The 57671-nt window shown below is 26.7% G+C and carries 47 protein-coding genes, 4 tRNA genes, 1 other RNA gene and 1 pseudogene (2 of these 53 only partly in view); 25 read left to right on the top strand and 28 right to left on the bottom strand.

Annotated features, from left to right (window positions below):
- The 11 genes from ACR82Z_RS03560 to ssrA all read left to right on the top strand — a co-directional run.
- Positions 1 to 1178: the 3' portion of an ABC transporter ATP-binding protein gene (locus ACR82Z_RS03560; RefSeq protein ID WP_435128902.1), read on the top strand. The gene continues 145 nt to the left of window position 1, outside the view; the window shows 1178 of its 1323 coding nt (coding positions 146–1323); the start codon falls outside the window, past its left edge; the stop codon is at positions 1176 to 1178.
- Positions 1179 to 1432: 254 nt separating this feature from the next.
- Entirely contained in the window at positions 1433 to 1696 is a 264-nt protein-coding gene (locus tag ACR82Z_RS03565; RefSeq protein WP_435128905.1) for an HPr family phosphocarrier protein, read from the top strand.
- 69 nt (positions 1697 to 1765) lie between these two features.
- Positions 1766 to 1850, top strand: a tRNA-Leu gene (locus ACR82Z_RS03570).
- A 180-nt stretch (positions 1851 to 2030) separates the two neighbouring features.
- Entirely contained in the window at positions 2031 to 12056 is a 10026-nt protein-coding gene (locus ACR82Z_RS03575; RefSeq protein WP_435128908.1) for an SGNH/GDSL hydrolase family protein, read from the top strand.
- Between the two features lie 300 nt (positions 12057 to 12356).
- Positions 12357 to 13013, top strand: coding sequence for a hypothetical protein (locus ACR82Z_RS03580; RefSeq protein ID WP_435128911.1), 657 nt, complete (start codon positions 12357 to 12359; stop codon positions 13011 to 13013).
- 111 nt (positions 13014 to 13124) lie between these two features.
- A complete protein-coding gene (locus ACR82Z_RS03585; RefSeq protein ID WP_435128913.1) occupies positions 13125 to 14531 on the top strand; it encodes a hypothetical protein in 1407 nt (468 codons plus the stop codon).
- Positions 14532 to 14533: 2 nt separating this feature from the next.
- Positions 14534 to 15262, top strand: coding sequence for a hypothetical protein (locus ACR82Z_RS03590; RefSeq protein ID WP_435128916.1), 729 nt, complete (start codon positions 14534 to 14536; stop codon positions 15260 to 15262).
- A 115-nt stretch (positions 15263 to 15377) separates the two neighbouring features.
- On the top strand, positions 15378 to 15500 hold the full coding sequence (locus ACR82Z_RS03595; protein WP_435128362.1) for a hypothetical protein: 123 nt from the start codon (positions 15378 to 15380) through the stop codon (positions 15498 to 15500).
- Positions 15501 to 16025: 525 nt separating this feature from the next.
- Complete coding sequence (locus ACR82Z_RS03600) at positions 16026 to 16736, top strand: hypothetical protein (RefSeq protein WP_435128919.1); 711 nt, start codon at positions 16026 to 16028, stop codon at positions 16734 to 16736.
- Positions 16737 to 17345: 609 nt separating this feature from the next.
- Positions 17346 to 17792 (top strand): SsrA-binding protein, encoded by a 447-nt coding sequence (gene smpB / locus ACR82Z_RS03605; RefSeq protein WP_435128922.1) that lies wholly within the window; start codon positions 17346 to 17348, stop codon positions 17790 to 17792.
- Positions 17783 to 18160, top strand: a transfer-messenger RNA (tmRNA) gene (gene ssrA / locus ACR82Z_RS03610). The genes smpB and ssrA overlap by 10 nt, the downstream gene beginning before the upstream one ends.
- Before the next feature lie 32 nt (positions 18161 to 18192).
- Here ssrA and ACR82Z_RS03615 read toward each other — a convergent pair.
- A complete protein-coding gene (locus tag ACR82Z_RS03615; RefSeq protein ID WP_435128925.1) occupies positions 18193 to 19248 on the bottom strand; it encodes a hypothetical protein in 1056 nt (351 codons plus the stop codon).
- A 229-nt stretch (positions 19249 to 19477) separates the two neighbouring features.
- On the opposite strand from ACR82Z_RS03615, the gene ACR82Z_RS03620 reads away from it, so the two are divergent.
- The 3 genes from ACR82Z_RS03620 (at position 19478) to ACR82Z_RS03630 (ending at position 22370) form a co-directional block, all read left to right on the top strand.
- Positions 19478 to 20893: a hypothetical protein gene (locus tag ACR82Z_RS03620; RefSeq protein ID WP_435128928.1), complete on the top strand. Its 1416-nt coding sequence runs from the start codon at positions 19478 to 19480 to the stop codon at positions 20891 to 20893.
- Between the two features lie 376 nt (positions 20894 to 21269).
- Positions 21270 to 21632: a hypothetical protein gene (locus ACR82Z_RS03625; RefSeq protein WP_435128930.1), complete on the top strand. Its 363-nt coding sequence runs from the start codon at positions 21270 to 21272 to the stop codon at positions 21630 to 21632.
- A gap of 75 nt (positions 21633 to 21707) precedes the next feature.
- Entirely contained in the window at positions 21708 to 22370 is a 663-nt protein-coding gene (locus tag ACR82Z_RS03630) for a hypothetical protein (RefSeq protein WP_435128933.1), read from the top strand.
- 62 nt (positions 22371 to 22432) lie between these two features.
- Here the strand turns inward: ACR82Z_RS03630 and ACR82Z_RS03635 are convergent.
- The 7 genes from ACR82Z_RS03635 to ACR82Z_RS03665 form a co-directional block, all read right to left on the bottom strand.
- Positions 22433 to 22509: transfer RNA gene (locus ACR82Z_RS03635), tRNA-Ile, on the bottom strand.
- Between the two features lie 53 nt (positions 22510 to 22562).
- Positions 22563 to 22958 (bottom strand): 30S ribosomal protein S9, encoded by a 396-nt coding sequence (gene rpsI / locus ACR82Z_RS03640; protein WP_435128936.1) that lies wholly within the window; start codon positions 22956 to 22958, stop codon positions 22563 to 22565.
- A complete protein-coding gene (gene rplM / locus ACR82Z_RS03645) occupies positions 22958 to 23392 on the bottom strand; it encodes a 50S ribosomal protein L13 (protein WP_435128939.1) in 435 nt (144 codons plus the stop codon). The genes rpsI and rplM overlap by 1 nt, the downstream gene beginning before the upstream one ends.
- A gap of 129 nt (positions 23393 to 23521) precedes the next feature.
- Positions 23522 to 24202: a 16S rRNA (uracil(1498)-N(3))-methyltransferase gene (locus tag ACR82Z_RS03650; RefSeq protein ID WP_435128942.1), complete on the bottom strand. Its 681-nt coding sequence runs from the start codon at positions 24200 to 24202 to the stop codon at positions 23522 to 23524.
- Positions 24195 to 25553, bottom strand: a complete 1359-nt coding sequence (locus ACR82Z_RS03655) for an HNH endonuclease (protein WP_435128945.1) — start codon at positions 25551 to 25553, stop codon at positions 24195 to 24197. Before ACR82Z_RS03655 ends, ACR82Z_RS03650 begins: the two co-directional genes overlap by 8 nt.
- The gene (locus tag ACR82Z_RS03660) at positions 25534 to 26187 is read right to left on the bottom strand and encodes a hypothetical protein (protein ID WP_435128948.1); all 654 of its coding nucleotides are present in this window, start codon (positions 26185 to 26187) and stop codon (positions 25534 to 25536) included. Before ACR82Z_RS03660 ends, ACR82Z_RS03655 begins: the two co-directional genes overlap by 20 nt.
- Positions 26188 to 26210: 23 nt before the next feature.
- The gene (locus tag ACR82Z_RS03665; protein ID WP_435128951.1) at positions 26211 to 27830 is read right to left on the bottom strand and encodes an ABC-F family ATP-binding cassette domain-containing protein; all 1620 of its coding nucleotides are present in this window, start codon (positions 27828 to 27830) and stop codon (positions 26211 to 26213) included.
- Between the two features lie 278 nt (positions 27831 to 28108).
- Here ACR82Z_RS03665 and ACR82Z_RS03670 point away from each other — a divergent pair.
- From ACR82Z_RS03670 to hpt, 9 genes are all read left to right on the top strand, one after another.
- Positions 28109 to 28192 (top strand) — tRNA-Tyr (locus ACR82Z_RS03670).
- Positions 28193 to 28195: 3 nt separating this feature from the next.
- Positions 28196 to 28270: transfer RNA gene (locus ACR82Z_RS03675), tRNA-Gln, on the top strand.
- 74 nt (positions 28271 to 28344) lie between these two features.
- Complete coding sequence (gene proS, locus ACR82Z_RS03680) at positions 28345 to 29787, top strand: proline--tRNA ligase (protein ID WP_435128954.1); 1443 nt, start codon at positions 28345 to 28347, stop codon at positions 29785 to 29787.
- A gap of 69 nt (positions 29788 to 29856) precedes the next feature.
- The gene (mnmA, locus tag ACR82Z_RS03685; RefSeq protein WP_435128957.1) at positions 29857 to 30969 is read left to right on the top strand and encodes a tRNA 2-thiouridine(34) synthase MnmA; all 1113 of its coding nucleotides are present in this window, start codon (positions 29857 to 29859) and stop codon (positions 30967 to 30969) included.
- 8 nt (positions 30970 to 30977) lie between these two features.
- Positions 30978 to 33605, top strand: a complete 2628-nt coding sequence (alaS, locus tag ACR82Z_RS03690) for an alanine--tRNA ligase (RefSeq protein WP_435128960.1) — start codon at positions 30978 to 30980, stop codon at positions 33603 to 33605.
- Positions 33587 to 34042 carry a Holliday junction resolvase RuvX gene (gene ruvX / locus ACR82Z_RS03695; RefSeq protein WP_435128963.1) on the top strand — a complete coding sequence of 152 codons (456 nt, stop codon included), beginning with the start codon at positions 33587 to 33589 and terminating at the stop codon, positions 34040 to 34042. The genes alaS and ruvX overlap by 19 nt, the downstream gene beginning before the upstream one ends.
- Positions 34018 to 34722: a BC85_0335 family putative methyltransferase gene (locus tag ACR82Z_RS03700; RefSeq protein WP_435128966.1), complete on the top strand. Its 705-nt coding sequence runs from the start codon at positions 34018 to 34020 to the stop codon at positions 34720 to 34722. The genes ruvX and ACR82Z_RS03700 overlap by 25 nt, the downstream gene beginning before the upstream one ends.
- A complete protein-coding gene (greA, locus tag ACR82Z_RS03705; protein WP_435128969.1) occupies positions 34712 to 35194 on the top strand; it encodes a transcription elongation factor GreA in 483 nt (160 codons plus the stop codon). The genes ACR82Z_RS03700 and greA overlap by 11 nt, the downstream gene beginning before the upstream one ends.
- Positions 35195 to 35247: 53 nt before the next feature.
- Positions 35248 to 35790 carry a hypoxanthine phosphoribosyltransferase gene (gene hpt / locus ACR82Z_RS03710; RefSeq protein WP_435128972.1) on the top strand — a complete coding sequence of 181 codons (543 nt, stop codon included), beginning with the start codon at positions 35248 to 35250 and terminating at the stop codon, positions 35788 to 35790.
- A 31-nt stretch (positions 35791 to 35821) separates the two neighbouring features.
- Here the strand turns inward: hpt and ACR82Z_RS03715 are convergent, their stop codons facing one another.
- From ACR82Z_RS03715 to ACR82Z_RS03740, 6 genes are all read right to left on the bottom strand, one after another.
- Positions 35822 to 36841, bottom strand: coding sequence for a ZIP family metal transporter (locus tag ACR82Z_RS03715; RefSeq protein WP_435128975.1), 1020 nt, complete (start codon positions 36839 to 36841; stop codon positions 35822 to 35824).
- Positions 36841 to 37566 (bottom strand): YebC/PmpR family DNA-binding transcriptional regulator, encoded by a 726-nt coding sequence (locus ACR82Z_RS03720; RefSeq protein ID WP_435128978.1) that lies wholly within the window; start codon positions 37564 to 37566, stop codon positions 36841 to 36843. Before ACR82Z_RS03720 ends, ACR82Z_RS03715 begins: the two co-directional genes overlap by 1 nt.
- Before the next feature lie 8 nt (positions 37567 to 37574).
- Positions 37575 to 38363 (bottom strand): NAD(+) synthase, encoded by a 789-nt coding sequence (gene nadE / locus ACR82Z_RS03725; protein WP_435128981.1) that lies wholly within the window; start codon positions 38361 to 38363, stop codon positions 37575 to 37577.
- Positions 38364 to 38500: 137 nt separating this feature from the next.
- A complete protein-coding gene (gene dnaK, locus ACR82Z_RS03730) occupies positions 38501 to 40294 on the bottom strand; it encodes a molecular chaperone DnaK (protein WP_435128983.1) in 1794 nt (597 codons plus the stop codon).
- 75 nt (positions 40295 to 40369) lie between these two features.
- Complete coding sequence (grpE, locus tag ACR82Z_RS03735) at positions 40370 to 41218, bottom strand: nucleotide exchange factor GrpE (protein WP_435128986.1); 849 nt, start codon at positions 41216 to 41218, stop codon at positions 40370 to 40372.
- Position 41219: 1 nt separating this feature from the next.
- Positions 41220 to 42218 (bottom strand): heat-inducible transcriptional repressor HrcA, encoded by a 999-nt coding sequence (locus ACR82Z_RS03740; protein WP_435128989.1) that lies wholly within the window; start codon positions 42216 to 42218, stop codon positions 41220 to 41222.
- 483 nt (positions 42219 to 42701) lie between these two features.
- Here ACR82Z_RS03740 and ACR82Z_RS03745 point away from each other — a divergent pair, with 483 nt between their 5' ends.
- Positions 42702 to 43811, top strand: coding sequence for an IS30 family transposase (locus tag ACR82Z_RS03745; RefSeq protein ID WP_435128990.1), 1110 nt, complete (start codon positions 42702 to 42704; stop codon positions 43809 to 43811).
- A gap of 201 nt (positions 43812 to 44012) precedes the next feature.
- Here ACR82Z_RS03745 and ACR82Z_RS03750 read toward each other — a convergent pair whose 3' ends face one another.
- The 10 genes and pseudogenes from ACR82Z_RS03750 to ACR82Z_RS03795 form a co-directional block, all read right to left on the bottom strand.
- Positions 44013 to 44813: a hypothetical protein gene (locus tag ACR82Z_RS03750; protein ID WP_435128993.1), complete on the bottom strand. Its 801-nt coding sequence runs from the start codon at positions 44811 to 44813 to the stop codon at positions 44013 to 44015.
- Positions 44814 to 44823: 10 nt separating this feature from the next.
- On the bottom strand, positions 44824 to 45528 hold the full coding sequence (locus ACR82Z_RS03755) for a hypothetical protein (RefSeq protein WP_435128996.1): 705 nt from the start codon (positions 45526 to 45528) through the stop codon (positions 44824 to 44826).
- A 2-nt stretch (positions 45529 to 45530) separates the two neighbouring features.
- Entirely contained in the window at positions 45531 to 46934 is a 1404-nt protein-coding gene (locus ACR82Z_RS03760; protein ID WP_435128998.1) for a hypothetical protein, read from the bottom strand.
- Positions 46935 to 47179: 245 nt separating this feature from the next.
- Positions 47180 to 47814, bottom strand: a pseudogene (locus tag ACR82Z_RS03765) (IS256 family transposase).
- Positions 47796 to 48161: a transposase gene (locus tag ACR82Z_RS03770; RefSeq protein WP_435129001.1), complete on the bottom strand. Its 366-nt coding sequence runs from the start codon at positions 48159 to 48161 to the stop codon at positions 47796 to 47798. The pseudogene ACR82Z_RS03765 and the gene ACR82Z_RS03770 overlap by 19 nt, the downstream one beginning before the upstream one ends.
- A complete protein-coding gene (locus tag ACR82Z_RS03775) occupies positions 48094 to 48357 on the bottom strand; it encodes a transposase (RefSeq protein ID WP_435129004.1) in 264 nt (87 codons plus the stop codon). Before ACR82Z_RS03775 ends, ACR82Z_RS03770 begins: the two co-directional genes overlap by 68 nt.
- A gap of 163 nt (positions 48358 to 48520) precedes the next feature.
- Positions 48521 to 49234, bottom strand: coding sequence for a hypothetical protein (locus tag ACR82Z_RS03780; RefSeq protein ID WP_435129007.1), 714 nt, complete (start codon positions 49232 to 49234; stop codon positions 48521 to 48523).
- Positions 49234 to 49761, bottom strand: a complete 528-nt coding sequence (locus ACR82Z_RS03785) for a hypothetical protein (protein WP_435129010.1) — start codon at positions 49759 to 49761, stop codon at positions 49234 to 49236. The genes ACR82Z_RS03780 and ACR82Z_RS03785 overlap by 1 nt, the downstream gene beginning before the upstream one ends.
- Before the next feature lie 187 nt (positions 49762 to 49948).
- On the bottom strand, positions 49949 to 51373 hold the full coding sequence (locus ACR82Z_RS03790) for a hypothetical protein (RefSeq protein WP_435129013.1): 1425 nt from the start codon (positions 51371 to 51373) through the stop codon (positions 49949 to 49951).
- An 86-nt stretch (positions 51374 to 51459) separates the two neighbouring features.
- Positions 51460 to 53175 (bottom strand): Na/Pi cotransporter family protein, encoded by a 1716-nt coding sequence (locus tag ACR82Z_RS03795; protein WP_435129016.1) that lies wholly within the window; start codon positions 53173 to 53175, stop codon positions 51460 to 51462.
- Between the two features lie 94 nt (positions 53176 to 53269).
- Here ACR82Z_RS03795 and rsmG point away from each other — a divergent pair, with 94 nt between their 5' ends.
- The gene (gene rsmG, locus ACR82Z_RS03800; protein WP_435129019.1) at positions 53270 to 53962 is read left to right on the top strand and encodes a 16S rRNA (guanine(527)-N(7))-methyltransferase RsmG; all 693 of its coding nucleotides are present in this window, start codon (positions 53270 to 53272) and stop codon (positions 53960 to 53962) included.
- A gap of 218 nt (positions 53963 to 54180) precedes the next feature.
- Here rsmG and ACR82Z_RS03805 read toward each other — a convergent pair whose 3' ends face one another.
- The 4 genes from ACR82Z_RS03805 to ACR82Z_RS03820 all read right to left on the bottom strand — a co-directional run.
- Positions 54181 to 54705 (bottom strand): IS1634 family transposase, encoded by a 525-nt coding sequence (locus tag ACR82Z_RS03805; RefSeq protein ID WP_435129022.1) that lies wholly within the window; start codon positions 54703 to 54705, stop codon positions 54181 to 54183.
- A gap of 317 nt (positions 54706 to 55022) precedes the next feature.
- The gene (locus ACR82Z_RS03810) at positions 55023 to 55445 is read right to left on the bottom strand and encodes a hypothetical protein (protein WP_435129025.1); all 423 of its coding nucleotides are present in this window, start codon (positions 55443 to 55445) and stop codon (positions 55023 to 55025) included.
- Positions 55446 to 55530: 85 nt separating this feature from the next.
- Positions 55531 to 55719, bottom strand: coding sequence for a hypothetical protein (locus ACR82Z_RS03815; protein WP_435129028.1), 189 nt, complete (start codon positions 55717 to 55719; stop codon positions 55531 to 55533).
- A 556-nt stretch (positions 55720 to 56275) separates the two neighbouring features.
- Positions 56276 to 57671: the 3' portion of a DNA gyrase/topoisomerase IV subunit B gene (locus tag ACR82Z_RS03820; RefSeq protein WP_435129031.1), read on the bottom strand. 545 nt of this gene lie beyond the right edge of the window; only the last 1396 of its 1941 coding nucleotides appear in the window; the start codon falls outside the window, past its right edge — the gene reads right to left on this strand; its stop codon occupies positions 56276 to 56278.

The following is a 57671-nucleotide window of genomic DNA, read 5'->3' on the forward strand; positions in this document are numbered from 1 at the left end:
TCACTTATGGAAGTGGAATTAAAGCATTTAGAGCAGTCAGTGATTTAAATTTAAACATTTATAAAGGTGAAGTTTTAGGACTTGTTGGCGAATCAGGGAGTGGTAAAAGCACCATCGGTCGCGCTTTAGTGGGATTGGTTCCTTATAGCTTTGGTGAAATTAAACTACTTGATAAAACCTTACCGAGAAAACTTACTCGTGGGTTCAAAGTAGGTAAAAAACTTGCTGAATATAAAGCAATTGAAAACTTTTTAACCAACAAAGTTCAAATGATTTTTCAAGATCCGGCCAACTCGTTAAATCCACATGCTAATGTTGAAGCAATTGTTTCAGAAGGTTTAACTAATACCAAAAATGCAAAAGAAATTTTCTTGTATAACTATGATCAAGAAGCAAAAGTAAAATTATATAAAGAGTTTTCACAGCAAAACCACCCACAATTTTTTGGAAATTATGAAAAAGAATTAGATATTAAAATAGCAACCAATGAAGATATTTCATATCAAGCATTCTTTGTAGATTTATATAACCAAGTGATTAAATTAAATCAACCACATATAACTAAACTATTTGATGAACTTAGAGCAGAACGTGATAAATTAAGTAAACATACTGAAAAAGAATGTAAGCGTTTATTAGTTCGTGATATATTAAGATCTGTTGGTTTAGATGAATCAGTATTGCGTAGATATCCATTAGAATTTTCAGGTGGACAACAACAAAGAATTGGTATCTCTCGTGCTGTTGTACTGCGTCCGCAGCTATTGGTTGCAGATGAACCTATCTCAGCACTTGATGTGTCTATACAAGCGCAGGTGGTTAATATTTTCAATGAATTAAAAGAAAAGTATCAACTTACAATTTTATTCATAGCACATGATTTACGTATGGTAGAATATATCTCTGATCGAATTGCTGTTATGAATAAAGGAAGATTGTTAGAAGTAGGGAAAACCGAAGAAATTATGAATCATTCATTGCATCCATATACCAAAAGCTTGCTTGATGCAGTTCCTTCAATTGAAGGAAGCAAAGGAAGTTTGGTTGGATATGTTTATGATATCAATATGCATAAATATGATGAAAATAACCAACCTGAATGAATTAAAATAAACGATGATCATTTTGTGCTCGGAACTGCTCAAGAAGTTGCGGATTGACAAGCAGGAAAATATTAAAAACCTTGTTTTGCAAGGTTTTTTTGCTTTTATCGAAAACAAATAAATCATTTTATTTTCATAACTATATTACTTTTATGTCTATATACAAGGTGAAAAAGTTCAAATCACATAAAATATGCGATTTATTCCACAAATATGATAAATATTTAACAAAATATTACTTTATTTTAGTGAAAAACAGTAAAAAAAGTATAAAATTCATTTCGTGCTATCATTTGTAGCAATATTTAATAAAATAAAGAAAGGCTATTATGAAAGAATTTACAGCTAAAATAGTTGATCCGATTGGACTTCATGCACGTCCTACTTCAATTCTTGTAACTGTAGCTTCAAAATATAAATCTGATATTAAATTACAATCAGGTGGACGTGAAGCGAATTTAAAATCAATTATGAATATTATGTCTTTAGGTGTTAAATGTGGAGCAGAAGTAACTGTTAAAGTTATGGGCGAAGATGAACAAGAAGCATTTGATGCCATTCATGATGTATTTGTAAAGAACGAATTAATTTAATTAAAATGCTTTGCGTTTTAATTTTTTTTAACTTTTTTGTAAAAATATGCTAAAATATAAAAACAAAAAGCCCGAGTGGTGAAATTGGCAGACACGCTAGACTAAGGATCTAGTGGAGTAATCCGTGCAGGTTCAAGTCCTGTCTTGGGCACCAAAATTTATCAAATTAGTTATATTAAGAGCATACATACAAGGATTGAATTTTCTTTTCAATCTTTATATGTATGCTTTTTGCTTGTATTTAGCGACCAATAATCATTCTTTTTTTTGGATAAATGTGGTATTATATAAAAAAGTCATTATATATAAAATATATAATGAAGTGAAAGGAAGTATGAAAAAAAGAAAGTTTCTTATAACAAGTTCCACCCTTTTATTAGCAGCTACTACTATTGCAGTTGCATGTAAGGCACCAGGTTCTTCTGAAGAATTACCTCGTGGAGGCAAGGAATTTTATCAAAAACCAGTTCTTATACCTAATACTCAACTCCCACAACAACCTGTACAACCACCTAAGAGCACATTGTCAAATTTAAATATTTTAGATGATCAAAAATTTGACCATATTGATGAGGTAAAACGTAAAAAATCAGAACATTTTATTCCTGCTAATGAAGATATTCGTTATGTAGCGATTGGTGATTCGATTACTGAAGGATTTGATGGAACCTTGCCACAATCATATCCTGGTCAATTAGAAAGTGATGGAAGTATTTCGGGTGTTTCATATCCTGCATACTTAGCTCGTTTGTTAAATCAAAACCACCGTGTTAAAGCATTTAATAATTTTGCCGTATCTGGTTCTCGATTACTTGATTGAATCAAGTTACTTGGAATCCCTTATGATGATTCACTTGTTAAGGATGAAGATACATTAAGTATTTTTGGAAATGACTGACAAGCAAAAGCTCAACAAATAAAAGACAAGTTACAACATGCAAACTTGGTTACTTTTTCATTATCTGCTAATGATATCTTGTTTCTATTATTCCAAAACTTAGCAACTGATGATGTAACTAACTTAATAAAAAATTATTTAAAAGGTCAAGCAATTATTTCTGATGCAGTTGTTTTAATAAACAAGTTATTTAATAATGCGTTAAGAGAAACACAAAAAAGACTTACAACATTCGTAGCAAATTTAAAACAATTCGCTCCAAATGCTAATATAAACTTTATCGGTTATCCTACTCCGATGTTATCAATTGCCAATGTGATTAAGGAATATGTAGCAAAATTGTTTGGTGGAAGTTTAGATTTTTCACCACTTGATATCTTGGTAAATGTTTTAAACAAAGGAATTCGAGAGACTGCGATTATTAATAAAATTAACTTTATCCAACCTGTTAATAATGATTATTGAAATAAACATGCTTCCGAATTATCTACTATCTTTTTCGATATCCATCCAAATACTTTTGGATACAAAAAAATGGCAATGGATATATATTTAAAAATCACTAATCCATCACTAAATATTAATGATTATAAAGGGTATGATTTTTCACAAGAATATTTGGATTTTGATGCCAATAGTGCAACATACCAAATCCAACCTATTATTCCTAATTCACAACTTTTTGGACCAAACACTGCTTCATATTTAGATGTAGAAAATAATTATGAACAAGAAATTGATGACAAAAGAGATATATATAATTTTGGAAATCGCATTGCAGAACTAACTGAAACTTTTTCTTATCTAACTCGCGAAGCGTTTGATTTTTTAACTAATAACTCTATTTATAATGTTTTAGATCCAGAGCGTAAGTTAGCGAAGTTGTTTAATAAAAAAGTTGCTAGTGGTAAATTTGCTAAGGACTCATTAGTTGAATCTTTACTTCGTTCAAATACTTTACAAAGAATTTTATATAACTTGCAAACTCAACTACAAGAATATCAAGAACAAAATCAACTTACCTTAGATAATGTTTCTGCAGCATTTAAATACTCTATTTTAAATATAGATAACCTTGCTATAGTAATTTCTGCTGTTGCTTCAAGTGATATGGTTAAAGAGTATCAAACAGAGTTTGCTGATGCTTTAAAAACCATTTTAAATAATGCAATTAAGGTATTCGGACCAAATGTAAAATCTGCTGTAATGAATGCGATTTTAGCACCAATTAAAAAATATAATGTTAAAGAATCTGATATTTCATCAATACTTGATTCTGTTTTAAATTCTGAGCATCTTAAAGAACTAGTTTCAGCATTTGCAGATTCATATGCTTTACATCCAGATAACTTTACAGATGTTTCAAATTTATCTGATGTGTTTTCAAATATACTAAAAGATCCACAAATCAATACTCGCATTTCTAGTCATCTTAATGCCTTATTATTCGAGTTTTTAACTAGTCCTAAACTACAAGCAGTTGCTTCAGAATTTCTTTATAACTTTTTAAAAGAAAATAATTTAACAGCAAATATCACATCTGATGAAGTAAATGTTGTTATAAATGATTTAATTAAATTATTAAAACAACTTAATGATAACCAACAACTAATTGATAAATTTACCTCATATACATTGAATAGTTTTCCATATTACGGATACAACCGTATCGGTGATTTATTTTCAGTAGCATTAAGATCTTTAATTACAACAGAATTTATTGGATCGCAAAATGAACCAAAATTACTTAATTTTATTAAAATAATTTTAAATTCTGATTTATTGCAGCATCATAAAGCATTTATAAAACAAATTATCAGTAATGCCTTAGATTTAAATACATTAAAAGGGATTTCAAAATCTGTATCCAACCATTTTGCTAATAGTTCGGTTGCAAAATATATCCCAACTAAATCACTTGATAAGTTAATTAATTTAGTATTTAGTCAACCACAAATACTTGATATTTTAAAAGCAACCTTAGATGCGATTTTAAATAATACTGCTGAATATAATAAAGCGCAAAGTCTAAATGATTTAATTGCTAATGCAATGCAGCATTTACCAGTTGATAATCTTAAATCTCAACTAAGTGCAATTATTAATAATATTTTAACTAATAATGAATTACCACAAATCATTAATGATGTAATGTATACATCGCTTGCTACATTTGGGATAGATATTAAGAATTCAGATAATATCAAGTTTATAAGTGATTTTTCACAAAATATCATCCCATATATCCAAAAACAACAACTTATCAATCCGATTATTGATGCATTTATTGATAAACTTAAGGCAGTTAAAATATCGAATGAACCAATAAAAATTCTTGCTCAAATCCCGGATGCAATTTTTGCAATCATTAAAAACAAATACACTACTAACACAATTACTCAAATTAAGGATTTATTGAATCAAAAATGAATTAAAGATAATCCAAATGGTGTGTTAAATACCGCTGCTGTCGTTTTAAATTCATTACAAGAATCAGGTGTGCTTTTAGATGGTATAACATCATTATTAAGCAACTTGCTTGATAAACCACAAATAGCAAAATATGTTGATAAAAATGAAATTTTACAATTAACTTTAAATGTTATAAATCGTCCACAAACAATGAAGTTAGTAGTTGCGCTTTTAGAAAGTGTTTTAAAGAATCCTGATTTACTTGATAAACTAGCATCACCAAAAGAACTTGTTTCAATTCTTTTAAAAGAGCCAAAAGTTAAAGAAGTTATAAATAAAGAAATTAAAGAGATTCTCTTAGATGTAATTAATAATAATGACCTAACCAAAACAACTGCTAAGATAATTTATGAAGTTGCAAATGCAAATGGTTTTGGTCTTGATCAAAAGTTTTTACCTGTTTTTAATTCTGTTTATCCAAGTGCTTTAAGCGTGATTAAGTCATTAAATAAATTAAATCCTTTAATTGAAAAAGTTATTGAACTTGTTACAACAGCCGATGATGTAGATTCATTATTAGCAAAACTACCGCAATTAATATCATTATTTGACTTTAGCGATCTTGATTTATATAAACTTTTATTAAATACCCCTTTATTTACTACAAATAAAGAATTATTAAAAGAGTTGATTAATAAAGTTTTTGCTAAATTTAAAGATCAATATGCTTTAGCAGCACTTGAAAAAATGCTTCCAGAGAGTGTTTTAGGACTTAATAAGACAGAATCAAAGACTTTGTTTGATAAGATAATCAAAAACACTGCGTTTAACTCTATATTTACCAATTTTGCAGCATTTATCATAGATCACTCTCAAGAGTTTGTTAATGCAAATAGTTGAATAGACATAATTAATCTATTTTTAAAAGACACTAACTTTATAAGTTCAAACAAAGAATCGATTACCAACATCATTAATGAATATAAAACCGATGCTACATTGAAGAAGTTATTAGCAAACATTATTAGTGAAAAAATAGGTAATTTATGAATCTTTGCACATACTACTAATAAAAACCAACTTATTTCTGATTTATTAGACTATTTATTATCACAATTTGATAATTTAAAAGTTGTAGAACATTTATTTAAAGCATTGGATTTATATCAAAAATCAAGAAATACTAATCCTATAAAGATACTTAATTTATTTGCAAATGAAATAGCATCCGAGTTTAGTTCAAATGTGATTTCTCAAAAAGTTATTACCTTAATTAAAGGGTTGCCAGATAATTTCATTTCAAGTCATAAAAATGATTTAAAGCAAATCTTTGTTAATGTATATGACCATTTTAAAACAGATGAACATTTAGGTTCAAAAATTTTAAATTTACTTCCACAAGCAACATTAGCAGAAGTTAATAAATATGCATCAGAACAAATAAGTGATCAAATTATTTATTCATTTTTAAATAAAGAATCTACTAAAAATTTATTTAAAGGAATTGTTGATAATATTTTAGATAACATCCAAAATCTTAAATCAATAAACAGTATCAAAGATTTATTAAATCTTGTTGTTAAATCTATTAATGGAGAACAACTAAAAACTAGTTTAACAACTTGAATCGATGAAATTTTAAATGATGATAGCTTGGTATCAAATATTAATACCATTCTATCGAATGTTATAAAATTTAACTTTGTTGAAATTTATAATAATCCACAAACTCATCAGTTTTTAAATATTTTTATCAAAGAAGCATATTCATGAGCAAAAGAATTAGGAATTATTGACTTAGTTGCAATTAACTTAAAAACATTCTTTGATAATTCTGAATCAACTTTTGATCAAAGAGTAGCAACTTTAAAAACTTCATTAGCATCACAGTTGCAAACCAAAGTTATTGAAAACTTACATAATTTAGTTAAAAAACTTTATAACTCAGATGCAGTTAAAAAATATCCAGCATATACAGCAACGGTTGCTAACTATATCTTTAATAGTCTTGTTAACAACATTTTAATCTTTAAGGATATCATAAATAATGCATTAGTTTCAAATCAGATTATAGATGCATCGCAAAAATTAAGTGATGAACAATTAAATCAATTAAACCCATCACTTAAGGCTATTAATAACCTCGATAGTAATGTTTCAATTATTGATAAAATACTTGCTATACCAGTAGCAGAAATTAATAAAACAACTAATACAAATGAATTAATTAGTTTATTTACAAATAAATTATTATCAGCAATTGATTTAAATAATTATGCATTTGTCAAAGTATTGTTAAATTCAGAATTTGTGCAAAATCAGCACAATTGACTAAAACAAATTTTTAACAAATTATTAGATAAATATTGAACAGATGCTAATACACAAGCATTAGCAGAAAAAATCTCGGTTGATTCAGTAGAAACTACCCTAGGATTTACAAAGGGTGCTTTAAGAGATTTGATTAAAACTATACTTAAAGATTCAAAAACTAAAGAAATCATTAAATCACTTGGTGATAGTGCTATTGATCATATTTCATCATTAAAAGCAGCAGATTCATATAATCAGTTAGTTAAAGCAATTTTTAATATTACTGGATTAAAAGATTCTATTAAAGAAAAAGTAGTAGCTTTAATCAAAGAATTTGTTTCAAAAGCATCTGTTAAAGAAAAACTAAAATCACTTGTAATATCACTTTTAAATAAGGAAGTGTTGCAACCATATTTAAAAGGGGTAAATGATAAAAATAAACTCGCTGAAAACATCATCAAGATATACGATATAGTTGATAGTCAACTTGATATAAGTGAATTGACTTTTGAAGTAATTTATGCATCGTTGCAAAACAACGGATTAAACTTTAATTTTACAAGTATTGCTAATGCGATTTTAAATGGATTTAAAGCTCGTTTAAACAAGGATAATAAGCAAGAAGAAAATATTATTAAGTTATTAAAAGCAGTAATTAAATCTGGATTATTTACTGAAAATAAAACCGATATTATCACTATTATAACTAATATAATTACAAAATTAGGTGATGGAAGTTTTGTTGATGAATTGATAAATAATTTACCAACTGCTACAAAAACACAGATTCAAAACTTTATCGGATTAAGTCAACTTTCAGATGTTGCTAAAGCAATGTTGAAGAACATTCATTTTCACAATTTAATTAATGCAACATTTAGTAAATTAATTGAACATATTAACGAATTTGAAAATGTTACTTCATATAATGATTTATTTAAAAAATTATTAACAGTTATAGATATAAATTCTATAAAAGTTGATTTAAAAGCATTTATTGATGATTTATTACAAAATTCTGATATCAATAATTCGCTTTATGAACTCATTAAGAATTTACTTGTTCAAAATGGTGTAAATGTAACAGAAAATGAAGTATTTATTCGTGCTTTTGTAAGTAATATCAAAGATGTTGTGCATCACATTGGATTAATTGATCCTATTATCGAAAAAGTATTTGAAACTTTGCAACAAGCTGCTTCAAGTACTGATGATGTATTAGTAAAAATTGCTCAAATACCTAATCAAATATCACAAATTATTACTGAAAAAGTATTTAAAAATCCTAAGCAATATGTAGATTCACTACTTGCTACAAACGTTATTGCCACACATAAAGAATCCTTTATTAAGGTTGTTACACAACTGTTAATTCATTTAAAAAATAATGGATATTTTGATAAATTTATCAATTCTGCAATCGATTCGATTAATAACCAACAAATACTATCGATTATTTCAAAAGATGATATTAAACAACTTGCAAAAGTGGTATTAAACAATACATTATCAACTCAAGCAATACAGACATTTGTACCTGAATTGATTAAAAATACCGATTGAATAACATATTTAAACAACCCTTTTGCTTTAATTAAGAATTTACTACAAAATACCAATATAGCAAATTTTGTTAAAACAAGTTTTGCAAGTGGATTGCAAAATATATTAACCAACACAACGGTTTCAAATATATTAGCAAGTGTTTTAGATAAATGAATAAATCAATTAGGTTTAAATCTTGCTGGTATTAATAAGATTTCATTAATTCATAATTTAATTTCTTCAATAATTCCATTTTTACAAAAAATTAATGTATATCAACCCTTAATTAACTTATTAACTGATACATTTGCATCAACTGATTCATTTGCAGCATATGCAGCAAAATTAAAAGTTGAAATACCAAAATTGTTTGTATTTAATGATAATGTTTTAATTGTGGCATTACAAACATTCGAAAATATTAAAAATCATAAAAATACAGTAGTACAAATTGGTGTTGCTTTATATAACTCAATAAGTGAAAATGATGCATTTGTCGATCAAATGTTTGCTTATATTTTCAAGAACCCAAATTCATATACAAGCAATGGCATTGATGTAGAGTTACTTAAAAAAGTAATTAAAAGTTTGTTAAAAAATAATGAAATTAAATCAAGAATAGCAACTTTATTAGATAATGTTATAAGTAGATATGATGTTATTAAAAACTCACATAATCTTTCTGAATTAATTAAAAATATATTCAATAATGATGATTTTAAAAATTCATTAAAAACTATTGGTAAGAAATTAATATCTCTATTTTATAAAAATGATGATATCAAGAACTTTATTGCTAAATTTGCTATTCATAAACTTGAGCACTCAGACTTTGCCGCATTATTAACTAATGTATCACATAAAGAAGACTTAGTAAAAGCTTTATTAGGTGCAATTAAAGAAGTTAATCATTATGTTCCTGTTACAGATTTATTAATTGATTCATCAGTTGATGAGGTAGCAAGAAGCGGACTTAATTTTGATTTTAATAGTGTGTTAAATAAATTAATAGAAAGTTTCAAGTTATTTATTTCATCTCAGGATTATGAAGCAAAAATTATTGATTTACTTAACGATGTAGTTCGAGAAAATGGTGTTCAACAAAACAAAAATGATTTTATTATTTTAGTTGAAAATATAGTTAAATTAGCAATACAGAAAGTTGATTTTGGTGGATTTATTTGAAATTCTTTTGATGCAAAAACACAAGCATTTATTACAAATGGATTTTTATCACAAAGCGAATTTACTAATTTAATTAATTCTGCTTTAAAAGTAGATACATTAAAAACATTAATTACAAATATTGCTAAATACTACATAAATAATGTAAATACATTTGCTTATTCAAACACTTTTTTCGATGTGTTTAAAAAATATATTTCAGTAGCAGCAAATGAAAGTGAGTTTAAAAATTCAATTAAAAAACTTGCTTTAGATGGTCTATCATCAGCTGCAACTAAAACAGCAATTAAATCAGTGATTGAAAAAGCAGTATCATTTTTAAATGTTAAGAAATCAACTAATATTAATGACTTTATCGAAGCATTCGCAAATGATTTTGGCAATATGTTTAATCGAATTGGTGTATTTGATAACCTTGCTGATTCAATGGTACAAACCATTAAACAAGTTAATGATTTTAATGGATTTAAATCGAAATTTATTGCTAATGCACTACAAACGATAAAAGTTACTGATTTTCCATTTATTAAAAAAGTTATTAATGATCAAGTTATTACACAGCATAAAACCGGTGCTAAGGAGTTATTGGTAAATTTAGTATCAAACCTGTTAGATGATAAGACTAAAATAACTAAAGTAATTCACGATCTTAACCTTTCTAAGGTTTTAGTTGAAGACGGAGTTTTTAATGATCCAAGTGTAATTAATGACACAATTATTTTAGCTTTACAAAACAAAAATATCCGTGATATTATTAATATGGTCATAGGTGATTTTGTTGATCGTGGAAATGATTATCAAACTGCTGATGATTGATTTGGAGCAATAAACATCTTATTTAAATCACCTAATTCAAAAGACTTTAAATCTAAATTTACTGCATGAGTTAAGGAAACATTATCTAACCCTGATCCAAGAATTGCTAAAGGACTTGCACAAGTGATGATTGCCAAACTTCGTAATGTAGGATTTAATCTTACTGAAAACAAGCATCTAACTTTATACCAAAATGTGATAAGTAACCTTATGAAAGCATTAGTAAAACGTCCTGAATTACCTTTAATAGTTAATAACATATATGAAAACATTAAAAAAATACAATTAAGTAAAAATAAAGATAATTTTGCTTATATAAAACGTGCTTTTTTAGATGGTGCTTTATACATGATATTAACTAATGATCATAAAAACATTGATATAGGTAAAATGGGTAGTCAAGCTAATTTAATTGCATTTATCGCAAATTCGATTGGTGATGAAAATTATGTCCGTTTTTTAAATTCCTTATTTGAAACCAGTGATATACACAAAAGAGGTGGAATTTATCATTTTATTGATACATTGATACTTAAAAAGAAACCTGTAAGTAATTTGAATGCATCGAGTTCATCGAATAAACCAAGCTCACCAAATGCTAAAAAAGATGTGCCAGCACCATATGGAGTAGTATATGGTGGAATAACAGAGATATTCAGGAACGGAGATAAAGTTTCGGATTTACTAGGTTCAATTTTTGCACCTATATATCGTCAAATGATTGTAAAACTAAGCAAAAATCAATATAAAATAGGTAAAGACTTTTATAAAAATGATGAATTCAGACTATTATTTAGACTTTCAGCATTTATCTTATGATTTATCCATACGGGAGCAGGTGTAACAGGTGAACCTTTCTGAAATGTTGCAGGTTTAGATGTTGAAGGTTACTTTATGGGTGGTTTATGGTCAGGTTTTGAAAAAGCAATTAATGATCCTAGACATAAAGATATTTTTAATAAACTTACAACAGATAAAAAGGTTGCAATGGGAATGGCTAGAGGTGGTGGATTTAATAAAGAATTCGTGTTAGGAAATAGGTCATATACCACAAACATAAAAAATTATTGAAGTGATCAATTATTAGCCTATATTTACTATGATTCTCCTACCCAAAAAGATCGTCATACTGGTAAATTGATGCGACAAGTTTTAGAAGAAGCCATTGCTCGTGGTTCGTTAAAAAGATAAGAATACTATATAAAAATACTAGCTATGACTAGTATTTTTATATACTTATGAGAGTGGATAATGATGGCAAAAAGATTAATAACTATTTATGCTAATTTTTTCCTATGTTTATTTATAAGGTAATATGGATTAGTTTTTGATATTTTCCAATAAATAGCAATATTTGATAAAATAAAGTAATAAGGAAATATATTTATGGATTGAGCTTCTTTTATATTTATTATGGTAACTATTTTTAGTTTTATTTTTTCCGCTGCACCAAGTACTTGACTATGTATTGTAAGTTTTATAAGGCACAATATGACTAATTTTGTAACTAATAAAATTACTATACTGTCTAGATTAGAATCTGCAAAAAACACTAATATTTTATTTAAAGAAGGTGCAAAAATATTTCTTAAAAATAGTGAAACACAGCGAAAAATTGGTATTGGTATTGTAATATCATTAATTTTTGCTATATTAATATTAGAAATATCTTTACAAATTGCAATAAAATATAATATATTTGAAATGAAAGATTCTGAAATTATAAATTTAAATTATATAAGGATGATAGATATTATATATGTAATATATTTTATTGTTACTTTTAAGTTTTTGAAATTATATACCAAGGCACTCAGAAAATCTAAAGTAATAATAGAAAATTTAATAGAAAAATTTGAATTTCATCAAGAAGAGTACTTTTTAAATGGAATTACTGAAACCAACTATTTTAAAAATAAACCTATTTATCATATTGATTATGAAAGTGAGAAGAAGGTTTTGCTAAATTATGAATATTTAATAGGCTATTCAAGTAAAAAACATGAAATAATTGCTATGAATTATTTTTTTGCTTGAGGTTATCATTTTAAAGAAGTTCATAACGGGAACCTTATATATATAGATTTATATAAACAATTTTTATATTTAAAAAATGAATGAATAAATAAGAAAGGGTTATATAATTAATATCTAGTTGATTGTTTTTGGATTCTAAATATTTAAAATAATCGTTTTTATTAAAAAATAACTATTTTTTAATAAAATAGAAATATAAAATTGAGAATAAGAAAGGAAAATATGAAAAAATTACTATTTGATTTAGGTGATCCAATTTCTGGTTTGGGTGGTATTGCTGGTGTTCCAACACATAATGTTAAATTAGAAGTTCAAAATGAAGAAAAAAGAGTTGTATTAGATTTTATAAATGACGATTTGCTTACAAATGATTTATTCAAAGATAACAATAAAATTTTAGATAATCTTACCGAAAGCATTGTTTCTAAAAGTAAAACTGTAACAAAAGCAACAACAGAAATTACTTTTTCAAACTTTAAGCAAATATCTGAAAACTTTATAAATATATATAAACAAAGGAAGTTAATTACAAATCAACAAGCAAGTAGATTAAGTGATTATATTAATAATAAAGGATTCGTAGAATTTAAAAAGAAACTTAAAAAAGACTTGAATAATTTCAAATCGGATTTAAGAAGTAAATATGAAGACTATAAAAGAAGAAATAGATCAAGTCAAGAAATTCAGCAAATTGTTTTAGATGGAGAAAAAGGTTATCAAATAAATATTAACAACCAACAAGAAAATTCAAAAAAATTAACTATTCACTTTTTTGAATTAGAAAAGCAAGTAAAACAATTAAATTCGATTTATAAAGATATAAATGATAATCTTGTTTATTTAAATAGTACACTAAAAAAATTATTAGCAGCACAAGTAAGTATGTCAGTTGCTTCTGTAATAAGTACAATAATAGGTTTTTTTAGCTTGGGCTGAGGCTTCATCGGGACAGTAGTTTCAACGACTGCATCAATTGGTCTAAGTATTGCAATCTCAAATATAAGAACACAAAGAGATGTATATTTAAATAATATGAAGCAATTACAAAAGATATTTAAACCATCAAAACAAAATCTTGGTGAAAGTGTATATGATGGTTATGGATATGCACGTAATGTAATTGATGGATACGCACTTAACATATTTTCAGCAGCAAAGAATTATAAGGAAGGTCATTTTTTTAAATTCGCTATCGAAGGGAGCGCAAAACTTCTCAAATCACTTTTTATTCATATACCATCACTAGCCTTAGACGGACTCGATATATATACTAATGCTAACGAAATAAAACAAACAAACGATGTAGCAGTTAAAATAAATAATTTTTTATCTAGTATTGAATCAAAATTAATTGCTATCTCAAAAGAAATTGATGAGATTAAGAAAGTTGAATGAGTTGTTATAAAAGAGACACTACAAACTGATCTTTATAGTAACGGTGGAGTAGGAGGAAAAAATTTAGTTTTTAAAAACCTAAGCACTGGGCAAGTTCTGAATATAGATGAAATGCTGAAAAAATCTGACATACAACTATGATTATGAAATCTTAAGAAAGTTTATAACCCAAAAACCAAACAATTTTACATAAGAAAATTACCTAATCATACAAAAATAGATAATTTAGGGTAAAAATGCCATTAGAGTTTTATTTAGGAATTAATGGTGGTATGGCGGGTTTTATTCTCTTAATTTTGATGCCAACTTTTATTTTATTGTATATTATAAGATATCAATATCCTTGTTTTATTATAGAAGATGTTTATAAACGTGATATAAAAATAAAATCAAATGAATATCACATTACTTTTATTAATGGTTGAAATAAAATACAAAAATATATATATAAAATCTATAAAGAACTTTTATATATTGTTTCAATTACAAGTTTTCTCTTAATTGTGATTTTCATTTATTATATTACTAATATGGTGCTTTATCAAAAAGAAGGTGGATCTTCCGGTATTTGAATATTTCAATTTTTAAGTATGTTAGTTATTCCTTATAGTGCATTTATGTTTGTATTCTATGTTTATATTAAAGGTTTTTTATTTAGTAAAAAGTCACTTAGACATTTTGAACTGCGTGTTAAACAAGCAATAGTTATAGAAGACCAACCACTATTAGATGCATCAGTATATTTTAATAACGGATTGAAACCAAATAATTATATATATATCCCAAGATGATTTTTTGACGATAAAGTTCGCTTATTAAGAGTTTCTTATTTTAAGAAAACTTTTAAAACAGATGCACAGGATGTATATGCATTCTTTATTTATAAAATGCACGAATCATTTAGAAAAGAACATGTGGCATATTATCACGGACTATATTTTGACTATGTAAATTTTAATAATTAAGAAATTATTATGTATAAAGGTTTATAAAAAACAGATTCTCATTTTATATGATTCGTGAATTATTAAACAAAATTTTACTAATTACTATAGTATATAATTTTGTAAGGATTTAATAATGAACAATAACTTTGAATTATCTAATTTCGAAAAAACAAGACTGATAAATTTACAAACAGTAATGCAATTTAGTGATTTAACAATACAGAGTTTAGCAAAAAAATCGGAAAATCTCTCGTAACTGTTATTAAATATAAGAAAATTAGTACAAAAGGGAGAAGAAGTTTATTAAAAAATTTGTTCTTCATAAGAATAGAGATAACATTCATGCCTGAAAATACTCAAATGAAGAGATAAAGAAATTAGCAGAAGATTATAATAATAAAAAACTCCTCACTCAGCGACGGGAAGAGTTCAACAGATTCATATTTGAGTTTGTTTTTATATAATGAAAAAATAAACTCGAATATATCTTACTCTCAATTTCATAAAAGACTAATAAAATTAGGTGTTACATCTGCTTTTGCTTATAAAAGTAAGAAAAATTCTGCAAAAAATATGTAAAGTATGCAAAATTAACGAATAAGGAATATCTTTTTGATAATATGGTTTTTAAAAAACCTAAGAAAAAGAAGTAATTAGAACCGAACAAAGACGAAATTTCTCATTTGGTCAAAGGGTAGAAATAGATGGATGCTCACACAAATTCTTAAATAATAAAGAAATAACATTAATTGGTTCCATTGATGTAGCAACAGGTTTAATTTTGTCATTACATTTTGAGAAAAAAGCAGAATCATTAAATGGACATCAATCAAATATTGAAAAAATGATAAATAATTATGGAATTCCACAAATGATTATTACAGATAACAGAAAGAATTTTTATAATTCTGCTGAATCAAATGCTTCTACATATAATGCCGTAAGAGATTTAGGAATAGAATTTATAACCACTTCTGAATCAAACGGAAAACCACATATTGAACGTTTTTGAGATTTTGCACAAAAGAGAATTCCAAGTTGAATAAAAGACCACAATTATAAAACAATTGAAGAATTGAACCAAAATATAGGTGAATTAATGAATTATTTAAATATTACAAGAAAAAGTGTTATACAAAATCCACAAAGTAATTTCTTTAGACAACCACATAAAGAATACCTAGAAAATTACTTTGATTTAGAGATAAAAAGAAAAATTAATGCTGCTGCAGTAACTTATAATAATGTAAATTATGCACCCTATGAAAATGACAAAAGAATTAAAATTAATAGCAGCACAGATATAAAATTTGTCATAGGAACAGACGAAAAATTATATTTTAGAACCAAAAATAAAAGATATGAAGCAAAACCGATATCTACAAAAGATATGACTCATTATGAGAAAATAGCATTCTGAAAAACGCTTGTCATTAGGGGTAAAAGAAGTACAAATCATATCAAGACTTCTTTCGAGTGGTTTCTCCTTTAATAAATTACTTGATTTAAAAATTAGAAAAATTGCTTCATCTGATAAATATACAAATTGATGAAATAAAAATATTGCAACAAATACTCGATGAACTCGAAGATGCTCGTAAAAAACTCGATAACATCACAAATTTATAAAATCAAACAAACAAAATTTATGAATATTTTACCACAAGCAGTATCTGGGATTTTTCCTTACAGGAAAATCATTTAAAACATACACATACAAATGTTTTTAAGGGTTTCTCACTTTTACCACCTCTAACCCCGCCTACATAGCAAAATAGTATGGGAATTTTCTTTTTGAAAAAAAGAAACAAAAAACTTTATATCTGTGGCAGATACGCAAATATTTTATTTGCTACAAGTTCACTTTTTCAGATTTTGTTTTTTATATTTTTATATAAAGGTGTTTTATTATAAAAAGTAAACAGAAAAATCTTAAATTAGACTTTTTTATGGTATTAAAAAAACTGGTAAAAAGTGATTAATCCTGCTTTATGCTATATAATTTTTATACATTGTAACTATGTAAAGTTTTGAATAATATTTCAGAAAAACAGATTCTCATTTTATATGATTCGAATAAAATTGTATAATATATTAACTTATGAAAATTATTGCAAATAATAAGCAAGCGCATCGAGATTATGAAATTTTAGATAAATATGAAGCAGGCATTCAACTACAAGGATGAGAGGTTAAGTCAGCCCGTGCTAATTCTGTAAGTATTGATGTTGCTTATGGTTCAATTTATAAAAATGAAATATATTTAAGTGAAGCATTTTTTAAAGAATATATGCAAGTAAAATGTGAACCAACCCGAATCCGTAAGTTATTAATGCATAAAAGTGAAATTCGTAAGTTAAAACATATTTTGGATACTCAACAGGTTACACTTATTCCCTTAAAAATTTATTTTAACAAAGTATCAAAGATAAAAGTTGAAATTGCAGTTGCTAAAGGGTTGAAAAAGTATGACAAACGTGAAAGAATAGCCAAAAAAGAAGTTGAAAAAAGGTTACAAAAAACTTTAAAAACTTATTTGGGGGCATAATGGTTTCGACATATATAGGTAAATTTGTATCGCAGTAGTGTGGAAGACTATAATTTCTACTAGGCTTTTTTAAACGGAAAAGATAATAAAACAGAAACTCCAGAAGTTTCACCAGTGTTCTTTGCAACACAATCAAATTTTGCTTTCGCATAAGAATTAGCGAGCAAGTTGTTTTTAGTTTTCCTGGACTATTAAACAAGGTTTACAAGGATCGGGTTATTAGTTAGCATAAATAATCTTAAATAAGCTAAAATCAAGTTATTTATTTTGTTTGTTTTAAATAATTTGATTAATAAAACAAACTAAACTGTAGAAGTATGAATTATATTTATGTGTGGACACGGGTTCGATTCCCGTTGCTTCCACCATTTTTTTGTCCTTTTAAAAAAAAGCAGAGTATTTACCCTGCTGCGATTTTATTTTTCAGTGATGCAATTGCAATATTTATGAATCTATTTACAAAACTATTTGTTATCAATTCTAACTTATATATCAAAAAGAAAGGAACATATTTAATAAAAGGAAGTTTAGAAACCATTTCTCAAACAAATTCCGAAAGAGAGTTACTAATTTTTGATGTAATGATCCCTCTGTCATCGATTAAAATTAATAGTTTAATGAATTTTATAAAGTTTTTTGCATTTTCATTTCTATCAAAATAGTCATTTATAGCAATTTTCATTTTCTTAGTTATTGTGTTTCTTAAATTTTCATCTGTAATTCTTGCATCGTTTCAATCTTTTTTAGGTTTTGAAAAGTCAATTTTAATAACATTTGATTCGTAGTTTTTCTCGCTTGTTTTAAGTTTAATTTCTAGCGAATAATTTGGTTTGATATTTTGATTAATTTCTGTTATTTGCAAATCATCGGCAAGTTTGATATTGGCATTTTTAATGAAGAAGTTTTTTATTTCGCTTACAACTTCGTTATATTCATTGAGTTTATTGTTTTGAGCTGCTTTTTGATATGAAATTCTACCACTAATTCCGCCACCTGCATCATGAATCATATTTTTTAATGTGTCCTCAAATCAATTAATATCCACATAATAGTTATTAAAAAACTTTTGTAATTCTTTTTCAATTGATTTAAGTTCTTTATCATTGTTTGCATCTAATGTAAGCAATGTTTCTGATTTAGTATCTAGATTAAATTTTAAAGTGTTTGACTTAATTTTTGCTTGTAGCTTGATAAATTCTTGTCTTGTAAACTTCTTTGTGATACCGATTTTACTTGTTTTTATTATCACAAAATCATAATCATTTGCATCTAGTGCTTCTAACTTATTGATAAAGTTTGTATATTGATATGGAACAGTAAAAATATCATAATCATATGAAATATCCAGGTTTTTAGGTTCTTCTTTTTTGCTTTCTACCTTAGAACAACTTGTTGTAATGGCTATAACAGGTATAAATGATGAAATTGAATATTTTATAAGTCTTATTATTTTCATAGACTTATTTTACAAAAAAAAAAAAAAAAAACAAGTCGAAAGTTGGCAATTCAAGACAAATTACCTAAAAAACACGAAAATATTTTCATTATTATGCATTTTAATTAAAAAATGAAGAAACACTTATACACTTTTATTGCTTAACATATAATTTAAGTTAATATTTGTCTATAAATAGGTTGTATAAAATACAAAATTTTTGATAAAATTAAAACATAAAAGGAATTATATGAAAAAAGTAATTTTTCAATTAGGTGAACCCATTGCAGGACTAAGTGGTTTATCTGGAATAAATCAAAATAATGTTCAAATAGAAAGTAAGCTAACTAAAAACCTTACTTATACTGAAAAATATAATGAATTAGAAAAAGTTTCATATTTGTCTAAATCTTTGTTTAAAAATAAAGATGTGTTACTTGATAATATAGTCGAAAATTTAATGTCAAAGAAAAAAGGCACAGTAAAAGCAGTCAATGAGATTTCCATAACTGATTTTAAGGAACTAGCAAGTAATTTTGTAAAAATATATAAAGAAAATAATGTAGTTACACCAGAACAACAAGAAAAAATCAACAATTTTATTTCAAATGATGGATATAAAAAATTTAAAAAAGAATTAAAGACATCATTGAATAATTTTAAATCTAATATCACTAATAATAAAGAACAAACAAAAGAATCTTTACGAGATGAAACAAAAATAAAAAGAGTTATTTTAGATACAAATAAAGGTTATGTTATTAATATTGATAATAATGAGGTAAACTCAAAAACACTTACAAAGCAGTTTTTTGAACTTGAAAAAGAGAAAGATAAAATTGTAAAAACATATAAAGATATAAATGATAATATACTTTGATATAACAAAAGACTAAAAATTATGTACGGTTTACAAGTAGGTACTGCTGTCGCTTCTGCTTTTAGTTTCTTTTTAGGGATATTTAGTTTGGGTTTAGGATTCATTGCGAGTGGTTTGTCTGCTACAACTTCTTTTATACTAAGTGCTATAATAGATAGTTTTGAAACACAAAGAGATGCTTATATAAAAAACAGAAAAGAATTAAAAGGATTTTTTAATTTACCTGAATCATCATTGCTGGATGGAGTTTTAGAAGGTTATTCATATGCTAAGAATGTAATTTCAGGATGAACATGAAATATTTATACTCTTGCTAAAAATTATAAAAGAATTTTTTTTAAATTTAGCAAAGTAAGTAAAGGTGTATTTGTGCAAAAAATGTTTGTTCATATTCCTTGATTTGAACTTGACATACTAGATGGAGTCTTATCTGGTTTAGAAATAAAAAATATAGATAATATGAATGCTCAGGTAAATGACTATCTAAGATCATTAGAGAATAAATTAAAAAACATCGCATCAAATTTAGATAATATTAAAACCGTAGAATGAGTAGTTGTAAAGGAAACACCACTAAATAAACCTTATAACCAAGGTGGTATAGGTGGAAGAAATTTAGTTTTCAAAAATCTTAAAACCAATGAAGTATTAACTTTAAATCAAATGTTAGATAAGCCAGATTGATTACTTCATTTATGAGGGTTGCAAAAAGTATATAACAAAAAATATAATTATTGTTATATAAGAAAATTACCTAATAAAACAAAAACTGATAATTTAGGATAATATGACAATAGAATATATTTTTATTTTTCTTATCATAAATATTTGTTTTGTGATTCTAGTACATATATTTTTTGTTGTTATTTATACAAAAAGATATCAAAACTTCTTTTTTATAACAAAAGATACATATATAAGGGATATAACTCAAAAAACTAATGAATACCACATAAATTTTATTAAAGGTTGATATAAGTTTCGTAAGTATCTATTGACCTACAATCGAAAAATATTATATTGGTTTATAATCATAATCTTTAGATTTGTTAGTTTACCACCACTTACTTTGTTATTTATTTTATTAGATCATTATTTAAATTCTAAAACATTCCCAGAAATGATATTACTTTTTGTATTTATATATATAGCCTTTTTGGTTATGGATATATTCACATTTAGATATTGTTTTAAGGGTTATTTTCTTGGTAAAAAAGTACTTAAATATTTTGATTATAAAGTAAAAAATACAAACATTTTAGATACTAAAAATATGCTAGATGTAAATATTTATTTTAATAGTGGGTTGCCGATAAATAACTATATACATTTACCAACAAATATTTTTGATTTTAAGGATAGGATAATGACAACTAAGGAATTTAAAAAGTTATTTAAAGCCGATGCATATGATATTTTTGCATTTTTTATCTTTGATATGCACAAATCTTTTAAAGAAGAACATAGTGATTATTTTTATGGTTTATATATGGATTATGTGAATTTTTTTAATCAGGAAGGTTAAATAATGATTGTATCCATTATTATACTAACGACTATAAATTTATTTTTCATAATATCTTTATTTTCATTTGTCTTATTGATTAAGTTGTTTGTTCAAGATAATTCATTTACTAATTTTCTTTTATATAAAACAGAAAAACTAATACATATTTCTGAAGCAAAGAAAACAAATATATTATTTAAAAAAGGTGCATTGTTATATATAAAAGAAAGTAAAAATAAGCTATATTCATATGGTATCTTCTTATTATTTATAACTTTTTCCTTATTTTTAAATGAATTATTAATAAATTTATCTGTTTATAAAATAATCAACTTTGATAACGACTTGATTAGCACCTTAAGTTATTTTCATATTTTTGATGCTGTATATCTTTTGATAATTATTCTTTTATTTTATTTTATAATACAGATGTACATTAAAAACAAAAAGATGAAAAATAACTTCAATGAATGACTAACATACTTTGAATATGATGAAAGCGAATTATATTTAAGTGGTGAAACAGAGTCTAAATCAGATGAAAACAAACCATTGTATCATCTTTTTGATAATAATAAGAAGTTTTTGATGAATATGTTATCTGTAAAGGCTTTTATAATAAACTCAAAATCTGCACTACCGATATTCTATTTTTTAATTTTTGGTTATCATTTTAAAGAGTTAAGCAATGGTAATGTAATTTATAAAGACTTATATCAAGCATTTTTATTTTACAAAGATCGAGAAAATATTTAAGAAAACAATAAAGACAAAAACAAAAGAAGGTAAAACCTTCTTTTGTTTAGTCAAATTTGATATGGTGCGAACGAATGGACTTGAACCATCGACCTCACGATTATCAGTCGTGTGCTCTAACCAGCTGAGCTACGCTCGCATAAGCAAGACTATTATATCATATTTATATAATAATCTAGCATTATTTGAAAATTAACGTTTAGAGAATTGTCTTGCACGACGTGCAGCACGTAATCCAGGTTTTTTACGCTCTTTAGCACGAGCATCTCTAGTAAGCATTCCTGCTTTTTTTAAGATAGCACGGTAATCAGCGCTTGCTTCTAATAAAGCACGAGCAATACCCAATCTTATTGCTCCGGCTTGACCACTTAATCCACCACCACATACATTAACATTAACATCAAATGTTCCGAATGTTTCAGTTAATACAAAAGGTTGATTAGCATCTTTTAAGTATATATCAGATGTTAAATATTCACGAGCATCACGTTTATTGATTAAAAATTTTCCTTTTCCTGGTGTTAATTTAACACGAGCAACAGATGATTTTCTTCTTCCTAAACCACGGTATTCTAATTTTTGGTTCATTATTTAACCTCTAATCTTTCTGGATTTTGTGCTTTTTGATTATGTTCTGGACCTGCATAAACAAATAAATTACGACGCTGTTTATTACCAAGTTTTGTATGAGGAATCATTCCACTAACTGCTTTTTCTACTAATGCAGTAGGTCTTTTTACTCTTAACTTTGCTGCTGTAATACTTTTTAAACCACCAGGATAACCTGAGTGTGAGTAGTAAATTTTTTGTTCATCTTTTTTAGCAGTCAAAATAACTTTAGCGGCATTTACAATAACAACATTATCACCCATATCAGCATTTGGTGTAAATGTAGGTTTATTTTTTCCTCTTAAAACAGAAGCAACAAATGCAGCAAGACGACCTAAAACTTGTCCTTCAGCATCGATTACATATCATTTTTTATTTGCTTGTTGTGTATTTACAATAGTTGTTTGTCTCATACATCCTCCTACGTTAATTGAAATTGACATATTTTTTAAAAATGCTAATATATTATACCAGAAAATTAATATAACACGAATTTAAGAAGTTTAAATTTTTGTGCTAAATTCGACTTGTATATATATGAATTAGTCAATTTCAAGCTGTGATAACATAAAAAGTGCAGCAGTTTCTGCTCTTAAAATTCTTTTTCCCAGTGAAACTATTTTGATGTTATTATCCATCGCTTTTGTTACTTCTTTATCACTAAAACCACCTTCAGGACCAACAAAAAATAAAGTATTTTCTGATATAGGTTGGTTTATTTTAATTTGAAAATCAACCTTTTCATGCGCTAAAATTTTATTATCAACTTGGTATGTAATCACTTGGTCAAAAGTTTGTAACGGTAATAATTCGGGAATTTTATTTCTGAATGATTGTTCTGCAGCATTTTTAATTATGCTCTTAAATCTAGGAATTCTCTTTTGAAATTTAGAATGGTTAATTAATTCCCTATTAGTAAATTCTGTTTGCATCGGTATTATAATATCAACACCTAATTCGGTAGCTTTTTGTAATGCTCATTCAAATCTTTCGTATTTAATAACAGATAAAGCTAAGATAACTTTATATTTGTGCTCATTAAAAAGATTTATTTCTCTTATTATTTTCGCTTTATTATGTTCTAAAACACACTCATAAAATTTTTCTTGATAAACACAGATGAAGTTTCTATCTTGTATTCTTATCACACTAAGATGTTTTAAAACATCTGCATCCAAAATGAAATAATTATCTTCTTTACAATTAACAAAAAATCTATTCATTGATAATTTTTAATCTCGCCATATGTTTGTTAATGTTATTTATAAAATTTGTATTAAAGATAGATGATAAAGCGTTTTTTGGTAAATTATTAAATTTATTAATTAGTTTCGAATCTACATAATTTATTTTTTCTGTTTCATGCTTTAGAAAAAAGTGTTTATTTACCTTAAAAGCAAAACTAGACGGATCGAAGAAAATAACACCTTTTTCATATTCTCTATCATGATTTGGACACAAAAGAAATCCATTATCACCCGATGTGGTTAAATTAAATGCATCATCGATACTTATGTTATTTTTTTGATACTCTGCTTGAATATCTGTATGACGATAAATATGTGCTGTTATAAGATTTTCATTAATATTATAATCACAAGCAAAACATTCACCTATATTAATGTAATTATTGTATTTTTTATAGATATTAGCTCTAAGGAATTTTTGATTTCTTAATAAAAATTGTTTTGTTTTATCTATATCGTAATTATATTTGTTAGTTTGCTCATTTACGGTTGTGTTATACTGGAAAGAAAAACCTAATGAAGTCACATACTTTTTTATGTTCATAGAAACAGAATCATCATTTAGCAATCAAAGATTTAAAGTTTTCTGTTCAAATTGGTGTGATAATTTTGAGATAATTTTACATGACAATAATGTATCTTGTCTATTAGCACCATCAAATTTGCCGTAAACATCAACAAAAATGTGATTTTTCATCATTTGATACTCAATAATTAACGGCTTATTAAGTTTATTTTTTAAACTAGATAATTGTTTCTGTTTTATAAACTGAATTAGCGAGAGATTTTTAGATAAGTTTTCTATTTTGTTTTTTATATTCTGATCTATAAAATCTAAAAATGAATCACTAATTTTAAAATCTATATATATTAGTTGTTCAAGATCGAGAATTACAGAATTTGGAATATCAAGTTTTTGATTTTTTAACTTTAAGAAATACCAATCTAAAGGATTTAAACAAAGGTAAATATTCTTTATTTGTGGATTGTTTTCGTATAATTTAATAATAGGTAGAGAATTTTGTTTAATAAAAGTGTTTCTGCTTTTTAATTTAAATTTTTTGTTTAGTTTTTGACTAAAATAAACAAGTGTGTTGGTATTTGTAATAAACAAACCTTGATATTGTTTCTTTTCAAAAATTCAGTTGATATTATTTAAGAAAACCTTGTTAATAAATTTATTATATACAAGTTCATCTAAAATGATTTTTTTTAAATCTTTTTGTGTTTTTTTATTATCTATATTTTTTAGTTGAATAAATAAAGAATCAAAATATTTATCAGAAATACAAATTTGTATTATATCTTTATGTATATTCTTTTCCATCTTTTTTGTAATCTACACCTTTCCATACCTGGATATCTTTATCGAATAGGTCGTTAGCAATTCACATACTAGCAAATGAAGGCCTTTGCAAATTCATAAGATCATAATTCAAATAATCCTTTGTAAAACACATTCTACGTTTTAAATGTACATATTGCACCCTTTTGAATTTTTGTAAAAAATCACAAAATTTTTCACTATTTAATGCTTGAATTCCAAAGATTAATGCTCAAGGTTTGTTAAATTCAAGAAGTCTTTTTAATAAATTATGCTTGTTTCGAAATGGGGGATTACTTACTATGATATCTCAATGTTTTTTAGGTTCATATTTATAAAAATCTTCACCAAGCAAAATGTGTGATGAAATAACTTTGTACCCATTTTTCTTGAAAACGGTTACAAAGTTTGAATTAGGTAAGTCAAATGGACATCAAATAACCTTATTTTTGGGTATTTTAGCATTATTAATAAAAAATTGTATATCTTCTTTGGTTGTATATCATTCATCATCATTAGCAAAGCGAAAAGCTTTTGTGATATCATTTTTGCTTTTATCTTTTGCAGATAAAATATATTCTTTTACAAAATTTATATTTTGCGAAATATCGCTACCGTTTTGTATGTTATTGAGCACTTTTTCTATTATTTTCATAAACTTTAATTATCCATCATAATTTCTTCGTATTCTTCAAGGTTACCACGGAATAAAAAACTTTCTGTTGGTGATTGAAGTTCTAAAATAACATCAGCACATTGATTTACAAAAGCACGATTATATGTAGTGAATATTGCACCCCCTTTAAAACTCTTAACGCCGTCTATTACTGAATCGATGCTTTCGGCATCAAGGTGATCAAGTGGTTGATCTAAAACAATAAAGTTTGATTCTAAAAGCATCATTCTTGAAAACATTAAACGTGCTTTTTCTCCTCCACTTGTAACAGAAACCTTTTTAAATACTGAATCATTACTAAATAACATGCGACCTAAAAAACCACGCATACGAGCATCGTCATTTTCTTTATTTTCTTTTTCTTTATTTAATAAAGGTCATTTTGAAATTCATTCTAAAATAGTTTCGTTGGTATCAAAATATTTACTGTTATCGTTAGGGAAATAACTTGGTGTGATAGTTTGGCCTCATTCTATTGTTCCGCTCGATGGCTTTCTTTCACCAATAATACATTCTAAAAGTCTGGTTTTAGCAATATCATCATCGCCGACAATAACCATTTTTTCTCCAGGACGCAAAGAGAATGATACGTTTTCAAACAAAACATCACCATTTTCATTTTTATAAGTGAGATTTTCAACATGTAGGATTTGTTTTCCGTGATCTCGATTCATTTCTCAACGAACATAAGGGTATTTCCGATTAGATGGTTTGATTTCATCTAAAGAAATTTTTTCCAACGCTTTCTTCCTACTTGTTGCTTGTCTTGATTTTGAAGCATTTGCACTAAAACGAGCAATAAATTCTTTAAGTTTTTCAATTTGCGCTTCTTTTTTAATATTACTTTGTTTCATCATTTCACGAGCTAATTGTGATGATTGTTTCCAAAACGAATAATTACCTGTATAAATCTTCGCTTCATTATAGTCTATATCAACAATATGAGTGCAAATTGCATCAAGAAAATCACTATCATGACTAACAACGATAACAACATTTTGATAATCAGTCAAAAAGTTTTCTAATCACTTAATCGAACGTAAATCAAGGTGGTTAGTTGGTTCATCCATTATCAAAATATCCGGATTTCCAAACAATGCTTTTGCCAATAACACTTTAATTTTTTGATTAGCTGTTAATTGTGACATCGGTACATGTCATTTTTCTTTTGGAATTAAAAGATTTGATAACAATTCTTGTGCATCATTTTCGGCTGTTCAACCCCCTAATTCACCATATTTATCTTCTAGTTCACCGGCTCTTGTGTAATCATCCATTGTTGCATCGGGATTTGCATAAATGGCATTTTTTTCTTCTAAAACTGCATATAAATCAGTATTTCCCATTATTACAACATCGGTTACATTATAATTATTATATGCATTGTGGTCTTGAGATAAAACAGAAATGCGTTTATTTTTTTCTTTTATAATTTGTCCTGCAGAAGCTTCTAGTTCACCAGAAATAATTTTTAAAAATGTTGATTTACCAGCACCATTTGCTCCAATTACCCCATATGTATTTCCTTCAGTAAATTTTAAATTAACATTTTCAAAAAGTTTTTTATCACTAAAAACCATACTTAAATTTTGAATCTCTAACATTTTTACCCCTTTGTTGCTAAATTTAAAAAAACCTTCAAAAGAAGGCTGTGACAATTAAGCATATTGCTCGATGTCGGCTCTTATTAATTTTATCTTAAATTTTCTTTTTTAATATAAAAAAACTAAAATAATGTTTTTGCATTATATTTTGATAAATATATAATTTAATAAATTTAAGCAAAACATTTGTTTTGCACTTGATAATTTGAATCTGATAATAAAAAAGTGAAAATAAATTATGAAAAAAATTATTAACTGTTATAATATCTTAGCAACTCGGGGGGATAGCAAAGCGGCCAAATGCGGGTGGCTGTAACCCACTTTCTTACGATTCGGGGGTTCGAATCCCTCTCCCCCCACCATGTTGCCCCATAGCCAAGCGGTAAGGCATCGGGTTTTGGTTCCGACATGCGTTAGTTCGAATCTAACTGGGGCAGCCATATCACCTTTAGGGGTGTTTTTTTATGACTAAACACACAATTTAAACATAGAGAAAGTGGTATAATAGCAAAATATGAATCGTGAATTAGAAAAAATTACACCATTAGAAGAAAATTTCGCTAAGTGATATACAGATGTAGTTAAAAACGGGAATTTAATCGCATACGGACCTTCAAAAGGTTCTATTATTTTCAAACCAAATTCATATGGTATTTGGGAAATTATTCAAAAAGAGTTAAATAAAATTTTTAGATTTAAAGGAATTAAAAATGTTTATTTACCATTATTAATACCTAAATCATTGTTTGATAGAGAAAAGGACCATGTTGAGGGATTTAATCCTGAATTAGCAACTGTGACATGTGTTGGGGATCGTGAATTAGATGAACCACTTGTTATTCGTCCAACATCTGAAGTTTTATTTGCAGATTTATTCAAAAAGAGCATAAATTCCTATAATGATTTACCAATAATTTATAATCAATGAGCCAATGTTGTGCGTTGGGAAAAAACCACTAACCCATTTTTACGTTCACGTGAGTTTTTATGACAAGAAGGACATACCTGTCACTCTGATCCCTTAGAAGCCCGAAAATTTACTCGTGAAATGATAAATACATATGCAAAATTTTTGAAAAATTTTCTTGCAATCCCTACAATAGTAGGTAAGAAAACACCAAGTGAAAAATTTGCAGGAGCTTGCTCGACATATACGCTAGAAGCGATGATGAAAGATGGAAAGGCTTTGCAAGCGGGAACAAGCCATTATCTAGCACAAAATTTTTCAAAACCATATGAAATAACATTCAAAAATAAAGAAAATACACTTGATTATGTTTATCAAACATCCTGAGGTGTTTCTACTCGTTTGTTAGGTGCCCTTATTATGACACACGGAGATAATCGCGGAATTATTATTCCTCCATTTGTTGCACCAATTCAAGTTGATATCTTGGAGTTATTTAATAAAAAATCTGAAAAAGTATCTGTTATAGGTAAATTCATATTTAATGAGTTATCTAAAAAATTTCGTGTAAATTTAGATAATTCTGATCGAAATCCTGGATTTAAAGCATCTAATAGCGAAATCCAAGGTGTTCCATTAAGAATTGAAATAGGACCACGTGATTTAGAAAACGATGAAGTGACTTTTGTTCGTCGTGATACTTTACAAAAATTTCAAGTTAAAATAACTGATATAAAAGCAACAGTGAAACAAACTTTAGCAGATATCCATAATAATTTATATCAAACTGCATTAAATCGCTTGAAAGAAAATGTCGTTTATGTAGATTCGTATCAAGAATTAAAACAACAAATTGAAGCAGGAAAATTTGTTTATGCTCCTTTTTGTTGCTTAGATGAAGCAGAAAGACGGATTAAACAAGAAACAGGCGCTACCACTAGATGTATACCGATTAAGTTGTTTAAAAAACCAGGGAATAGAAATCACTGCATTTTTGAAGATTGTAATAATATTACCAATCGCTATGTAATTTTTGCTAAAGCATATTAGCATACTAGGCTAAATTGTCTAGTATTTTTACATATTTATAAATGTTTTATAATTTGATGAAAGGAGTTTATGGCAAGAGTTGTTTTAGGAATGAGTGGTGGTGTTGATTCGTCAGTTTGTGCATATTTATTAAAACAACAAGGTTATGAAGTGGTAGGTTTATTTATGCGCAATTGAGATAGTGTAGTAAATAACGATTATCTAGGAAACAAAAATGTGAATAGTGATATTTGTCCACAGGAAAAAGATTATTTAGATGCTCAAAAAGTTGCATCAAAATTACAAATACCACTATATAGAGTTGATTTTGTGCAAGAGTATTGACAAAATGTTTTTGAAAACTTTATATCAGAATATCAAAAAGGGCGTACACCGAATCCTGATATTTTATGTAATAAATATATTAAATTTGACAAGTTTGCCAAATATGCTTTTAATGAGCTGAAAGCAGATTATATTGCAATGGGACATTATGCAAAGGTTGAAGAAGGACATTTATATCGTGCAAAAGATACCAATAAAGATCAAACATATTTTTTAGCACAATTAACCAGCGAGCAACTTAGTAAAGTTATAATGCCGCTTGCAAATCTAACCAAACCACAGATTCGTGAGCTTGCTCATAAACTTAATTTAGCAACTGCAGATAAAAAAGATTCAACAGGAATATGCTTTATCGGTGAACGTAATTTTGGTGAGTTTTTACAAAATTATATTCCTGCTTGTGATGGGGATATTGTTGATATTACAACTAATAAAATAATAGGAAGACATATAGGAAGTTTTTATTATACAATCGGACAACGCAAAGGACTTAATTTAGGTGGGATGGAGCAACCTTATTATGTTTGCGGAAGAGATGTAACAAAAAACATTATTTATGTAGCACCAAGCACTCAAATGCAGTGACTGCTTTCGGATGCTTTGATTGCTTCGAACTACACCTTTAATCATACAGAGTTTGATAAAAATAATTTGACTGCTAAATTTCGATATCGTCAAGAAGATATACCAATAAAACTTGAAATATTAAGTGATACACATATAAAAGTACATTATTCTCAAACATCTTCTGCAGTTACTCCGGGACAACATGTTGTAATTTATGATGGAGACAAGTGCATTGGTGGAGCAACAATTGATGAAATATTTTATAAAGATAAAAGGTTAGATTATTTATAAGGAGCATAATGAAATCAAAAGAAATAAGACAAAGATGGTTAGATTTTTTTGTATCTAAAAATCACTATATTGTTGAATCAAAAAGTTTGATTCCACAAAATGATCCATCATTACTTTGAATTAATTCGGGTGTAGCAACCTTAAAAGAATATTTTTCAGGAAAAAAAATTCCACAATCTCGACGTTTAACTAACTCACAAAAATCGATTCGAACTAATGACATAGAAAATGTCGGGGTAACAGCTCGACACCATACTTTTTTTGAAATGCTTGGAAATTTTTCGATAGGGGATTATTTTAAAAAAGAAGCTATTGAATTTGCGATAGAGTTTTTATTAAATGATTTAAAACTACCAAAAGAAAAGTTATATTTTACATATTATTATGAAGATTTAGAAACCAAGAATCTGTGATTAAGTTATGGAATTTCGGAAAAACACTTGATAGCAGGGACAAAAGATACAAATTTCTGAGAAGTAGGATCTGGACCTTGTGGACCTAATACTGAAATATTTTATGATCGTGGACAAAAATATGATAGTCGTGGCATCGAACTTTTAAAACAAGATATTGAAAATGACCGCTACATTGAAATATGAAATATTGTGTTTTCTACTTATAATTCAGATGGTGAAGGAAACTATATAGAACTTAAGCAAAAAAATATTGATACAGGTGCAGGTTTTGAAAGAATTGTTTCAATTTTACAAGATGCCCCTACAAACTATGATACTGACTTGTTTTTACCAATAATTTATGAAATAGAAAAATATACTAGTTTTAGATATGATATAAATAACTATTTTACCAAAGAACCTGAGCAAAATAAAATAAATAGTTATTTTAAAATAATTGCTGATCATATGCGTGCAGTTGTTAATGCTGTTGCCGATGGTGCTAAGATATCAAATGTAGGTCGTGGTTATATTTTACGTCGTTTAGTGCGTCGTAGCGCATATATAGCAATGCAATTAGGTATTTATAAACCTTTTTTATATAAATTAGTTGATGTTATAAAAAGCACTTTACCATATGAATATGATGCCAAAAAAGTAGCACAAATTATCTATGAAGAAGAAGAAAATTTCTTAAAAACAGTTGAGAACGGAAGATTATTATTAAAATCTGAGATAAAGTCAAATCAAAAAATTTTTTCAGGTGAAATAGCATTTAAGTTATTTGAAACATATGGATTTCCAATCGAATTAACAACTGAAATACTTGCACAAGATGGAATAAGTATTGAAATGGATTCATATCATCAAGCAAAAGAAAAACATAGTCAAATAAGCCGTGGTAAAAAACTTTCAGGAATGGATAAAGTTATTAACTCATTAACCTTAATTAAAAATAAAGAAGATGAATTTATAGGATATACTGATACAAAATCTAAAACCACTATTTTACATCTGCTAGATACAGAAAAAGAAATTGATACATCTGATAAAATAAGTTATGTTATTTTAAAGCAAACTCCATTTTATGCTACAGGTGGTGGGCAAAAACACGATCGAGGATATATGCTGCAAAATGATAATAAAATAATTATCATAGATGTCTTTAAAGATAAGTTCGGAAACCATATTCATAAGGTTGAAGGTAAAATTAATCGTTTCGATGAAATAGAATGCTATGTTGATGAAAAAATTCGTCGTGGTTTAGAGAGAAACCACTCCGGAACTCACTTGTTATTTTGTGCTCTAAGAAAAGTTTTAGGACCACAAATTAAACAACTTGGTAGCGATAACAATGAAGAGCGCTTAACATTTGATTTACCAGCAGATAAAAAACCTACAGAAGCTCAAATTAAAGAAATCGAAGACTTAATTCATTTATATATTAAACAAGATGCAAAACGTGATTATTTAATTATGTCAACTGAACAAGCCAAAGAAATCGGTGCAATAATGACTTTAGAAGAAGCTGAATATATGGACCCTAAAGCAGTCCGTATAGTCAAATTTGAAGGCATTACAGCCGATTTATGTGGTGGAACTCACTTATCACATACTGCTAATTTAGAAGATTTTAAAATTACTAATGTTGAAAAGAAAGCGGCTGGTGTATACCGGATTCGCGCTATTTCATCATTTGAAACAGTAAATGAATATTTAAATGAACAAAAGGATATGCTAATTATAGAATTAAATAAAAGTATTGAAAAAGTTGAAAAAATCAATCCAAATTATAAAAAAGATATTGAGATACCAAATAATTTACAACAAGCAATTGAATATTTAAATAATCAGATACAGCAAGTTCGTAATGATTATATAAAAGAAAGTAAAAAACAGACTGAATCATTTGTTTTTGACTATGATGCAGCGGAGTTTGTTGAAATTAACAATCATAAAGTTTATTTGAATACATCAGTTGATAAATCACAAATAAAAATAGTTGCCTCAACATTGCGAGAAAAATATCCAGATGCTTTAGTTGTTTTAACTTCTTCTGATATAGATCCAATGTTAGTTGTTGCATCAAAAAAATATAATTCAAACCTTATTGCACAGCAAATTATGCAGCAATTAAACGGTAGAGGTGGAGGAAATAACATCTTAGCTATGGGAAAAATTTCTGATAACAAAAACATTTTACAACTGCTATATAGTATTAAATGAGAAAACTCAGTTTAGATTTAGGTACAAAATCCTGTGGGTTTGCAATAACTGATGAAAGTGAGATTATTGCAAGTGGTTTAGAAAATTTTAAAATGGATGAAAATGATTTTCAAGCAGTTATAAATAAAATAAAAATGTATATAAATCAATACCAAATTGATGGTGTGATTTTAGGTTACCCACTTAAAATTAGTGGTCAAAAAAGCGAAAGAACCTTAATGGTAGAACAATTTGCAAAATTACTAGAAGAAAATTTTAATATTCCTTATTTATTTGTAAACGAGCAATATACAACTAAGAAAGCTCACGAAGCTTTAATTTCAGCAGGATATACAAGAGCAAAAAGAAAATTATATAAAGATAAAATAGCAGCAGTTTTAATTTTGCAAGAGTATTTAGATTATTATAAACAAAGAAAGGATATTAAATGGAATTATCGCAAGCAACAATAACTGGTTTATGAGTATCTGCTGTTGTGATTTTTGTGGTTGGTATAGGTATATATATCGGATTACAAATTTATGCAAGATATATCAGAAAAAAATATGTACAAAAATCACAAAAACAAGCACAAATTCAGATACAAACCTTACGGAATGATATTGGTACACTCCCTTACATTCTCAAGGATGAATTTAAATCTAAAGCCGATGATTTAGATATCGAAGGGTTAATTAATACATTTTATATAAATAAATATACTTCTTTGTTAGTTATATCTAAGAATGATTTATTCCCATTTGCTTGCTTGGTTGAAAAAGTCAAATTAGCAGGTTATTACGACTTAGATGAATTTGATTTTATAAAATATAATGAAGTTCGTAGAAAACTTCCAGATCAATTTATGCAACCAGTATTACCTTATAATAATGAAAATATTGATTTTGTGGCAATTTTTAACAGTGATAAGAACCTTAATACTTTGTATGAAAATCATTATCCAAATCTCAATGCAAAAGGTATGCTTGCAATAAACCTAAAGAAATATAAAAATTCAGAAATTTTAGAGTTAGATAAAAAACTTAAAAATAAAAATATTAAACATGAAGTATCATATATTACAAATCGATTCTTGTTTATTGTAAAAAGCGATATAATAACAGATAATTTAGGAGTATCAAATGGACAATAAAAACATTATTTACCTTTCACAAGAAAAATATGACGAGTATAAAACTGAATATGAAAATTTAGTCAACATTGAACGTAAGGCAGTGCAGGAAGCACTTAAAGAAGCACGTGCTCAAGGTGATTTATCTGAAAATGCTGAATATGATGCAGCAAGAGAACGTCAAGGAATTGTTGAAGGACGTATAAGCGAACTTGAAAATATTCTTGATAATGCACAAATTATCGAATCAAAACATGATAAATCTGATAACACAGTTGGAATAAACTCGTTGGTAACCTTTTTGGTGCTGGAAAAGAATGTGGAAAAATCAGTTACTATTACCGGATCACACGATACCAACCCGTTTGAAGATAAGGTATCAATGTCAAGTCCTTTAGCAGTTGCTATGATTGGTAGAAAACCAGGAGATATTATTGAAATTGAAGCTCCAAATAAATATTCAATAAAAATCATAAATGTAGAACATTTATAAAATTAAGCTGTATTTTACTACGGCTTTTTTTAATACAACACAAGGAGAACAAAATGAACAAACACCCACACATTAAAGAAATATTATATACACAAGAATTTTTGGATGCAGAAATTAAAAAGTGTGCAGAATGAATTAATCAAACTTACCAAACAAGTGATAACTTAGTTATTGTTGGCTTATTAAAGGGTTCTATACCGTTTTTAGCACAATTGATTAAAGATGTTGAAGTTGACCATTCGCTTGATTTTATTACAGCAAGTAGTTATGCAGGAGGCAGCCAATCCAAAGGTAGTGTAAAAATAATTATGGACTTAGCAGAAGATATTTTTGATAAAGATGTTTTAATTGTTGAAGATATTATTGACAGTGGAATTACTTTAGAAAAAATTCAAAACCTTTTATTATCACGTAAACCAAAATCACTAAGAATTTTGACTTTGTTAGATAAACCATTTCATCGAAAGAATGATTTGCAAGCAGATTTTTCAGCAATAAAAGTTCCGGATGAATTCTTGGTTGGTTTTGGTTTAGATTATAAAGAAAAACTAAGAAATCTACCATATATAGGGATATTTGATAAAAAATATTTATAGACATTAAAAAAAACGGAAAATTTCCGTATTTTTAATGTCCGTGTGAATGGATTGAAAGAATAATAACTGAAAAAACAACTCCTAAAAATAACATTAATAATGTAATAAATCATTTCTTCTTATTAAATATTTCATGATAGAATTCAGGAAAGAATTCAACTAATGATGTAAAAATAAAGATACCACCTATACCCGAATAAATTAGACTTTTAAGAGGATCACTTACAAAATCACCACCATAAATACCAATTAGGATAAAGGGTAAAAATAAACCTAACCCAGCAAACGATGTAAATAATGCTTTTCAAGGGGAAAATCCTGCATCCCGTAATCTAAGGTAGAAAATGGTTTCTTCGGGTATAAGATGTAAGATTAAGGAAATGAAGTATGCTACAGTAATATCGCTTGCTTTTGATACATCGGCTGCTACTTGTGAAAGGTTATAACCAATTAATAATCCTTCTGGGATGCGATGTGTGAGTAATAATAACAGAGCGATAAGCTTTAACTTTCCTTCAGTTTTTGCTAGTAGAGTATTTTCTACAAGTTGTAATTTATCTTCTCGGTTGCTTAAAAATTCTTCATGACTGTGGGTGTGGTCATGTTCGCTGTTGCTATGTTTATGTTCGTGGACAAAAACACTAAGTTTTTTTGACTTCATCAGTTGTTTGTTTAATTTTGAAGAAATAACAAATTTTAAAACAAAAGCAAATGTTAATCCGACTAAAATTCCTCCACCTACCATACCAATATTAGATAAATAATATACTGATGTACCTTCGCCAAATATTTCAGAATGATGCGAAGCAACTTCTAATGATTCACGCAAGAAACCAAAGGAAGCAAGTATTATAAAAAAACCAGTTGAAAAAGCATATAAGTATACTTTAGTTTTTTGAATTTGTTTTTTAAATATCGGTAGCACAAATGATAAGATAATAGGAACCATCAAAAGAACGATTAAAAAGATTAGACTTAATAAAAATTTCGATAAATAAGGGTTATTTATCCCGTTGTTAATACCTAAATAAAGATTATTTAATCACTGCATTATTTAATTTCTACATTATGAAATACATCTTGTACATCATCGTCATCTTTTAATTTTTCAGCAAAATCTAATAATTTTGCTTGTTTTTCCGCATCATAACTTACATACATATTTGGAATATATGTAACTTCACATTGGACAAAATTATCAATTTTAAACTCTGTTTCAAGAACGGATTTAAGCTCACTAAAGTTTTCAGGCTGGGTTAAGATGACAAATGTTTCATTATTACTTTGTACATCATCAGCACCATTTTCTAATGCGATAAGCATTAAATCATCTTCTGAAATATTTTGTTTGCTAAATTCGATAATACCTTTTTTATCAAATGAAAAAGGTATCTGTCCAGTTTTTCCTAAGGTTGCATTTTGCTTATTAAAATATGCTTGGATATTCGATTTAACACGATTTATATTATCAGATAAAGTTACAACAATAAAGGTAGCACCACCACTAATAGTAGCATTAAAAATTAATTCTGTATATGATGAACCATCTTTGTTCCCTGCTGCCTTAGCGATTGCTCTTTCGATATTGTCTTTTGGCATATTTTTTGCTTTTGCTTTTGAAATAGCAAGTTTTAAAGTAGGATTTTTATCTGGATCTGGTCCTAATTGAGCAGCAACAAAAATTTCTTTTGAAAGTTTTTGAAAAATTTTTCCTCTTGCTGCATCTTGGGCACCCTTACGGTGTGCAATATTAGCTGAGTGTGAATGTCCTGCCATAATGTCTCCTATTCTACTGGTTTTGGTTTAAAAACAGGTTGTCTTTTATGTTCTGTATTTTTATGTCTATATTCTATTTTGTTGATTATATCTTTTGTTAAGTGTTGTTTAATAATTTGTGGTTTATCAAGGTGATTTATATAAAAATCTAATTGACGATATGAAAAACCAAGTTCACCTTCATCTGTTTGTCCATCTCATAAACCGGCTGATGGCTTTTTATTTATAATACTATCTGGTACACCTAAAAGTTGAGCTAGATATGCAACTTCACCCTTTGTTAGTTGACAAATAGGTAATAAATCTGCTCCACCATCACCGTATTTAGTAAAGTAACCTATATATACTTCATCAGCATTATCAGTTCCTAAAACTAAATAATTATTTTCTTGTGCTATTGCATATAAAGTTGTCATTCTTAAACGTGGCTTAATATTAGCGATTGAAAGAGGGTTTGCTAGGTTTAATTCCTTGCTTATTGCCTTAAATGCAGCACCTAATTTAATAGTTTTAAACTTTGTGTTAAACCTTTGTTCAAGTGCTTGTATATCTGCTAAATCGGCTTGTAGCATTGATTGCACCGGTATTACAACCCCAATCGTATTATCTGTTACAGATTTCGCTAAAGCATATGTTAACGATGAGTCAATTCCTCCGCTAATTCCGACAACAAATCCTTTTGCATTTGCTTTTTGTAACATATCATTTAAAAAAGTTTTTAGAACATCTATATATTCATAAGCTTTTTGCTCATTAAAAGAATGTTCAAAACCATTATAATTGGTAATTTTACTCATACTTACCTTTCTACATAAGTTATATTATATAATAAAATTTGTTTTTCTATATAAAAATTACTATATAGTAATATAAAATTACTTTTAAGTCTATTATCTAGACTTAAAAGTAAAAAAAACCCATAATAGGGTTATTTTTAGTCTTCTACAACTGTTGCTGTGTCTTCGTCGGAATTTTTTGTTTCAGATTTTGTAGCATTTTGTTGTGCTGCATAGTTTGCAAAATCACGCATTACATTTTCTACTGATTCTAATTTTGTTTTTAATGCAGGAATATCTTTTTTATCAATTAATTCTTGTAATTCGTTAATAAGTTTTTCACTCTCTGCTTTTGCTTTTTCATCCATTTTATCACCTTGTTCGGCAGTTGCCTTTTTAATTTGGTCGATTAATGATTCAGCACGAACAATGGTTTCAACTTCTTCTTTGCGCTTTGCATCTGCTTCTTTGTTTGCTTCTGCTTCTTTAACCATTCTTTGAATTTCTTCTTCAGAAAGTTTTGTTGAATTTGTGATTGTAATTTTTGCATCTTTATTTGTTTTTAAATCTTTAGCAGTAACAGTTGTAATACCATTAACATCAATTGTAAAACTTACTTCAATTTGTGGTACTCCACGAGGTGCAGGTTCAATTCCACCAAGATTGAATTGACCTAAAGTCTTATTATCTGATGCCATTTGTCTTTCACCTTGCACAACACGGATTGTTACTTCGGTTTGATTATCAGCTGCTGTTGAGAAAACTTGTGATTTAGTTACAGGAATTGTGGTATTTCTGTTGATTAATGGAGTTGCAATACCTCCCATAGTTTCAATTCCTAAGGTTAATGGTGTAACATCTAATAATAAGATATCATCAATATCACCTGCTAATACAGCTCCTTGAATAGCGGCACCAATTGAAACGACTTCATCAGGGTTAATTGAGCGGTTAGGTTCTTTATTTAAGGTACGTTTTACCATATCTTGCACTGCAGGCATACGAGTTGATCCACCAACTAATAATACTTCATGCAAATCCTTAGCAGTAATTCCAGCTTCTTTTAAAGCATCTTCAATTGGTTTTCTAGTGCGATCTAATAAATGTGATGTCATTTCTTCGAATTCGCTACGCTTTAGGTTTAATTCAACATTAACAGGTCCATTTTCTGTCATTCCAAAGAAAGGAATTGCAATAGTAACTTGTCCTTGCTCAGAAAGATCAATTTTTGCTTTTTCAGCAGCCTCCTTAAGACGATTTAAACGAGTTTTATCAGTTCCAACTTCAAATTTATAAACATCTTTAATTTTCTTAGTTAATCAGTTTACAATTTCATGATCTCAATCATCTCCACCTAGGTGGTTATCACCTGAGGTAGATAATACATCAAATGTTCCATCTTCTACTTCAAGAACTGAAACATCAAATGTTCCTCCACCAAGATCATATACTAATACTTTCATTCCTTTATGATCTTTATCAAGACCGAATGCTAATGCAGCCGCTGTAGGTTCATTAATAATTCTTAATACATCTAATCCTGCTATTTTACCAGCAATTTTAGTTGCTTCACGTTGTGCATTGTCAAAGTATGCAGGAACAGTAATAACTGCTTTTTTAACTTTTGTTCCTAATTTTGCTTCAGCATATTCTTTCATATATGAAAGAATCATTGCTGAAATTTCTTCTGGTTTATAGTCTCTTCCATTTACATGAACTGTTTTATCAGTTCCCATAAGTCTTTTAATAGAGATAACTGTATTTGGGTTAGTTTCAACTTGACGTTTAGCATTATCCCCTACAATTTGCTCTCCGTTTTTAAACGATACTACAGATGGAGTAGTTCTTTTACCGTTAGGGTTTTCTAAAACTACTGATTTTTTTCCATCCATAATTGTAACTACTGAATTTGTAGTTCCTAAATCTATTCCTAAAATAATTTCTTTTGCCATGATTTTCTCCTTAATAGTTTTTTGTTTTTGTTTGTTATATAGATTAATTATAACATAATTTAGCAAACAAAGAATTTAATTGCTAATTTTTTTTGTCAGTATAACTGATGCAGGTTTAATTAAACGTGAGTTTAATTTTAAACCATATGCTGTAACTTTTTTTACTATATTATCAATATCGGAGTCGATAAAATCAACTACTGCTTGTGAACTTGGATCAAATTCAGTTTCAAGTTGTGGATTAATTATTTCAACACCATTACTTGAAAAAACATCTTCAAATTGTTTTAAAACAATATTAAATCCAATTGTGTAATTACGAGTTTCCTCAGATGTTGAACTACTTCCAAAGTTAACTGCCATTACAAGGTTGTTATAAGGTATAACAAAATCTTCAAAGAAAGATTGCAAAGCATAATTTTTAATATCATTTCGTTCGTTTTCGAGTTTTTGCTTTTGATTTTGGATTTCTTGTTGTAACATCTGATCTGCCTTTTTTGATAACTGCGATGCTTTTTCTTTAAACTCTGTTTGTAATTTAAGTATATCTAAATCTTTTTGAGCAATTTGTTGTCTTAAAAGGAAAACTTCTGCTCTTAGTTTTGCAAGTTCTTCTTTGACCCCACCTTCTTCAACTATGCTATCATCTGAAACAATATGGTTTGAATTTACATGTGTTATTACTAACCTAACTGTTTTTCCTGCAAATTTTGGATCATCGAACTTTTTAGAATAAGTAAATTCAACCTCTAAAACTTTCTTATATTTACGACCAATGATATATTTATCTAAATCTGGTAAATATTCATTATTTCCTAAGGTAATTGTAGTATTTTTATCATATTCTTTTTGATGGTGACCATCTAAATAAAGACGAAAATCACCTGTTATTTTATCTCCATGTTTATATTTTTTATTAAACATATTAACCTCTTTTCTTTAGTAAAATTTCTAAAACATTTAATGCTGTTCGCATTGCATCGTAATCAGATGCTTGAGCACCAATTACTGAAACCTCAGTGACATTGCTATTGTTTTCGATTCGCTTAGACATATATGTTCGTTCATCGTTAATTGATATTTTAAGTTTTTGATCATTTTCAACACTTTCTTCGATGCGATCTCAAACAGAATAGTTTTCGATTAATTCTAACATCTTATTTAATGTCTCTCTATTTATATCATCTCTTAAGATAATATTCGATTTACCAAAAACTTTATTTTGAGTAATGTGATTAATTTTTTCTGTAAAAACCTGAGTAATAAATGAATCGATTACCTTTTGATAATTCTTAATTTGTGATGCAAGCGGTTCAGCAAGTGATAAAACATGGTCTGCTAACTTATCTAATGGGATATCAATAAGGCGATCTTTAAATATCTTTATCGCAATTCGTAAGTCATTAATGCTAACATCTTTATCAAAAGTAATTATTTTTGAAAAAACTTCTCCATTTGAAATTACCATTACAATCGTGGCTCGATGTTGATCTAATGGAACCATTTCGATGCTTTTGAGCAGATGCTTTTGTGATAAATCAGTTGTAACTAATGTTAAATTAGTAATTTCTGAAATAATTTTTGCTGCTTGCTCAATAGTTGTGTCTATTTCATTTCTTTTTTTGTCTAAAATCTTTTCAAGTTTTCTTAACAACTTTTCTTCATATGTTTCTGATAAAAAGTTTGCATAATAGCTCAGTCCTTTTGATGTCGGGATGCGACCACTAGATAAATGCGGTTTTATCAAAAATTCCTTGTTTTCTAAATCATTCATTAAATACCGAATTTTAGCAGGTGAAAAAGTTATTTCATTAAATCTTTTAATAAGTTTTGCACTACTTACTGCCTCACCTGATTCAATATATAAAAGCACAGTGTACTTTAGAATTAACTCATGACCTTTGTTTATTTCCTCTTTAATCATAATAATATTCTAGCACAAAAATAAAAATTTAGCAAATAAATAATTAAATTGCTAAATTTTTACCCAAAATGCAATCTAAAAAGCTACACTATAAAAATTAGACTATTGTGTAGCTTTTTTGTATAACCACAAATATTTTCAATAATAAATTTACGATATTAATTTAACAAAAGCAAAAATAATTTTGAACTTACAAAGTCATTAATCCCAAAAGTTAAATTTTAAATTTAGTAACTTTTTTTATTTTTTATGCAAAGCTTAAAAATAAAACCTGCTTTGTAAACTGAGTTTGCAAAGTAGGGAGTTTTTTGTTTCTTTTTACAAAAGAAAGTTCCCCTACCTATTTTGCCATTAGGAGGGCAGAGAGGGTGGTGAAAGTGCAAAACAGATAAATGTATTGTATGTATATTTTACAAAGAGAAGCTTTGTTTTTGTTATTTCTAAATAAAATTATTACGGTTGTAAAAACCCCTTTTCTATCTAGTGAATAGAAAGGAGCCTCTCATTAATAATTTTACCCTGAAAACAAGAATTTGATTAGAATTTTTATTAAAAACAGAGAAAAAATCACTAACTGAAATTTCAACAGAAATGAAAATTTCACGTTCATCTATCAGCAGAGAAATAAAGAGAAATTCTCATTTATTTGGTTATGATGCTTATTATATGCAAGAAAAATGTGAGATAAGAAATCAATGAAAAAAGCATTGTATTTTAAAATCACACATGCATAAATATGATATATTTTCGCAAATTTTCCATAGCAAATTTAATAAAAGAAGTTTTGGAATCGATGTCACTTATCAGTATATTAAAAATACTCAAAAGTGCAAATACCAAACTTTAAGAACAGTATTCAACTGAATCGAAAGTGGTGTTTGAGTTATAAGCAGAAAAGACTGTTTACGCAGCAAATATAGAAAGAAACATCCAGATGACTACAAAAGTGGAGTAGAAAAATTAGTAGGAAAAAGATGGATTCGTCCTTTTTGATCTCGTCCAACTAGTATTGCAGAAAGAAGTGAATATGGACATTGAGAAGTCGATTTAATCATAGGAAGAAACCGTGCAAAACATAGTCATTTACTTATTTTCACAGAGAGAATTACAAGATATGGAATTATCATTCTTCTACCAGAAAAAATCCTTGAAAGATTAATCGATTACTTTGAGACACAATTAAAAAAATACAAATTAAATGTTAAATCAATTACACAAGATAATGGTTGAGAATTTAAGAGTCTTTTTTATTTAGCATACAGATTACAAATTTATATCTACAAGGCAGACCCATATGCATCGCAGCAAAAGGGTGGGATTGAAAATTTCAACGGACTGGTTCGTAGATATTTTCCAAAGGGCACAAACTTCAATAATGTCACAGAAGATCAATTACTTTTAGTCCAAAACGAAATAAATAAAATGCCTCGAAAACTTTTTAAATACCAAAGTTCAGATGAGTTATTTTATCATTACAATTATTTTTTAGATCCTTGAAAACCTATACCAGATGAAGAACCTTTATATGCTTACAGTTATTTAAAAAGACAATCAAATACATCGAAAAATAAATTTTTCAAGAAATATAAATAGAAAATTAAACTAGATAGAAAAAGGAATATCAGTAATTTTTGATTACTGATTTTGTTTTCTTTCTTTTTTTCTTTTGTGAAAAATATAAGTAAACAAAAGAAGACAAATATTGATTTTTAAGTCTTTATTCGTCTTCTTAATCATTGCATTTAGTGTAGCTTCTTTAATTGCAATTCAGCTAAAAATTTAGCAAATAAATAATTAAATTGCTAAATTTTTATTTTCTGATGTTTGGTAAATTATATCTTCATTAAATACCTTTTGATAGGTTGTTATGAAATTAGAATATAAGTCATCATAAATAATATTTCCTTTATTTATTTGATCAAAATGATATCCTCAGATGATAAAATAAAAAATATATAATCTTTCTTTTTCATTATGTATTTGTTCTTTATGATTATGTATATCTAAATTAACTTTTTTATTTATACTATGATAATCGAAATAAAATTTCTTTACTTGTATTAAATTCTCAAAAAAAGGCTTTGGTATAAAATAATTACAATAGGAAAAAGTAAAGCTATTTATCAAATTTTTTATTTGGTTTGTTTGTTTTTTAAATAATAAAGTGTAAAAAATAAGTAATAATAAAGGAATTATAATATCAACTGCCCCTGGAATGTAAGCATATGTAAGATAATTAATAGAGAATTTATAATTTGAATAATTTTCACTAAAATTAACTGCATTAGAAATTATTCTGTTTTTATCATAAATAATATTATAAAAAATAAAATTTAAAATAATAGCAAGTAGACAAAAGATTATATTCAACAATAAAATAAAATAAAACTTTTTCATTAACTTAATAAAAGAATTAGCACCTTTTTTAAAGATGACATTAGTTATGGTTTGATTAATTTTAATTAATTTATGCATTTTATAAATTGAAAAAGTAGATAATCTTTTTAAAAAGATAAAATAAAAAATGATATAAATATTAAAAATTACTAACAGTATATCTACAACAGAGTTAATTGCAAAAAATACAAAAATCATATTTTATACCTTATTTATTGAAATAATTAATATAGTTATAATACATACCTATATAATAACTTTGATGTTCTGTTTGTTTTGACAGATGCATATTGTAAATAAAAAAAGCAAGAATATAATATGTATTTTCCTTAAAAACTTTTCTTATTGTTTTAATATCTATTTTGTTATATATCATCAAAAAAGAATAAATATGCATATAATTTATCGGTAATAATCCGTTGTTTTTAAACTCATTTGGTAATCATTTTTCATAGTTTACTGTTATATTCTTCAATTTTGAATCAAAATGTTTTATTGCTTTCAATGAAAATTTAATATGTTTATATACAGTTAGAAAATATGGTGTATATGCTATAAAACTCATTATAACAGCAGGAAGAATATAATAAACTATTTGATTATCATAACCTGATAAAAAAGTCATATAATTCATTGATAATAAAAAAGAAATTTCAGATATGAATAAGAAGATTATTACAAATAATACAATAAAAGAAATAAAGTTGTATTGCTTTGCTTGAATTTTTATAATATTTCACCCGTTTATAAAGTGAATATGATAATTTTTATTGGATTCAATGTCTCTTTTATATGTATCTATTAAAATATAATAAAAAATATTTAATCTAAAGTAATATACAACAGAAAAAATAATTGGATTTATAAGGAAATACATAAAAACAGAAATAAGTAAAATTGCTAAAAATCACATATTTATCCTAGATTATCTAGTTTAGTCTTATTTGGTAATTTTCTTATATACCATATGTTTTTAGCAGGATTATATACTTTTTGAAGTCCTCATTCATACAGTTGTCATTCTGAAACACTAAGCATCTGATCAATAGTTTTAAATTCACCTGTTTTTAAATTCTTAAATAATAGATTTCTACCCCCTGTTCCACCATTTTCATAAGAATCTGTTTGAACAGTTTCTTTCATTACAACTCATTCAATTTTTCTAATATCATCTAAGTATTTGTTGATTTCATTTAATTTACTTGTAAGATTTAACAAAAACTTTTGAATTTCTTCTGTTTCTTTATTAAGTTTGTTTAATTCATCTATACTAACACCTAATGAAGCAAGATCAATTCCTGTAAAAGTAATGGATGGTATTGCTTTAACAAGTTTTGATGCAAAACTACCAACAGATTTTAATTTTTTATAATTCATTGCAATTCTAAATACATTACCAGTTATACCGTTAGTGACACCCCATATATAATTAAAAGCTGTGTATCAGTCATCAAGTGAGGTTGTGTTAGATTTTATGTTAAGCAATTTATTTATAAATTCTTTTTTTGATAATAAAGCTTCTTTTTGATTTTTAAGTGAGTCTATATAAAATGTTATTCCTAGAGATACCACAGAAGTGCCTACACTAACAAAAGCAAAAATAAACGGAAAGAAAAAAGATAATACTGATGATAACACAGAAGCAGCTGTCGTTGCTATTGATGCTATTGTTGCATTTTTTATTTTAGATTGTATTGAATTAATGTTATTTTCTATTATAGAATAAACTTCCTTAATATTTTCTGCTTCGGCTTCTAATTCATGAAATTTAATGTTTAGTTTTTTTGAATTAACTTCATTTTGGTCTATATTTATAGTATATCTCAAATCATTATTTATTAGAACTCTTTTTATGTTAGATTTTACTTTAACTTTTTTTATTTTCTTTGTAATATCATTAACAATAGAATTAACAGAAATTTCGAATTCTTCTATAAATTTTGAATATATTTGATGAATATTATAATCTATGATTTCTTTTTCTTGGTATGGAGCAATTTTTCCACTCTTTTTCAGATTTACAATATAATAGTCAAACATTTTCTTAAAATCTTGAAAAGAAATTAAATTTTTTAAACTTTTGTTCTTTTTTTCAGAATTTAAGAAACGAAAGAAATTGTCACCATTTAATTTGTTTGTAAACAACTTTTCATCAATTGTTTTCATTAAATATTCATAATCAATAAATGTATTAATTCCTGTATTTGATTGATTCATATTTTCAGGATTATGATTTATTTTATATTCGTATACTGGCATATTTGTAATACTGCTTAAACTAGCAATCGGATCACCTAAATTTAATAATATTTTCTTCATTTTAACTCCTTATATAAATTTTATGAAAATATTTAAGACAACCTATCAATCGACATTATAAAAATTCTTGTGTATTTTAATAAAATCTAAGTTATATCCTATAAAAAGGTAAGTAGTATATATAATAGCATCTTATCAGAAAAATTTAAAAATTTTTTTGAAAAACCCGCAAAATAAAGCGAACAAAAGTAATCTTTTGTTCTTTTGCTTTATATTTTGCAGGTTTTTCAATACCAAATCGAAGTTTAACCAATATTTCTAAATCCGTTTGTTGCTCTAAAACTTCTGTCAATATTTCAGTTATCAAAAATATGTGCTAAAAGCAGTGATAAACTTTCCGAACTAGGAAATGAAACCTTTCTTTTTAAAATCAATTTCATATTCGAGTTTAAGGATTCAATTGGATTTGTTGTATAAATAGATTTACGCTTTTCAGGTGGAAAACCAAAAAATGTTAATAAATTTTGCATTTGCAAAAGATATGAGACTTCTTTTTTGTAACCTTTTATGGTTCATTTTGATACAAAGTTTTCTAGTTCTTTTTGTGCTTCAGTTTTATTACTTCGTTTGGCAATTAACATAAAATCATTAGAAATTTCTTTACGATCTGAAACCCTTACTTTAGACACAATATTTCTTTGAATGTGTATAAGACATCTTTGAGTCTTAGATTTTGGAAAAATTTCATTTACAACATTTTCTAAACCAGGTAAGTAGTCAAAGACAAAAATTTCAACTTCTTCTCACCTTGTTCCTTAATTTTTAGTAATAATTCTCTAAAAATTCCTTTGTTTTCATTTGGACAAATTTCAAAGTTTAGCACTTGCTTATAGCCATTTTCGTCAATTCCCATAACGATATTTATAGACTTCTTTTGCATAACTTCCTCGTTTGATGGAAAAATAAGAAGAATCAAGAAAAATTGCTTGAAATTTCTTTGGTAGACTTTCTATTTTGGAATTCATCTACCTTTTCCTTTGTAGTAGTAAAGATATTAGAAATTGTTTGTCTTGACATTTTTATGTCTGTAGAATTCTCAATGAAATCAGTGATTTCTTTATAAGAACCACCTAGTTTGCAAAAAGACATTATCATCTGAGTAAGATCATCGCTTCTCCGACTATATCTGGTAAATAATTTACTTTTAATTCTTCCTGCTCTATCTCTTGGAACATTTAACAATGCTTTTCCAATAGGTGTATCTAGTGCTTCTTGTATAATAACCATTTCGTGTATTTTTCTTTTCATATTTAGAATTTTCAAATTCAAATTTTAAGTTCTCATCAAACTCTTCTTTTAAGATTGCATTCATTATATTAGTAATGATGTCTCTTGAAAATTCTGCTACGAATTTAAACCCATTTTCTTTTATTTCATTAATCTTTTCTGAAATTAACAAATTTTTTGATATAATATCTGTCATGTGTTCTCCTTTGTTTTATTTCACTTACAATTTTAAAGGAGTTTCACTCTTTTTTTAATATTTTTTTAAAAAATCTTTTTTTATGAAAATGACTCAGTTATGGATACACAACTTTTTTTAAGGTCCCTATCAATATGTATATATTTAAAAGTTTCTGAAAGAATTATTGTCAAATAATAGATGTCTTCTTATAATTTCAAAATTGTGCATATAACCCTTCTCAAATATAGTTTCCTTTATTGACTTCATCAAAATGATAACCTCAAATCATAAAATAATGAATATTTATAACATCTAATTTTGATTTTATAAATATTCTTAATGGATATATGTTTAAAACAACCATTCTACCTTTTAAATGATAAAAATCAAAAAAAGTTTCGTTTCTTTTGTTTAACTTTGGTGTTTTTTTAGGAAGAAAATAATCATCAAAGGTGAATTCAAATTTATCAATAAGTTTATAAATAATATTTGTGCGATTGATTCTAAGTTTAATAAATAGAATGCTACAAATAAAACAAAGTAAAAAGTGAGGTATATAGGTTATATTAATATATAAAAGTGCTTCTGCACTTACTGATAGCTTACTACTGTTATATTTAATTACAAGAAGCGCATTTATAGTAATCAAAATAATTAAGAAAAAACTTAAAAAAACAAAGAAAAGATGTGTGATTCTTTGTCATTTCAAAAAAGCTAATGCACCATATTTGAATGTGTAATGTGTTTTTGTATGCTTAATCTTTATTAAAATGTTAGTTTTCTTGATTATAAATTTAAAGTTTATAGTAAAGAATCTAAGAACAAAATAAGTATATAATGAAATATAAATGGTGGCTAATGCAAGAAAAATATTAATAATTGCTCATACAAACATTAGACATCATCCTTATTAAAATAATTTACATAGTTGTAGAAAAAACCTTGATAGTTATCTATGTACTCACTTTTTACTGATTTATCCATATCATAAATATAAAAAGCTAGAATGTAATATGTATCTTCTTTAAAAATCTTTTTAAGCTTTTTAATATTAATTATATTTCACATTGCTATAATATCATATATAACAATGTAATTAAGGGGTAATAATCCGTTATTTTTAAATTCATCATTTAACATATTGTCATAAGTTATCTTTGTTGATTTTATTATTGTATTGAAATATGACTTTGATTTTATAGATATATACATATTTCTAATGAATATAATATAAAAAATTGAAACAGATGCAATAGTTATTAAAAGTGCTGGTGGAATAAGTGAGTAAAATAAATTTATGAAATCTTCTTGCAAATAAGGAACTAACATAAAAGCTGCAATGATTGCTCCTGAGTGAAGTAAAAATGTAAATAAAAACAAAATAATATGAAGTATCACTAACTTATTTATTTTCTTATTCATTAAATATCAACCATGCACAAAATGAATATGGTATTTATTTGTGTGTAACATTTGATGTCTTTTGTATGTATCATTAAGGATATAAAAGAAAATTTGAAAACAATATTTATAAATAATAAGAATTAATACCATACTAAGTGGTAATATTGCAGGAAGTATTAGGAGAGAAAGAAATAATAAAAACATATTAACCTAAATTATCTAACTTTGTTTTATTTGGTAATTTTCTTATATATGTTACTTTTCGAGCAGGGTTATATACTTTTTTTAGTCCCCATTTATATAGTTGCAAGTCTGTTTGTTGTAACATTTCATTAATTGTAAGGATTTGACCAGTTTCAAGGTTTTTGAAGACTAAATTTCTTCCACCTTTTCCGCCATGATTATATGAATCGTTTTTAGGTGTCTCTTTTATTACAACTCATTCTACTTTTTTTATGTTATTTAATTCATTATATAGCGAATCTAATGTCTTCTTTAAATCACTTGTATAATTATTTATAATATCATTTTCTCTTTGTATTTGTGTTCTATCACCTAATGCAAGTATTATTGATAAGCCATCAATCCCTAATGATTCCAAAGAAGGTAAAGAAAATTCCAGTATATCCTTAATAGCATTTGAAATTTTACTTTTAAAATACATTACTAATTTAAAAATATTGTCTGTTATTTTTCATCCGTTAGATGCAAAGTCGTATGAGTCATAGAAATAAGATATTTTTGATTCTTCAACATTAGATCCATCATCAAGTGAAATTATCTTTTTTAATGCTGCATTTTTGTCTAAAAAATTCTGTTTTCTTGTCTTAAAATAAATTATAACCCCTGTTAGAACAATTAATGAAAAAGCAGAACCAGCACCTAAAACAGCACCAACAACTGGAATAAAAAACGCTACAATTCCTGATAATGTGGAAGTAACAACAAAGGAAAGATAAGCGGAATTTAATTTTAATAATATATCGTTAGTACTCTTGACTCCGTCATTTAAGAGTTTCAAAATAGGTTTTATTTGCTCTATTTTTTTCTCAACCTCAAAGAACCTAATAGCTATTTTTTTTGAATTTTCTATATCATCTTCAATATTTATTTTATATCCTTTTTCATCATCTAGTGATACCCTATTAATTTTTCTTATTCTTTTTTCTTTCTTAATATTTTCTTGTATCTGTAGTTTCAATTTATCGACAGAAAGTCTTAATTCACCAAGAAATTTATTATACATTTCATTAAATTTTTTTGGACCTTGGTTTGTAATTAAATTTGCATCGCTACTTGAAATAATTTTATCATCTATTAATCTTCTTACATATTTGTTTAATAGTTTGCTGAAATTTTTTTTACTTACCTTATTCATTAGTTCATTTAATGATATACTTGAATTAAGAAAGTCTGGAAGTGATTTTTCAAATAAATATAATTCACCAGCCATTTCAAGAATATGATTATTTTTTTCTTTTTTTAATTCATTATCATATCCCGTGCTTTCTAACCTTGCATCTATTATTTTGTGATAATTAGGAGGGATATTATAACTTTGAACCGGAATACCTATAACACCTGATAAACCTGTTATAGGATCACCTAATTTTATCAATGTTCTACTCATTTCATCTCCTTTTTGACTTGATATAATTTTACACAATTATTCTGATAAAACGAAAAATACAAAAGCATATAAAATATGCAAATTCCCTAAACATCAACAAAGTTTTTTTGTTCATCAAGTGAAATATCATAAATATTAAGTCTAGTGTTTTTAATATAATGATTTATTCTTTGACAGTGATGTGCAATTCTTTCAATGGTTCTCAATAAAATACCATAATCAAAATCTTTATCAAGTTGCTTTTGTCCATTTTGTGTTTTCAAACGTTCAACATTTACTTTAGTGAATTCATCCGATAAACTATTAATATTTGTGTATAGTTTATCAATAAAATTACTTCTTTCATCAGTTTGGTTTTCTAATTGTCTGATTGAATTTTTTAACAAAGTCTGCAAAGATTCTACTAATTGACTTATTTCAGTTATTATTTCGCTATCTAAGTCGAATTTTTGTGTTGATTTTGATATATAAGTTTTATTTAACTCTAAGATAACATCGTTTCCTAATCCCATTATTTTATCAACTGAACGACTTGAAAGAATTAATGATAAATGCAATTTAGCATCGTCACTATTCAAATTGCGACTGTTAAGTTGAACTAAATAGTTATATATTAATGTCCGTGTATTATCAATAACTTCCTCCAAGTGATGGTATTCTTTTAAGATTTTTTGATCTCCACTTTTTATATATTCTCAAAGCAATTTCATTCCTTTTTGAGAAATTTTACCTTGGGTATACAAGGCATTTTTAGCAGCCTTTAGTGCCAATGATGGGTTTTCATTAATCAGTTGAGCAGGTAGAATAATTTCAAATTCTTTGTCTATATTTTTATCTTTTATAATCTTATTTACAAATAATTCAAGATATTTAATTAACCAAAAGAAAATACCAACTAGGATAAAGTTAAAGAACAAGTGAGCCAAGGATAATTGCAAGGCCTTTTGTGTGGGTGCCATTAATAATATAAAGTCTGCATAATAAGTCAAAGGATATAAGAAAGGTAAGATAAGTAAGGCAATTGATAAATTAGTAAATCCTCATAAGATAGCAATTTTCTTAGAATTATTATTTTTAGATGTAAAAGAAACTATTAAACCGGTTATGGTTGTTCCTAAATTAGCCCCAAGAACTAAGGCGATAGCTGAATAAATTTGTAATGTATCTTGCTCTTTAAAGACAATTTGATATAAAGTAACAGTTGCACTAGAAGATTGTAAAATCCCAGTAAGAACAAATGAAAACAAGAAGGCAGATCATGGATTTGCTCCAGCAACAGATAGGGTTTTCTTAAAGAAATCTTGTTTTACAATTTCTTTTGCAGCAGATGACATTATTTTTAGTGATAAAAATACCATTCCTATTGCAATTGCTAGCAAAAAAATGTTTTGTCATCTATCTTTTTTAGTGAGTAATGAACCAAACACTCCGATAACCATAAATAAAATAAAGTATTCAGTAAATTTAAAACTTGATTGAAATGAAACGATTAAGGATGTTGTTGCAGTTCCGATATTTGCACCTAGCAAAAAGGCAATGGCTGCTCTTAAACTTATAAATCGTGCTGCTAAAAGTCCCATTATTAGTGCAATTGCACCATCTGAAGATTGGATAAAGGTTGTGAATAAAATCCCTACCAGCAAAGCAATATAGTTATTTTTAGTTATAAATTTTATCACCTTACGAAATTTTGAATCACCGATACTTTTTAATGATGTAGATAACTTTTTAGTTGCATAAATAAATAAAGCCAAGGATGCTAAAGCAAAGACGACTGCAAGCGAAATTGTATCAAATTTCATAACTGTCCTTTCAGATATCTTTTTGATATTATAATAAAATTTTATAATTTGAAAATTTAATACAAAGAAACTTTGAATAAGTTAAAATATTATTATGGATTCAAAAGAATATGTGCAAAAGTTGTGTTATCAAAAAGGTTGAGACTTTGAAAAACTTGATAAATATGTCAATTTAATAGAAGAAAAAAATAAAGTAATGAACTTAACGGGTTTTTCCGATGATCGTTTATGAAGTGAAGGGATCCTGGAATCCCTAGCATTTATGGACAAAATAATGAAAGTGTTTGATAAATGCAATGTATTAGATATCGGTGCAGGTGTAGGTTTTCCATCGGTTCCTTATTTTATTGCTAACTTAAATTCTAATTTTCAACTTGATATCTATGAACCACTAACAAAACGTTGTGATTTTTTAAATCTTGTTATTAAAGAATTAAATATCACTAATATTAAAGTTTATAAAAAACGAGTTGAGGAACAAAAACAAAAAAATATATATGATATTGTAACAGCCCGTGCTGTTGCAGATATCCAAACATTAATTTTAGTTGCCTTTCACCTTATCAGAGTTGGTGGAAAAATGATATTGATAAAGGGTAAAAATGTTTTAAAAGAAGTAGCAGATGCTGAACTTGCCTTTAAACAAGTTAAATACAAGTTGGATATTGAAAAGTTTTCTATGACACAAATAAACAAAGAAAATCATATTGTATATATTACAAAACTTAGAAGTACACCAAATTCTATTCCGTATGTTTGAAAAGATGTTATAAAACTTAGAAGGTAGTTATTTATATGTATAAAAAAGTAGTCAAAAATTTGACTACTTTTAAAATTTTTAATCCTGTTTTTCTGGAAATAAATAAGAAAAAAATTTTTCTCCCTATATTTTAGGAAGAAAAATTTTTATTATTAAAAATTACTTGTAATTTTTTCAAGCATATCATATGTTTTTCAGAGATTGAAATCACTAACTTCTCTATTTCTTTTTCTCAAATAATTTTTCTAGATTTTGTATCTATAATAAACAAGAGATGTTAATTCTGTTAAAACCTTTGTCATTTCAGCAAAAGTTATTTTGATTATTTTTATCAACATATAATGTAATAATTTCATTATAACAAGAGAGATAAAACAAATTACACTGTGTCCGATGATATGTTCATCTAATGATAAATATACAGGTCTAATTTGGATAACAGACTTCAAACTACGAAAATTTTCTTCTATTTTTCATTGTTCTGCATAAACTCTACAAATTTCTAGTGCATCTAAATCCATTATATTTGTTTCATATACATATATCCCATCTAATAATTCATCCTCTTTTACTTTTTCGGTGTTCAATCTATATAAGGATTTGCTAACTGCATCATAATATCTACCACCTTTTGATCCTATAATTCTTTTTTCATTTATAAATCCATCTTTATTTTGTAATTTAATAAAATTATTTATCAAAATTTCTCTGTCATATTTGTCCTTATCAGCCTCTTTCTTTGTTATATGTAATAACTCTTCTGAAAACATGACTTCTGTTTCGCTGCATTTCTGGGGTAACAATTTGTTCTTTTATTAAAAAGTCATCATTTATTTTTATAAAATCGCTCTTTTCTGCGATATAAGTTTTGAATTTTTTGAACCAACTTTTGCACGGTTTGAAATAAGGTAATAATAGTTATTTTGAACTAAAAATTCTATGTTTTTGTTTGTTCATGTTCCCCTATCATTTATAACATATAATGTTTTGATTCCATATATATCCTAACTTCCTTTATAAAATCAATTAATGTATTGCAATCTGCAGTATTTCCTGGAAAAACCTTCATATGAAATGGAATTCGGTATTATAACATGCTTATTGCGAGTACAATTTGATCCTCCTTAAACTTACCATCCTTTGAAAAACCTGACTGTCTTATTCCGTCTTTATCAAAACTTTCAAAATAAATAGTTGTAGAATCAAAATAAATTCTATTATCGGTATGGTTTGTGATTCTCTTTATATTTATATTTAAATTTTTAAATATAGCATCCTTATTTTGATAAACCTTCGTTAATACATCATAAAACGAATCTTTCTTTGTGGTAATGCTAAAAGTTGATTTATTAACTTCATTGAATGAACTCAAAATACTTGTTTGTCTTTCAATTCTTCTTGTTATTAAATATTCGAAAATCTTCAAATGGTTTTTACTTTTGATATTTTTCGGAAATGAATCAGATATATTTAAAGATTTAATAACGGACTTAATTATTTTTTCACCCATTACAATATTGTCACTTTCAATATTTTCTTTTCTACCTAAAAATTCATTTATTCTATTTTTAACATCCTCGATATTTGAATTTTGATTAAAACCTTCTATGACTTTTTTTATTAATTCGATAGCATCAGTGTCTTTCTTTTAATAATTTTTCGGTAGATCCGAGACTAAATAGTTTAGTTACATTTTTGTTATAACCATTAGAGTAAGCAACATATTTATAAATTGTCCCATTCTTACCGTGTTGATTAATTAATATTAATTTCTGTAATTTCATCAATATATTATATCATAATTACAAGTAAATACAAGTAAAAAAAAAGAGAATTTTTTTCTTTTTTTGTCTATAAATAGGGTAAAAAAGTTTGCTATGCAAAAAAAGTGCAATAAAAAATCCTGTATTTCCAGAAATACAGGTATAAAAAAGTAGTCAAAAATTTGACTACTTTTAAAATTTTTAATTTACAGTTTTCAATTTATATTATATAGAGTTTAAACAAAATATAAGAAAGAAATTAAATTATGTGAAAAATTATAACGAGATAACAAAGAATAATGAATGAGAAATTTTGTTAACGAAAACTGAATGAAAAGAGAGAACATAAATAAACTAAATATTTTTATGAATTATTGAGTAAAAATTTAAATGAAAATTTACGAATAAAATAATAGAATATAGATTTGATATTTAAATGAATATTTTGATTTTACTAAGTATTAAGTATTTTGATATCAATAATGAATCCTAAGCACATTTGACAATACACTTAGGAATTTTATTATACAACAAAAAATATTTATATATCATAATAAATAACAAAATAAGTAAATTTTTAGTGTTTTTTTGTTATTTTTTCCATTTTTTCTATAAAATCTAAATCTTCTTCTGAAAAATCAATGTTACTATCAATTCACTGCTTGCGTTTTGATGAATCTTCACCCATTAAAATTGAAACCCTTCTTTCAGCAAGTGAAGCATCTTCGATACTAATTTTAATTAATGTACGTGTTTGTGGATTCATTGTAGTTTCTCATAATTGATCAGCATTCATCTCACCGAGCCCTTTATATCTTTGTAGTTCGATAGCACCTTTTTGTTTTGTTAATATATCCCTTAAATCATTTTCATCTCAAGCATATAAAATGTTTTTTTTGCTTTTATTAGTAATTTTATATAACGGAGGAATTGCGATATAAACTTTACCTGCTTCAATTAAAGGTTTCATAAAACGGTAAAAAAAAGTAAGTAATAAAATTTGAATATGTGCCCCATCGGTGTCAGCATCCGTCATAATAACTATTTTATTGTAATTACATTTATTTAAATCAAAATCCTTAGCAAAACCAGCACCAATTGCATTGATAATAGTTGCTATTTCATTATTTTTAAGTAAATCAATAATACTTTTCTTTTCAGAATTTATAACCTTTCCGCGCAGAGGCAAAATCGCTTGATAACGACGATCACGACCACTTTTAGCAGATCCCCCTGCTGAATCGCCTTCGACAATAAATAATTCTCTTTCAGAAGCCTTTTTTGATGTCGCTGGAGTTAATTTGTCACTTATAATACTTTTTTCTTTTAGTGACTTCTTAGATTGTCTTGCTTCATCGCGACGCTTACGTTCTTCAAGTCGGATTTCATATGCACGTTTAATTTTTTCCAAAACTTTCTTAAATTGATTTTTATTATCTTCAATTCATTTTTGCAAGTATTTTGAAACAATTTCTTCACTAATATTCTTTGCTTCAGGTGTTCCTAATTTGTCTTTTGTTTGTCCAACAAATTCTAAAAGATGTTCAGGAATTTTGAGCGAAATAACACAAGTAAGGCCCTCCTTGATTTCTTCAGAATCAAAGATGTTTTTGCCTTTTAAAAAACCTTCTTTCAAGGCGTATTCATTAACTATTTTGTTAAAAGCATTACGTAATCCAATTTCGTGACTACCACCATCGCGAGTTTTAACATTATTAACGAAACTTAATAACAAATTCGAATAGGAATCAGTTCATTGAAAACCAAATTCAACTTCAATGTCTTTTTTGGTGTCTTTAAACGAAATCGCCTTAGTTAAAGGTGTTTTGGAATCATTTAGAAAATCAATAAATGCTTGAATACCATTATTATACTGATAAGTTTCATCAAAACCGATGTTTTCATCAACAACTCTAATTTCTAAATTAGAGATTAAAAAAGCACTTTCCTTTAAACGTTCAGAAATTGTATCT

Origin of the sequence: Mycoplasma sp. 6243, from assembly GCF_051200785.1 — a bacterium.
Taxonomy (GTDB): domain Bacteria; phylum Bacillota_I; class Bacilli_A; order Mycoplasmatales; family Metamycoplasmataceae; genus Mycoplasmopsis.